General features: G+C 65.1%; 70 protein-coding genes (1 of these 70 cut by a window edge). 17 read left to right on the top strand and 53 right to left on the bottom strand.

Going from position 1 to position 52,981, the window contains the following annotated elements; all coding sequences use genetic code 11:
* The 7 genes from Q368_RS0110905 to Q368_RS0110875 all read left to right on the top strand — a co-directional run.
* Positions 1-1,171, top strand: the 3' portion of a protein-coding gene (locus Q368_RS0110905; protein ID WP_029459105.1) for a [FeFe] hydrogenase, group A. Its footprint begins 95 nt before the window's first position; 1,171 of the gene's 1,266 nt are visible here — the last part of the coding sequence; its start codon lies beyond the left edge, outside the window; the stop codon is at positions 1,169-1,171.
* Between the two features lie 12 nt (positions 1,172-1,183).
* On the top strand, positions 1,184-1,558 hold the full coding sequence (locus Q368_RS0110900) for an iron hydrogenase small subunit (RefSeq protein WP_029459104.1): 375 nt from the start codon (positions 1,184-1,186) through the stop codon (positions 1,556-1,558).
* 482 nt (positions 1,559-2,040) lie between these two features.
* On the top strand, positions 2,041-3,519 hold the full coding sequence (locus Q368_RS0110895; protein ID WP_029459103.1) for an outer membrane homotrimeric porin: 1,479 nt from the start codon (positions 2,041-2,043) through the stop codon (positions 3,517-3,519).
* 182 nt (positions 3,520-3,701) lie between these two features.
* Positions 3,702-5,432, top strand: coding sequence for an ABC transporter ATP-binding protein/permease (locus Q368_RS0110890; protein ID WP_029459102.1), 1,731 nt, complete (start codon positions 3,702-3,704; stop codon positions 5,430-5,432).
* A complete protein-coding gene (locus tag Q368_RS0110885; protein WP_029459101.1) occupies positions 5,429-6,430 on the top strand; it encodes a permease in 1,002 nt (333 codons plus the stop codon). Before Q368_RS0110890 ends, Q368_RS0110885 begins: the two co-directional genes overlap by 4 nt.
* A complete protein-coding gene (locus tag Q368_RS0110880; protein WP_029459100.1) occupies positions 6,427-7,230 on the top strand; it encodes a TIGR03943 family putative permease subunit in 804 nt (267 codons plus the stop codon). Before Q368_RS0110885 ends, Q368_RS0110880 begins: the two co-directional genes overlap by 4 nt.
* 381 nt (positions 7,231-7,611) lie before the next feature.
* A complete protein-coding gene (locus Q368_RS0110875; RefSeq protein ID WP_043785708.1) occupies positions 7,612-8,286 on the top strand; it encodes a class I SAM-dependent methyltransferase in 675 nt (224 codons plus the stop codon).
* Between the two features lie 55 nt (positions 8,287-8,341).
* On the opposite strand, the gene cadR is transcribed toward Q368_RS0110875, so the two are convergent.
* Positions 8,342-8,806, bottom strand: a complete 465-nt coding sequence (gene cadR, locus Q368_RS0110870) for a Cd(II)/Pb(II)-responsive transcriptional regulator (RefSeq protein ID WP_084158742.1) — start codon at positions 8,804-8,806, stop codon at positions 8,342-8,344.
* 85 nt (positions 8,807-8,891) lie between these two features.
* Between cadR and Q368_RS0110865 the strand changes: the two genes are divergently transcribed.
* Together Q368_RS0110865 and Q368_RS0110860 are read left to right on the top strand one after the other, a co-directional pair.
* Complete coding sequence (locus Q368_RS0110865) at positions 8,892-11,150, top strand: heavy metal translocating P-type ATPase (protein WP_029459097.1); 2,259 nt, start codon at positions 8,892-8,894, stop codon at positions 11,148-11,150.
* Between the two features lie 105 nt (positions 11,151-11,255).
* Positions 11,256-12,023 (top strand): hypothetical protein, encoded by a 768-nt coding sequence (locus Q368_RS0110860; RefSeq protein ID WP_029459096.1) that lies wholly within the window; start codon positions 11,256-11,258, stop codon positions 12,021-12,023.
* 78 nt (positions 12,024-12,101) lie between these two features.
* Here Q368_RS0110860 and Q368_RS0110855 read toward each other — a convergent pair whose 3' ends face one another.
* From Q368_RS0110855 to Q368_RS0110820, 8 genes are all read right to left on the bottom strand, one after another.
* Entirely contained in the window at positions 12,102-12,674 is a 573-nt protein-coding gene (locus Q368_RS0110855; protein WP_029459095.1) for a single-stranded DNA-binding protein, read from the bottom strand.
* A gap of 161 nt (positions 12,675-12,835) precedes the next feature.
* On the bottom strand, positions 12,836-13,183 hold the full coding sequence (locus tag Q368_RS0110850) for a hypothetical protein (protein WP_029459094.1): 348 nt from the start codon (positions 13,181-13,183) through the stop codon (positions 12,836-12,838).
* Between the two features lie 2 nt (positions 13,184-13,185).
* Entirely contained in the window at positions 13,186-13,836 is a 651-nt protein-coding gene (locus Q368_RS0110845) for a hypothetical protein (protein ID WP_029459093.1), read from the bottom strand.
* Positions 13,837-14,007: 171 nt separating this feature from the next.
* Positions 14,008-16,254: an acetyl-CoA carboxylase gene (locus Q368_RS0110840; protein ID WP_029459092.1), complete on the bottom strand. Its 2,247-nt coding sequence runs from the start codon at positions 16,252-16,254 to the stop codon at positions 14,008-14,010.
* Between the two features lie 54 nt (positions 16,255-16,308).
* Positions 16,309-17,727, bottom strand: coding sequence for a biotin carboxylase N-terminal domain-containing protein (locus tag Q368_RS0110835; RefSeq protein ID WP_029459091.1), 1,419 nt, complete (start codon positions 17,725-17,727; stop codon positions 16,309-16,311).
* Positions 17,708-18,130 (bottom strand): PilZ domain-containing protein, encoded by a 423-nt coding sequence (locus tag Q368_RS0110830; RefSeq protein ID WP_029459090.1) that lies wholly within the window; start codon positions 18,128-18,130, stop codon positions 17,708-17,710. The genes Q368_RS0110835 and Q368_RS0110830 overlap by 20 nt, the downstream gene beginning before the upstream one ends.
* A gap of 10 nt (positions 18,131-18,140) precedes the next feature.
* Positions 18,141-18,884 (bottom strand): OmpA/MotB family protein, encoded by a 744-nt coding sequence (locus tag Q368_RS0110825; RefSeq protein WP_029459089.1) that lies wholly within the window; start codon positions 18,882-18,884, stop codon positions 18,141-18,143.
* Positions 18,871-19,629, bottom strand: coding sequence for a motility protein A (locus Q368_RS0110820; protein ID WP_029459088.1), 759 nt, complete (start codon positions 19,627-19,629; stop codon positions 18,871-18,873). The genes Q368_RS0110825 and Q368_RS0110820 overlap by 14 nt, the downstream gene beginning before the upstream one ends.
* Before the next feature lie 109 nt (positions 19,630-19,738).
* Between Q368_RS0110820 and Q368_RS0110815 the strand changes: the two genes are divergently transcribed.
* Complete coding sequence (locus tag Q368_RS0110815) at positions 19,739-20,563, top strand: purine-nucleoside phosphorylase (RefSeq protein WP_029459087.1); 825 nt, start codon at positions 19,739-19,741, stop codon at positions 20,561-20,563.
* A gap of 132 nt (positions 20,564-20,695) precedes the next feature.
* Here Q368_RS0110815 and Q368_RS0110810 read toward each other — a convergent pair whose 3' ends face one another.
* From Q368_RS0110810 to Q368_RS25615, 5 genes are all read right to left on the bottom strand, one after another.
* Positions 20,696-21,382, bottom strand: a complete 687-nt coding sequence (locus Q368_RS0110810) for an MgtC/SapB family protein (RefSeq protein ID WP_029459086.1) — start codon at positions 21,380-21,382, stop codon at positions 20,696-20,698.
* A gap of 237 nt (positions 21,383-21,619) precedes the next feature.
* Positions 21,620-22,345 (bottom strand): molybdopterin-dependent oxidoreductase, encoded by a 726-nt coding sequence (locus Q368_RS0110805; RefSeq protein WP_029459085.1) that lies wholly within the window; start codon positions 22,343-22,345, stop codon positions 21,620-21,622.
* Positions 22,346-22,426: 81 nt separating this feature from the next.
* Positions 22,427-22,861 carry a PqqD family protein gene (locus Q368_RS0110800; protein ID WP_245611326.1) on the bottom strand — a complete coding sequence of 145 codons (435 nt, stop codon included), beginning with the start codon at positions 22,859-22,861 and terminating at the stop codon, positions 22,427-22,429.
* Positions 22,848-23,732, bottom strand: a complete 885-nt coding sequence (locus Q368_RS0110795) for a hypothetical protein (RefSeq protein WP_029459083.1) — start codon at positions 23,730-23,732, stop codon at positions 22,848-22,850. The genes Q368_RS0110800 and Q368_RS0110795 overlap by 14 nt, the downstream gene beginning before the upstream one ends.
* A 157-nt stretch (positions 23,733-23,889) precedes the next feature.
* The gene (locus Q368_RS25615; RefSeq protein ID WP_156955686.1) at positions 23,890-24,294 is read right to left on the bottom strand and encodes a hypothetical protein; all 405 of its coding nucleotides are present in this window, start codon (positions 24,292-24,294) and stop codon (positions 23,890-23,892) included.
* Here Q368_RS25615 and Q368_RS0110790 point away from each other — a divergent pair.
* From Q368_RS0110790 to Q368_RS0110770, 5 genes are all read left to right on the top strand, one after another.
* Positions 24,277-25,854 (top strand): ammonium transporter, encoded by a 1,578-nt coding sequence (locus Q368_RS0110790; RefSeq protein ID WP_029459082.1) that lies wholly within the window; start codon positions 24,277-24,279, stop codon positions 25,852-25,854. The genes Q368_RS25615 and Q368_RS0110790 overlap by 18 nt on opposite strands.
* Before the next feature lie 15 nt (positions 25,855-25,869).
* Complete coding sequence (locus Q368_RS0110785; RefSeq protein WP_029459081.1) at positions 25,870-26,208, top strand: P-II family nitrogen regulator; 339 nt, start codon at positions 25,870-25,872, stop codon at positions 26,206-26,208.
* Between the two features lie 157 nt (positions 26,209-26,365).
* Complete coding sequence (locus Q368_RS0110780) at positions 26,366-27,001, top strand: CBS domain-containing protein (protein WP_029459080.1); 636 nt, start codon at positions 26,366-26,368, stop codon at positions 26,999-27,001.
* A complete protein-coding gene (locus Q368_RS0110775; protein ID WP_029459079.1) occupies positions 26,998-27,534 on the top strand; it encodes an HPP family protein in 537 nt (178 codons plus the stop codon). Before Q368_RS0110780 ends, Q368_RS0110775 begins: the two co-directional genes overlap by 4 nt.
* A gap of 176 nt (positions 27,535-27,710) precedes the next feature.
* On the top strand, positions 27,711-27,980 hold the full coding sequence (locus tag Q368_RS0110770) for a hypothetical protein (protein WP_029459078.1): 270 nt from the start codon (positions 27,711-27,713) through the stop codon (positions 27,978-27,980).
* A 77-nt stretch (positions 27,981-28,057) separates the two neighbouring features.
* Here the strand turns inward: Q368_RS0110770 and Q368_RS0110765 are convergent, their stop codons facing one another.
* The 3 genes from Q368_RS0110765 to Q368_RS0110755 form a co-directional block, all read right to left on the bottom strand.
* The gene (locus Q368_RS0110765) at positions 28,058-28,834 is read right to left on the bottom strand and encodes a hypothetical protein (protein WP_029459077.1); all 777 of its coding nucleotides are present in this window, start codon (positions 28,832-28,834) and stop codon (positions 28,058-28,060) included.
* A gap of 141 nt (positions 28,835-28,975) precedes the next feature.
* Positions 28,976-29,503 carry a GNAT family N-acetyltransferase gene (locus tag Q368_RS0110760; RefSeq protein ID WP_052360112.1) on the bottom strand — a complete coding sequence of 176 codons (528 nt, stop codon included), beginning with the start codon at positions 29,501-29,503 and terminating at the stop codon, positions 28,976-28,978.
* A gap of 29 nt (positions 29,504-29,532) precedes the next feature.
* Positions 29,533-30,342 carry a TrmB family transcriptional regulator gene (locus Q368_RS0110755; RefSeq protein ID WP_029459075.1) on the bottom strand — a complete coding sequence of 270 codons (810 nt, stop codon included), beginning with the start codon at positions 30,340-30,342 and terminating at the stop codon, positions 29,533-29,535.
* 286 nt (positions 30,343-30,628) lie between these two features.
* On the opposite strand from Q368_RS0110755, the gene Q368_RS0110750 reads away from it, so the two are divergent.
* On the top strand, positions 30,629-31,129 hold the full coding sequence (locus tag Q368_RS0110750) for a YgjV family protein (RefSeq protein ID WP_029459074.1): 501 nt from the start codon (positions 30,629-30,631) through the stop codon (positions 31,127-31,129).
* A 104-nt stretch (positions 31,130-31,233) separates the two neighbouring features.
* On the opposite strand, the gene Q368_RS0110745 is transcribed toward Q368_RS0110750, so the two are convergent.
* The 5 genes from Q368_RS0110745 to Q368_RS0110725 all read right to left on the bottom strand — a co-directional run bounded on the left by Q368_RS0110745 (position 31,234) and on the right by Q368_RS0110725 (position 35,747).
* Complete coding sequence (locus Q368_RS0110745) at positions 31,234-32,670, bottom strand: sensor histidine kinase (protein ID WP_029459073.1); 1,437 nt, start codon at positions 32,668-32,670, stop codon at positions 31,234-31,236.
* Positions 32,671-32,740: 70 nt separating this feature from the next.
* Positions 32,741-33,445: a molybdopterin-guanine dinucleotide biosynthesis protein MobB gene (locus Q368_RS0110740; protein WP_029459072.1), complete on the bottom strand. Its 705-nt coding sequence runs from the start codon at positions 33,443-33,445 to the stop codon at positions 32,741-32,743.
* Complete coding sequence (locus Q368_RS0110735; protein ID WP_029459071.1) at positions 33,442-34,158, bottom strand: ABC transporter ATP-binding protein; 717 nt, start codon at positions 34,156-34,158, stop codon at positions 33,442-33,444. The genes Q368_RS0110740 and Q368_RS0110735 overlap by 4 nt, the downstream gene beginning before the upstream one ends.
* The gene (locus Q368_RS0110730; RefSeq protein WP_029459070.1) at positions 34,155-34,850 is read right to left on the bottom strand and encodes an ABC transporter permease; all 696 of its coding nucleotides are present in this window, start codon (positions 34,848-34,850) and stop codon (positions 34,155-34,157) included. Before Q368_RS0110730 ends, Q368_RS0110735 begins: the two co-directional genes overlap by 4 nt.
* Positions 34,851-34,913: 63 nt before the next feature.
* Positions 34,914-35,747, bottom strand: coding sequence for an ABC transporter substrate-binding protein (locus Q368_RS0110725; RefSeq protein WP_029459069.1), 834 nt, complete (start codon positions 35,745-35,747; stop codon positions 34,914-34,916).
* Between the two features lie 597 nt (positions 35,748-36,344).
* On the opposite strand from Q368_RS0110725, the gene Q368_RS0110720 reads away from it, so the two are divergent.
* The gene (locus Q368_RS0110720) at positions 36,345-37,238 is read left to right on the top strand and encodes a flagellin N-terminal helical domain-containing protein (protein ID WP_029459068.1); all 894 of its coding nucleotides are present in this window, start codon (positions 36,345-36,347) and stop codon (positions 37,236-37,238) included.
* Between the two features lie 78 nt (positions 37,239-37,316).
* Here Q368_RS0110720 and Q368_RS0110715 read toward each other — a convergent pair whose 3' ends face one another.
* From Q368_RS0110715 to Q368_RS0110570, 31 genes are all read right to left on the bottom strand, one after another.
* Positions 37,317-38,210 (bottom strand): selenium metabolism-associated LysR family transcriptional regulator, encoded by an 894-nt coding sequence (locus tag Q368_RS0110715; protein ID WP_029459067.1) that lies wholly within the window; start codon positions 38,208-38,210, stop codon positions 37,317-37,319.
* An 84-nt stretch (positions 38,211-38,294) separates the two neighbouring features.
* A complete protein-coding gene (gene rplQ / locus Q368_RS0110710) occupies positions 38,295-38,732 on the bottom strand; it encodes a 50S ribosomal protein L17 (protein ID WP_029459066.1) in 438 nt (145 codons plus the stop codon).
* Positions 38,722-39,765, bottom strand: coding sequence for a DNA-directed RNA polymerase subunit alpha (locus Q368_RS0110705; RefSeq protein ID WP_029459065.1), 1,044 nt, complete (start codon positions 39,763-39,765; stop codon positions 38,722-38,724). The genes rplQ and Q368_RS0110705 overlap by 11 nt, the downstream gene beginning before the upstream one ends.
* Positions 39,766-39,797: 32 nt before the next feature.
* Complete coding sequence (rpsD, locus tag Q368_RS0110700) at positions 39,798-40,424, bottom strand: 30S ribosomal protein S4 (protein WP_029459064.1); 627 nt, start codon at positions 40,422-40,424, stop codon at positions 39,798-39,800.
* 197 nt (positions 40,425-40,621) lie between these two features.
* Entirely contained in the window at positions 40,622-41,008 is a 387-nt protein-coding gene (rpsK, locus tag Q368_RS0110695) for a 30S ribosomal protein S11 (RefSeq protein WP_029459063.1), read from the bottom strand.
* Positions 41,009-41,081: 73 nt separating this feature from the next.
* Entirely contained in the window at positions 41,082-41,453 is a 372-nt protein-coding gene (rpsM, locus tag Q368_RS0110690; RefSeq protein WP_029459062.1) for a 30S ribosomal protein S13, read from the bottom strand.
* A 12-nt stretch (positions 41,454-41,465) separates the two neighbouring features.
* Positions 41,466-41,579 (bottom strand): 50S ribosomal protein L36, encoded by a 114-nt coding sequence (gene rpmJ / locus Q368_RS0110685; RefSeq protein ID WP_029459061.1) that lies wholly within the window; start codon positions 41,577-41,579, stop codon positions 41,466-41,468.
* Positions 41,580-41,637: 58 nt separating this feature from the next.
* Positions 41,638-42,405, bottom strand: a complete 768-nt coding sequence (gene map / locus Q368_RS0110680) for a type I methionyl aminopeptidase (RefSeq protein WP_029459060.1) — start codon at positions 42,403-42,405, stop codon at positions 41,638-41,640.
* Positions 42,406-42,408: 3 nt separating this feature from the next.
* Positions 42,409-43,722, bottom strand: coding sequence for a preprotein translocase subunit SecY (gene secY / locus Q368_RS0110675; RefSeq protein WP_029459059.1), 1,314 nt, complete (start codon positions 43,720-43,722; stop codon positions 42,409-42,411).
* A gap of 12 nt (positions 43,723-43,734) precedes the next feature.
* Positions 43,735-44,214: a 50S ribosomal protein L15 gene (gene rplO / locus Q368_RS0110670; protein ID WP_029459058.1), complete on the bottom strand. Its 480-nt coding sequence runs from the start codon at positions 44,212-44,214 to the stop codon at positions 43,735-43,737.
* Positions 44,211-44,390 (bottom strand): 50S ribosomal protein L30, encoded by a 180-nt coding sequence (rpmD, locus tag Q368_RS0110665; protein ID WP_029459057.1) that lies wholly within the window; start codon positions 44,388-44,390, stop codon positions 44,211-44,213. Before rpmD ends, rplO begins: the two co-directional genes overlap by 4 nt.
* A gap of 11 nt (positions 44,391-44,401) precedes the next feature.
* Positions 44,402-44,896 (bottom strand): 30S ribosomal protein S5, encoded by a 495-nt coding sequence (rpsE, locus tag Q368_RS0110660; RefSeq protein ID WP_029459056.1) that lies wholly within the window; start codon positions 44,894-44,896, stop codon positions 44,402-44,404.
* A gap of 22 nt (positions 44,897-44,918) precedes the next feature.
* On the bottom strand, positions 44,919-45,278 hold the full coding sequence (gene rplR, locus Q368_RS0110655) for a 50S ribosomal protein L18 (RefSeq protein WP_043785692.1): 360 nt from the start codon (positions 45,276-45,278) through the stop codon (positions 44,919-44,921).
* Positions 45,279-45,287: 9 nt separating this feature from the next.
* The gene (gene rplF / locus Q368_RS0110650; protein WP_029459054.1) at positions 45,288-45,827 is read right to left on the bottom strand and encodes a 50S ribosomal protein L6; all 540 of its coding nucleotides are present in this window, start codon (positions 45,825-45,827) and stop codon (positions 45,288-45,290) included.
* 25 nt (positions 45,828-45,852) lie between these two features.
* Entirely contained in the window at positions 45,853-46,236 is a 384-nt protein-coding gene (gene rpsH, locus Q368_RS0110645; RefSeq protein WP_029459053.1) for a 30S ribosomal protein S8, read from the bottom strand.
* A gap of 18 nt (positions 46,237-46,254) precedes the next feature.
* The gene (locus tag Q368_RS24510) at positions 46,255-46,440 is read right to left on the bottom strand and encodes a type Z 30S ribosomal protein S14 (protein WP_084158740.1); all 186 of its coding nucleotides are present in this window, start codon (positions 46,438-46,440) and stop codon (positions 46,255-46,257) included.
* Positions 46,441-46,451: 11 nt separating this feature from the next.
* Positions 46,452-46,991 carry a 50S ribosomal protein L5 gene (rplE, locus tag Q368_RS0110640; protein ID WP_029459052.1) on the bottom strand — a complete coding sequence of 180 codons (540 nt, stop codon included), beginning with the start codon at positions 46,989-46,991 and terminating at the stop codon, positions 46,452-46,454.
* Positions 46,992-47,008: 17 nt separating this feature from the next.
* On the bottom strand, positions 47,009-47,332 hold the full coding sequence (gene rplX, locus Q368_RS0110635; protein WP_029459051.1) for a 50S ribosomal protein L24: 324 nt from the start codon (positions 47,330-47,332) through the stop codon (positions 47,009-47,011).
* 28 nt (positions 47,333-47,360) lie between these two features.
* A complete protein-coding gene (gene rplN / locus Q368_RS0110630) occupies positions 47,361-47,729 on the bottom strand; it encodes a 50S ribosomal protein L14 (protein ID WP_029459050.1) in 369 nt (122 codons plus the stop codon).
* Positions 47,730-47,739: 10 nt separating this feature from the next.
* Positions 47,740-48,000 (bottom strand): 30S ribosomal protein S17, encoded by a 261-nt coding sequence (gene rpsQ / locus Q368_RS0110625; RefSeq protein ID WP_029459049.1) that lies wholly within the window; start codon positions 47,998-48,000, stop codon positions 47,740-47,742.
* A 12-nt stretch (positions 48,001-48,012) separates the two neighbouring features.
* Positions 48,013-48,207, bottom strand: coding sequence for a 50S ribosomal protein L29 (gene rpmC / locus Q368_RS0110620; RefSeq protein WP_029459048.1), 195 nt, complete (start codon positions 48,205-48,207; stop codon positions 48,013-48,015).
* A gap of 2 nt (positions 48,208-48,209) precedes the next feature.
* Positions 48,210-48,623: a 50S ribosomal protein L16 gene (gene rplP, locus Q368_RS0110615; protein WP_029459047.1), complete on the bottom strand. Its 414-nt coding sequence runs from the start codon at positions 48,621-48,623 to the stop codon at positions 48,210-48,212.
* Positions 48,623-49,264: a 30S ribosomal protein S3 gene (gene rpsC / locus Q368_RS0110610; protein ID WP_029459046.1), complete on the bottom strand. Its 642-nt coding sequence runs from the start codon at positions 49,262-49,264 to the stop codon at positions 48,623-48,625. Before rpsC ends, rplP begins: the two co-directional genes overlap by 1 nt.
* A gap of 11 nt (positions 49,265-49,275) precedes the next feature.
* Entirely contained in the window at positions 49,276-49,608 is a 333-nt protein-coding gene (gene rplV, locus Q368_RS0110605) for a 50S ribosomal protein L22 (protein ID WP_029459045.1), read from the bottom strand.
* A gap of 30 nt (positions 49,609-49,638) precedes the next feature.
* Positions 49,639-49,920: a 30S ribosomal protein S19 gene (gene rpsS / locus Q368_RS0110600; RefSeq protein ID WP_029459044.1), complete on the bottom strand. Its 282-nt coding sequence runs from the start codon at positions 49,918-49,920 to the stop codon at positions 49,639-49,641.
* 12 nt (positions 49,921-49,932) lie between these two features.
* Positions 49,933-50,763, bottom strand: a complete 831-nt coding sequence (gene rplB, locus Q368_RS0110595) for a 50S ribosomal protein L2 (RefSeq protein WP_029459043.1) — start codon at positions 50,761-50,763, stop codon at positions 49,933-49,935.
* A gap of 2 nt (positions 50,764-50,765) precedes the next feature.
* Positions 50,766-51,056 carry a 50S ribosomal protein L23 gene (rplW, locus tag Q368_RS0110590; RefSeq protein WP_029459042.1) on the bottom strand — a complete coding sequence of 97 codons (291 nt, stop codon included), beginning with the start codon at positions 51,054-51,056 and terminating at the stop codon, positions 50,766-50,768.
* On the bottom strand, positions 51,043-51,675 hold the full coding sequence (gene rplD / locus Q368_RS0110585; protein WP_029459041.1) for a 50S ribosomal protein L4: 633 nt from the start codon (positions 51,673-51,675) through the stop codon (positions 51,043-51,045). Before rplD ends, rplW begins: the two co-directional genes overlap by 14 nt.
* 11 nt (positions 51,676-51,686) lie before the next feature.
* Entirely contained in the window at positions 51,687-52,319 is a 633-nt protein-coding gene (gene rplC / locus Q368_RS0110580; RefSeq protein WP_029459040.1) for a 50S ribosomal protein L3, read from the bottom strand.
* 12 nt (positions 52,320-52,331) lie between these two features.
* Positions 52,332-52,649 carry a 30S ribosomal protein S10 gene (gene rpsJ, locus Q368_RS0110575; protein WP_029459039.1) on the bottom strand — a complete coding sequence of 106 codons (318 nt, stop codon included), beginning with the start codon at positions 52,647-52,649 and terminating at the stop codon, positions 52,332-52,334.
* Between the two features lie 4 nt (positions 52,650-52,653).
* A partial coding sequence (locus tag Q368_RS0110570; RefSeq protein ID WP_029459038.1) for an EF-Tu C-terminal domain-related protein occupies positions 52,654-52,981 on the bottom strand: 328 nt, incomplete at its 5' end.

Below are 52,981 nucleotides of genomic sequence, written 5' to 3'. Positions count from 1 at the left end.
GACCAAGTGCATCGGCTGTGACACCTGCATGGGCTACTGCCCGACCGGGGCCATCACCGGCGAATCCGGCGAGCCGCACAAGGTCGTGGACGCCGCCGCCTGCATCAACTGCGGCCAGTGCCTCACCCACTGCCCGGTTTCCGCCATCTACGAGATCGTGTCCTTCGTCCCGGCCATCGAAGCCAAGCTCAAGGACAAAAACGTCAAGGTCATCGCCATGCCGGCGCCGGCCGTGCGCTACGCCCTGGGCGACCCCTTCGGCCTGCCGCTCGGCGCCGTGACCACGGAGCACATGCTGACGGCCATGCGGCAACTCGGCTTCTCCAACGTCTGGGACAACGAGTTCACGGCGGACGTCACCATCTGGGAAGAGGGCTCCGAGCTGCTCGCCCGCATCACGAAGAAGCTCGACAAGCCCCTGCCCCAGTTCACGTCCTGCTGTCCCGGCTGGCAGAAGTACGCCGAAACCTTCTACCCCGAACTGCTGCCCCACTTCTCCTCGTGCAAGTCGCCCATCGGCATGATGGGCCCCCTGGCCAAGACCTACGGCGCCAAGGAGGCGGGCTACGACCCGAAAACCGTCTACACGGTCTCCATCATGCCCTGCACGGCCAAGAAATTCGAAGGCATGCGCCCGGAATACGATGTCAGCGGCTTCCGCGACATCGACGCCACGATCAACACCCGTGAGCTGGCCTACATGCTCAAGAAAGCGAACATCGACCTGCCCAAGATCGTCGACGGCAAGCGCGACGCGGTCATGGGCGAATCCACGGGCGGCGCGACCATCTTCGGCGTCTCGGGCGGCGTTATGGAGGCGGCGCTGCGTTTCGCCTACCAGGCGCTCACGAAAAAACCGCCCCAGAGCTGGGATTTCAAGGCCGTGCGCGGCCTCGACGGCATCAAGGAAGCCACGGTGGATATCGCCGGCACGCCGGTCAAAGTGGCCGTGGTCAACGGCGGCAAGAACTTCGCCAAGGTTTGCGACGCGGTCAAAGCCGGCAAGTCGCCCTACCACTTCATCGAGTTCATGGCCTGCCCGGGCGGCTGCGTCATGGGCGGCGGCCAGCCGATCATGCCGACCGTGTTGCAGTCCATGAACAACGCCACGACCAAGTTCTACGCGTCCATGAAAAAGCGCCTGGCGCTCTACGACGCGCAAAAAGCCTAAAGGAGGGCGTCCATGCACATCGCTCGCTTCACCCGTCGCGGGTTTATCAAGACCGCCTGCGTCCTGTCCGGCGGCGCGCTCATCGGGCTGCGCCTGACCGGCCGCGCCGTGGCCGCGGCCAAACAACTCAAGGAATACATGATGGACCGCATCGACGGCGTCTACGGCGCGGACGCCAACTTCAAGGTCCGCGCCTCCCAGGACAACCAGCAGGTCATCACCCTGTACAAGAAGTTCCTCAAGGAACCCCTGTCCCACGAGTCCGAACACCTGCTGCACACCACCTGGACGGACCGCTCCAAGGATCTGGCGGCGCTCAAGTCCAAGGGACTCTACCCCACGCCCCGGGCCAAGGAATTCGAAAGCCAGCCCTACCCGTACATCTAGCCGTCTAACGACCGCCGCACCGGAGGCGAGGGCCCACCTGACCCCAAGGTGCGACGTATGCCTGCACGCTTCACGACAGCTTCGTGACCACTGCCACAGCCGCGACGGCGGTGCGCCGTTTGCTGCGTTCCGTTTTCCTCCGACTCTTTACTTGCAGCGATTAATTCCGTAGTTACGGGCGTTCACAATTTTGCGCCCGAAAGTTGTTGTCATGGGAACGGGATACGGTCACACAAGGGCCGCATCAGTGCCGCGTTTTGCCGTTCCCCGCCGCTTGCCGCTGTCGGGCCGCACCGCGACGATGCGGCGCATGGTCTTGAAGGCATCCTTCCTGGTCAGGCGTTTGCTGCAACGCGCAACCCCGGGTCCGTCCGACGCCCTCGCCCCGCGCCGGCCGGCCCAAGGCACACGGCGGCGGCTTCCGGAAGCCGCCCCGAGAAGGACCCGCGTCCGCCAACCCGCAACACGAGGAAGGAGAGGAGATGAAACGTTTCACCGTGCCGGCCCTTGTCGCCATGCTCCTGCTGGCCGCCGTCGGCAGCGCCATGGCCGAGACCCAGGTGCGCATCACCGGCGACTCCCGCGTCTACGGCGTCTTTTTCAGCGGCCACAACTTCACCGGCTGGAACAACGCCAACTGGACGTCCAACACCCCCACCTGGACTTCGGCCGGCACCAAGACCGAGGACACCTTCGAGGTCTGGGAGCGCATCCGGGTCCGCACGGATTTCATCGCCAACGAGAACCTGCGTTTCCGCCTGGCCACCAAGGTGGACAACACCTGGGGCAACGGCACCTACACCGCCGCCAACCCCGATGTGGCCATCCAGGTCTACCAGGCCTTCCTGGAATTCAAGTATCCGGACACGAACATCCAGGTGACCGCCGGCCTCCAGCCCACGGCCCTGCCGCAGAGCGCGCTTTTCAACGACAGCATCGTGTTCACCGATTGGGCCGCCGCCCTGCTCGTGAAAGCGCCGCTGATCGCGGACACCCTGGAGCTCAACGCCGGGTTCGCGCGCCTGATCGACAGCAACCGCACCTTCGATCCCTCGACCACCCAGGTCGGCGACGAGCTGGACCTCTACATCCTGACCCTGCCCATCACGGTGCCGGGGCTCAAGGCCACGCCCTGGGGCGTCTTCTCCATGGCCGGGTCCAAGGCCAACTACTACACCACCTGGGCTTCGTCCTTCGGCCATGCGTCCGACGCCGAGGACCTGCTCTCCGCCGGCACCCTCATCGGCGCGCCGGGCTGGAAGAACAACCAGAATCCCTACTACTGGGTGGGCGGCGCGTTCGAAGTGTCCGTACTCGACCCGGTCAAGTTCTACGCCGACGTGATCAACGGCGGCGGAGCGCTGAACGATCGCACCAAGAGCCGCCGCCAGGGCTGGTTCCTGGATTTCGGCGCGGAATACACCGGCTGGGACCTGCTCATCCCGCAGGTCTACGCCTGGTGGTCCACCGGCGAGGACAGCTCCAACCGCAACGGCTCCGAGCGCATGCCCCACACCCGTCCCAACTGGGGCCCGGGCGGCTCGTTCCTGTTCGACGACAGCCAGGTGTTCGCCCGCAACGGCAACATGGGCATGGACCCCGTCGGCGCCATGGGCCTCGGCGTCGCGCTCAAGGACATCAGCCTGTTGCCGAAGCTCTCCCAGCGCGTGTCCTTCACCTACCTCAAGGGCAACAACTCGCCCCGGGCCATCCGCGACCTCAACGCGAGCATCGGCTCCAACCCCTACTTCGCCATGGGCCGCGACCTGACCTGGAACGAACACGCCATGGGCGTCAACTTCGACAGCCAGTACATGCTCTACGAAAACCTCGCCGCCCGCGTCGAAACGGGCTGGGCCCACGGCGAATTCCAGCAGAGCGTCTGGGGCCACCGCCTGGCCAGCCGCGCCAACGCCAACGACACCTGGAAAGTGGCTTTCGGCTTTACCTACAAGTACTAGCCACAGCCCAACCCGACCCGAATCAAGGCGGCCGCTTCCTCGCGAAACGGCCGCCTTTGCTTTTCCTTAACGATATTTCATGCACTTACGCCCCGCAACCCGGTTGCATCCGCAAGGCCAAGCGACTAGAGGGGGACGGTCCGCCCCCGCGCGCGGACGCCAACCGCAAAAGGAGTATCCCCATGCCCGGGTCGAAGCGGCGCTTCCTGTCCGATCTCTGGACCTTGACCAAGCCCTACTGGAAAAGCGAGGAGCGGTTCAAGTCCGGCCTGCTCCTGGCCGTCATCGTCGGCATGAGTCTCGGCATCGTCTACCTGAACGTCCTTTTCAACGAATGGAACAACCTCTTCTACAACTCGCTCCAGAACAAGGATGTGGACGCCTTTTTCCGGCTCCTCGGCCGGTTTTCCATCCTGGCCGCCCTGTTCATCATCGTCGCCGTCTACCAGATCTACCTGCGCCAGATGCTCCAGATCCGCTGGCGGCGCTGGCTGACCGAACGCTACGTCGCGCACTGGCTCGACGCCCACAACTACTACCGCCTGCGCTTTGAAAACGGCGTCACCGACAACCCCGACCAGCGCATCAGCGAAGACATCAACGGCTTCATCGAGCAGACCCTCTCCCTCACCCTGGGCTTTCTCGAAGCCGTGGTCTCCCTGGCCTCCTTTTCCGTCATCCTCTGGAGCCTTTCGGGCGACATCCACATCCTGAACCTGCCCATCCCGGGTTCCATGCTCTGGGCCGCCCTGCTCTACGCCGGCATCGGCACGCTGCTCACCCATTTGATCGGCCGCCCGCTCATCCGGCTCAACTTCTTCCAGCAGCGCTACGAGGCCGACTTCCGCTACAACCTCGTGCGCGTGCGCGAAAACGCCGAGCCCATCGCCCTCTACGGCGGCGAGGCCCAGGAGGCTCGCGGTCTGGCCGGGCGCTTCACAAACGTCGTCTCCAACTGGTGGAGCATCATGATCCGCCAGAAGCGCCTGACCTGGTTTTCCGCCGGCTATTCCCAGGCCGCGGTCATCTTCCCCTTCATCGTCGCCGCGCCGCGCTATTTCTCCGGGGCCATCCAGCTCGGCGGCCTCATGCAGACCGCCTCGGCCTTCGGCCACGTCCAGTCCGCCCTGTCCTGGTTCATCGACGCGTACACGCGCCTGGCCGCCTGGAAAGCCACGGTGGACCGTCTGACGGGCTTCGCCGCCGCCCTGGAAGGCCTGGAGGCGCGCCGCGGCGAAGGCCTGGAGCGCGCCACGGCCCCATCCGGCGAGGGCCTGGTTCTCAGCGACCTCACGCTGCGCCTGCCGGACGGCGACGCGCTCCTTGCCGGCGCGTCCCTGGCGCTGGCCCCGGGCGAGCGCCTCATGGTGGCCGGGCCTTCGGGCTGCGGCAAATCCACGCTCTTCCGGGCGCTCGGCGGGCTCTGGCCCTTCGCCACGGGCAGGCTCGCGATGCCCGCCGGCGAACGCGCCCTGTTCCTGCCGCAGCGGCCCTACCTGCCCATCGCCACCCTGGCCGCGGCCGTGGCCTACCCCGACGCGCCCGAGACCTACGGCAACGCACGCATCGCGGCCGTGCTCGCCGACTGCGGCCTCCCGCACCTGACCGACCAGCTCGACACGGAGCGGCACTGGTCCCAGGAACTGTCCGTGGGCGAGCAGCAGCGTCTGGGGTTCGCCCAGGCGATCCTGCTTGCGCCGCATTGGCTTTTCTGCGACGAGGCCACCTCGGCCCTGGACGAGGCCGCCGAACAGGCGCTCTACGCCCTGCTCGTCGCGCGCCTGCCGCACACGGCCATCGTGAGCATCGCCCACCGCCCGGCCCTGGCCGCCTTCCACCAGCGCATCGCCCGTTTCGAACCCGTCTCCGGCGGCGCGGCCCCGTTTGCGCTCAGGGAAGCGCTGCCGGCATGAACGCCCTGGACAACCTGGGGCTTTTCGCCCAGGCCACGCTCTCCATCGTCATCGAGGCGTTGCCCTTCCTGTTGCTCGGGTCCCTGGCCTCGGGGCTGGTGGAGGCCTACGTACCGCGCGAGCGCATGGAGCGGCTTTTGCCCAAAGGCAGGCTCGCCGCGACGCTTTTCGGCCTCGCCCTCGGCGCGGCCACACCCTGCTGCGAATGCGGCGTGGTCTACCTGGCCCGCCGGCTCATGGGCAAGGGCGTGCCGCCCGGCGCGGCCGTGGCCTTCATGCTCGCCGCGCCCGTGGTCAATCCCGTGTCCATCCTCTCCACCGTGGTCGCCTTTCGCGGCGACCTGTCCATGGCCGTGTGGCGCTGCGTGATCGTCGGACTCGCCGCCACGGTCGTGGGCTATTTCGCCGGCGGACAGAAAGCCGAAGCGCTCCTGCGACCCCTGGCCGGTCGCGAACCCGCCTGCGGCTGCGGCCACGACCATGCTGCTCCGGGCCACGCCCACGGCCCGGCGACCGTCCCGGGCACCCCCTTCGGCTCCCTGGCCGACGCGGTTCCCCTGGCTGTCCTGCGGCGCTACGCCCGGCGCGAAAAGGCCGCCTCCGCCCTGCGCCACGCCATGGCCGATTTCCTGGACATGGCCAAGGTGCTCGTCTTCGGCTCCATGGTCGCGGCGGCGTTCAAGGCCTACGTGCCCGCGCCGGTGGTCATGGCCATGGAAAACGACATGGCCCTGGCCATCCCCGGCATGATGGCCCTGGCCGTCGGCCTGTCGCTGTGCTCCCAGGCCGACGCCTTCGTCGCCGCCTCGTTCGCCACCTTTCCCCTGGCCTCGCGCCTGGCGTTTCTCTGCCTCGGCCCCATGCTCGACCTCAAGCTCCTGCTCATGTGGCGGCAGGTCTTTACGCCAAGGCTCGTGCGCGTGCTCGCCGTCGTGCCGGCGGCCATCGTGTTTATCGCCTGCGTCGTGTTCGGCATCGCCACGGGAGGCGCGTCATGAAATTCCCCCTCGCCCGCGCCCTGGCCGCGCGCATCGACGGCGTCGCCTGGCTCGGCATGGCCGGTTTCATGGCCTGGCTGCCCCTGGCCGGCGACTACTGGATGTATTTGAATCCCAAATTCAAGCCCGTGACCCTCGGCGCGGCGCTCGTCCTGGCCGTGCTCGCCGCCTACGCCCTGCTACGGCCCGTGTCGCGGCCGAGCCTTGGCCGCGGCGTCGCCTACGCCCTGCTCGCCGCCTGCGTCGCACTCTCCCAGGGCGGCGCGCAGGCGCTCTCCGGAGCGGGCGACGGCGACGCCTTCGCCGTGGCCCCGAGCCTGCCCGCGCCGCCGCCCCCCGCGCCCACGCCCGCGCGCATGGCCGCGCAAGGCAAGGAATACATCCCCATCAACGCCGGCGAACTCTTCGACATCGCCGCCAAAGGCCCTTCCCCGGCCTGGGACAAACCCTACGTCATGCGCGGCTTCGCCCGGCGCGACCCGGCCCTCGACGCTTCCGGCGAATTCGTCATCTTCCGCCTGGCCATCTGGTGCTGCTTCGCTGACAGCACGGCCATCGGCTTCAAGGTCAAGGTCCCGCCCGGCACGGCGCTCCCGGCCGACAAGAGCTGGCTCGTGGCCTACGGCCGCCTGACCGGCATGCCGCAGGACCAGCGCGGCGAATACGTCCTGCCCGGCATGACCTTCTCCTCCGTCGCCCCGGGCGCGCTCTTCGCGGCCGAGCACATCGAGACCGCGCCCGTGCCGCCCGAACAGGTCTACATGTACCAGTGGCGCAGCGAGGAGCCGTATGCGTACTAGCGCGGCGCGGCCCGGGACGCCCGGGAAGCATGACGCCCCCGCTTCCCTTTGCCGGGACAGACACGGCGCTTGCGGTTTCGGGCAAGCATGAGGGGGATGACTTCGCAGCGGATTTGGTGCAGGAAGGCACGTCGCAGCGAAGGCGTTCCCCATCCGCCGTCCGGGAGGACGACACGGGGGCTTCTTGTCACGCAACTGCGACGACACGTGTGCAAGGATGCATTTCGAGGTTCGCAGGACGTTGCGCGCCGATCAAACACCCCCGGGTGCTTTTTTCCCAGGCTGTCCTGTGCGGAAAACCCTCCAGCGGAGCGTGTCGGACAGTCGATGCGACCGCGACGGACTCCGGGCGCGCGCCACAACACGAAGATACGGAAAGCGATGACGACTTCTTCCTCCTCCACGGCGTTTGCCGACGCCCGCGACGATAAAATCCAGGAATTCTGGCAGGCCACGGCCGAGGACTACGACGCCTGGATCGCCAGCGACTTCGAGGACCAGTACGCGGTCAACTGGGAAATTCTGTCTCGATATGTCCACCCCGCGCACCGGGTCCTGGACGTCGGCTGCGGCCCGGGCAGCCTGAGCATCCGCCTTGCCCGGCAGTGCCGCGAGGTCTGCGGCGTGGACGTGACGCCCGAAATGATCCGCGTGGCGCAGGAGAAGCTGACGGACGCGGCGGAAAACGTCTCTTTCCACGAAGGGGACGCCTGCGCGCTGCCGTTTGAAAGCCACAGCTTCGACACCGTCATGAGCGTCAACGCCCTGCAGACTATGGACCAGCCGGATGCGGCCGTCGCGGAGATGCGCCGCGTGCTGCGGCCCGGCGGCGAACTGCTGCTGATCGCCTATTGCTACGGCGATTCGAGTCTCTTCGAGAACACCGCCCTCATGCAATGGGCCGCCAAGTACGGCGGTAACGTGCAGTGGCACAGCTTCACGTTCGAGCAGCTTGCCGCCCTGCTCCCGGCCAAGGGGTTCGAGGTCGTCGAAGCGCAAAAGATATGGGAAGGCCCGGTCGTCGCCTTCCTTCGCGGGAGAGCGACCGCATCCTGACACCACGCCACGGCGATCCCGTCCCGTCATCCCCCTGAAGCGCGGCCGGAGCGGCTCAGCCCTTTCCGGCCGCCGCAGGCGTCTTGCCGTCTCTCGCCTCCGCCCGCTCGTAGCGTGCACACCCCGTACACCGTCCCTCCAGCTCCCGCATGATGCCGCACTGTTCCACGGGCGTCACGCCGGTGCAGCATTGCCGCAGCGCGGCGAGCTGGTCGGACAAGGCCCGCAGCCGTGCGATGCGCTCGGCGATCCGGTCGATATGGGCGTCGAGCAGGACGTTGACCTCGCCGCAGTCGCCGGCCGCGCCGTCCTTGAGGGCAAGAAGCGCTCGGATCTCGTCCAGGTTCATTTCGAGCGCCCGGCAATTGCGGATAAACGTCAGGCGCGCGAGGTGGGAGGCGTCGTAGAGTCGGTAGTTGCCGTCCGTGCGGGCCGGCTCGGCGAGCAGGCCTTCCTTTTCGTAGTAGCGGACCGTGTCCGGTTTGCAGCCCGTGCGGCGGGCCAGTTCGCCGATGCGCATGGGGGACCTCCTTGCTAAAAAAACGCTTGACCCTGGAGTAGCTCCAAGGTGTCTCATGAGGGCGTCGGATGCAAGGAGGTTTTGCATGTCCACGCACGATCACGGCCACAGCCATGGCCATCCCCATACGCAGGAAGGGCCGCAGCCGTTTGCCGGCGGAGCCCCGTGCCATTGCGGCGGCGCATGCCAGGCCGCGCCGCGCCCGAAAAAGGAGGACGGCCCGCCGCCGGCGTCCGCCAGAAGCGACGTGTTTCGCATTGAGGCCATGGACTGCCCCACCGAGGAGGCGATGCTCCGCAAGGCGCTCGGCGGCATGCCGGGCGTGGCCGGGTTGCGCTTCAACCTGCTGTCCCGGGAGCTGACGGTGCACCACGACCTGCCGGACACGCTCGGCATCGTGGCGGCCATCGCGGCCCTCGGCATGGAGGCCGTGCCCGTGACGGCCGGGGGCGCGCCGCGCCCGGTTTCTGGTCCGGCCGGGCCGTGGGTGACCCCGGTCCAGGCCCTGGGGCTCGGCCTGTCCGTCGTGTCCGAGGCGGCTGACTGGCTGGACATCGCCGCGCCCTGGCTGCCGGTCGCCTGCGCCCTGGCGGCCATCGCGCTGTGCGCGCTGCCCATCTACCGCAAGGGTTTGATCGCCCTGTCCAGGCGTGAGCTCAACATCAATGCGCTCATGAGCATCGCGGCCACAGGCGCGCTCATCCTCGGCCAGTTTCCCGAAGCGGCCATGGTCATGGTGCTTTTCGCCATCGCCGAGCAACTCGAATCCGTGTCCTTGGCCAAGGCCAACGGCGCGGTGGCGGCGCTTTTATCCCTGGCCCCGGAAGTGGCGACCCTGCGCCGGGAAGACGGGACGTTCGCCACGGTCGCCGCGGGGAGCGTGCCAGTCGGCGCGACCATCCGCATTCGGCCCGGAGAGCGCGTGCCCCTCGACGCCGTGGTTGCCGCCGGGCATTCGTCCGTGGACCAGTCGCCGGTCACGGGCGAAAGCCTGCCCGTGGAAAAAGGGCCGGGAGAAGCGCTTTTCGCGGGCAGCGTCAACCAGGAAGGCGAACTGACGGCCACGACCACGGCCCTGGCCGACGATTCGACGCTTGCGCGCATCACGCGCGCGGTGCTGGCCTCGCCGGGGAAGGAAGCGGACATGAAGCGCTTCGTGGACCGCTTCGCGGCGGTCTACACGCCGGCGGTCTTCGCCGTGGCCGTGGCCGTGGCGCTCGCGCCGCCCCTGTTTCTTGGCGGGGGCTTTGCGGAATGGATCTACAAGGGGCTCGTGATCCTGGTCATCGCCTGCCCGTGCGCGCTCGTCATCTCCACGCCCGTTTCGGTGGTCAGCGGTCTGGCCGCGGCGGCGCGGCGCGGTATCCTGGTCAAGGGCGGGCTCTTCCTGGAGCGCGGCCACGCCCTCCGGACCATGGCCCTGGACAAGACCGGCACCGTGACCACGGGCCGGCCGGTGCAGACGGATTTCGAGACCCTGGCCGGCGACGCGGCCGCAAATCGTGTCATCGCGGCGAGCCTGGCCGCGCGCTCGGACCATCCCGTGTCCCGGGCCGTGGCGCAGCAGGCCGCAGCGGACGGCATCGTGCCGGGACACGTGTCGGCGTTTTCCGCCCTGCCCGGCCTTGGCGTGCGCGGCGAGGTGGAAGGCCAAGCGTACCATCTGGGCAACCACCGGCTGATCGAACGGCTGGGGGTGTGCTCGCCCGCCGTGGAAGCGCGCCTGGCCGCCCTGGAGGGTGCGGGCAAAACCGCCGTGCTTTTGGCCGACACGTCCGGGGTGCGCGCGATTTTCGCCGCCGCCGACGTCATCCGGCCGCACAGCCGCGAGGCGGTTGAGGCCCTGGCGCGGCTTGGCGTCGCGACCGTCATGCTTTCCGGCGACAACGCGCGCACGGCCGAGGCCGTCGCCCGGGAGGCGGGCATCGCCGAGGCGCACGGCGACCAGATGCCCGAGGACAAGGCCGCGGCCGTGAGCGCGCTGCGCAAGGCTCTCGGTGGCAAGGGGCTCGTGGGCATGGTCGGCGACGGCATCAACGACGCCCCGGCGCTGGCGCGGGCGGACATCGGCTTCGCCATGGGCGCGGCGGGCACGGACGCGGCCATCGAGACGGCGGACGTGGCCATCATGGACGACGACCCGCGCAAGCTCGCGGCGTTCATTGGCCTGTCCAAGGCCACCGTTTCGGTGCTGCGGCAAAACATCGCCCTGGCGCTCGGGCTCAAGGGGCTCGTGCTGGCGCTCACCGTCGCGGGCTACGGCTCCATGCTGCTCGCGGTTTTCGCGGACATGGGCACGAGCCTGCTCGTGATCGGCAACGGGCTGCGGCTGCTGCGCCGCTAGCGCATGGCGGCCGGTGCCGTTGCGGCGTGTCCGATCCGGGACAGGCCTATAGTTTCCCGCGCACGTTGCCGATAGGGAATACGATAACAATGCGGGAGGCGCAGGATGGATATCGGGAGCGTGACCGGCGCGTTCACGGCGCATGCGACGCTGGCGCTGGCATCGGCCACGACCGCACCGTCGCAGGCCGATACGTCCGACGGCCACACGTACCAGCGGGCCATGGGCACGTCGGCTTCGGCCGCGTCCAATATGCTGTCCACGAACTTCGCCACAACGGACGCGACAAGTTCGAAGTACATCAAGGCGACGCTCTCGAGCCTCCAGACGCAAAACAGCTTCGGCGACAGGATGGGTACCCTGCTCGACGGACTGAGCGCGCAATACTCCCTGCTGGCCTCCTCGATGCAGGTCTCCAGCGGAAATGGGACATACGTCGCCGCGACCCTCATGCAGCACCGTGTGGAAGAAGGCGTACAGCGCACGACGGAGAACGAAGTCGCGGACCAGTCGTCCAAAAACCTGGACGACATCAAGGAAGACATCGAACAGCGGGCGCAAGACGCGACCCAGCCGCAAGACGCCGCCTCCCAGACAGGGCAGGACGCCACGACCGACGGGGCTGCGGCCACGGCGACGGCGGCAGCCGCAGCAAGCGTCTCGCCGGCCGAATCGGACGGCGCCGCCGAAACCACCTCCCCGACGACAGGGGAAAGTGCCGCTCCCCTCGCGCCCTCGTCGCCCGGCATGTCCGAGGACGCCGCCGCTCCGGCAACGCCGACAAGCGCGACCGAGTTCCCACTTTCGGCCTATGCCGCGCAGCAGGCCACCCAGGCGCCGACCACGACAACAACTGTGGACATGCAGGTCTGAAACCGGCCGCCAACCGACAAAAACAAAACGGGCCGCGGGGAATTCCTGCGGCCCGTCGTCATTTCGGAAAAGAAAAGCCTAGAACGGCACGTCGTCCATGCCCGAGGCTTCGGAGGGGAAGGCCGGACCCGGCTCTTCGTCGGGATAGGGCTGGTTGCCGCGCGGGGGGGTCTGCTGGCCGCCGCGCGGGCCGCCCTGGCCGCCACGCGGACCGCCTTGGCCGCCACCGCCCTGCCCGCCGCCCTGGTAGGAGCGCCGGCCCTGGAAGCCCTCGTCGCCCATCGGGGCCTCGGCCGCCATGCCGCCGCGCGAATCGAGCCCCTGGATGGTGTGGCCGGGACCGGTCACCACCACCTCGGTCATGTAGCGCTTCTGGCCCTGCTGGTCTTCCCAGCTGCGGGTGCGCAGCGTCCCCTCGACGTAGACGAGCCGGCCCTTGGCCAGGTAGTTGCCGCAAAATTCCGCGGACTTGCCGAAGACCTTGACCCGGTGCCATTCCACCCGGTCCACCTTGTTGCCCTCGCGGTCCTTGTAGGACTCGTCCGTGGCCACGCTCATCTCGGCCACGGGGCTGCCCGAGGGCATGTAGGTCAGCTTGGGGTCCTGGCCGAGCCTGCCGACCAGAATGACTTTGTTGATGCTGCCGGCCATCTGCCGCCTCCTTCATCACGCGCCGTGGCGCGGCAAAATGTCAGGGGGGATGCCTCCGGCGGCCAAAGGGCGAAGCCCTTTGGAATCCCTTGCGGGGTTCCGATCCGTCGGCCTCCGGTTTCAAGTCCGCTTCGGGCGATCCGGACCCTTGTCAAAATCCTCTAGTCCCTGGGCGCGAGCTTTTCGAGCTCGCCCAGGGCGTCTTCCAGATCATAGGAAAGCTTGTCCGCCGTGTGCGCGTCGCGCTCGCCAAGGGCCGCCTCCAGGGCGGTCTTGAGCGCCATGGCCCGCTCGACGCCAGGCAGCAGCGCCTTGCGGTCGGCCCCGGGCAGATCGCCCAGGCGCACGGCGTCGTCGAGGGACTGCACGAGTTCCAGCAGGCCCAGCGGGCCGGCCGGGGGCGTGGCCGCGGCCGGATAGGCCAGGGCGTAGAGCCGCTCGTAGCGCCGCGCGGCAGCGGTCGTGTCGAAGGTCTGGGCGATGACGCGGATCTGCAGGTACTTTCCCATGACTACTCCCGCTCCTCCCAGTCCGTGCGCACCCGGTTGACCACGTCCTGGATGAGGCTGGTCTGGGACGCCGGGCACACGCCGACAAGGGGCGCGCCCTGGTCCACGTTCTGGTCGTGCTGGAAATAGACCGCGTAGATGATGCCTTCCGGGCCTTCGTAGACCAGCGGCTTTTCCCGCTTCATGCGCGAGACGATGAAAAGCTCCATGCCGGACTGGACCTTGACCGCGTGCGGCCCCGAGGCCTTGACCTTCTTGTCCACGCTCGGGATGAAATAGTACTTGGCCCGTTCCGGTGCGGTGAAAAGGTAGAGCACCTGGCGCAGGATGGCGGCGATGACCTCGTCCTTGGACAGGAAGTGGCGGATGACGGCCAGCTTCGTGCCCGCCTCGACGAATTTCCCTTCCAGGTCGCTGCTGACCTCGCCGACCACACCCTTGGCCCCGGCGAAAAGCGGTTTGTCGTTGTGTTCGCGGGTGAGCTTGGCGAGCAGCGTGCCGGGCTTTTCGCCGTAGGTTCCCGAAGTCGCCGTCACGTGCGTGCCCGGCTCGATGCCGGCGAAACGCACCACGCCCGTATGGGGCGCTTCCACCACGATTTCCTCGTAGGGCGAGGCTTTGATCTGTTCCAGCAAGGCTTTGACGTCTATCACAAGCGTTCCCCGCCGCCGGCCGTGCCGCCGGCACTGGAGTTTCCGTATTCGTTACAACGCGGCGCGCCCCGAAGCAATCGCGTCGCGCTCCCTGTCCCCCCGTCGGGGAGGTCCAGGAAGGGATCATCCCCTCCTGGCCGCCGGAGGCATCTTCCTCTTCTCCCCTCAGCCCTACCGGTAATACAAATTCCGGCCGCCGATGGTCAGCAGAACCTGCTTCAGGTTCTTGCGGATCTCGCGGCGGTCCCAGATGCCCTGGATATGGCCCCGGGCCAGGGCGTTGTGGGCCCGGTGGTAGTCGGGCGGGATGTCGATGCCGGTGGTTTCCTTGATGACGCCGGGTCCGGCGAAGCCGATGTTGGCCGAGCGCACGGAGAACTGGTAGGGCGAGCAGCCGAGGAAGCTCGCCACCGGGCCGGCGTAGGAATTGGTGTCGTAGAGGACCACGTAGAGGCCGCCCGTTTCGATGTAGCGCCGCACGGCCAGGGTGACGCGGGGCATCTGGATGAGGCCGTTGAGGCTCTCCTGGATGCGGATGCCGGCCGTACCGTGGACGTAGGCCAGGAACGGGAAGTGGCGGCGGCGCGCCCGGGCCAGGGCGCGGATGAACTTCTCGCCCTCGGCCGCGCCGACCGAGCCGCCTCGAAAGGCGGAATAGAGTACGGCGGACGTGACCTTGATGCCCTCGATTTTCGCGTCCAGGGAGACGCAGGCGGACTTGCGCCCGGTCTTTTCCTTGGCCGCGGCGAGCTTGGCGTCGAAGCCGGGATAGTCCAGCGGATTTCCTGCCTCGATGTCGGCGTCGTATTCCACCACCGAATCCGGGTCGAAGACGTTGCCGAGCACCCATTGGTATTCCATGGGGAAGTGATGGCCGCAGTGGACGCACACGCCGGCGAAGTCGCCGTAGAGGTCCGGGGCCCAGAGGTCGGGGCAGCCGTAGGTCGTGGACTCGGGGCAGCTGACGGCCTTGTCCTCGGCCGCCTTGGGGCTCACGTAGCGCCAGCCGAACTCCTCGAGACAGGCTCCCTGCTCGGGCTGGGAGAGCTCGACGAGCATGCGACTTTTTTCCGGGTCGCAGGCGACGGGGGCGTTCTTGTCGCGGCTTTTGCGCAGGGGCGCGGCGAGGCGGTTGGCCACGAGCCGGGCCTCGGCCTCCAGATCGCCCACTGTCTTAGCCAGCTTTTTGACGTTTTTGCCGAGGAAGTCGTAGCGCAGGAAGGAATAACCCGACCAGAGCATGCTCTGCGCCCGGGAGGCGATGCGCGCGCCGGAGGGGCGGCTGTCGCGGAAGGCCGTCTCGGCCATGCGGCGGTACTTGCAGTAGCGCTTCCAGACGAGCCGGTCGGCCGCGGCTTCGTCCAAGGTCCAGCGCACGAACATGCCTTCGGCGTCGTTGGCCTTGCGCCGGGAGGCGACCAGGGCGCGAAAAAGCTTGAACCCGGCCACGCCGAGGAAGACCTGGTCCGTGGCGCGCACGACTTCCTGGCGCAGGTCCTTGAAGAAGTCGTAATGGTGGGGCCGCGCGCCGAGGTCGGGTTCGTCCACGACCTTGTCGATGTAGCCCATGCGCAGGTTGTCGGCGGCGGTGATGTTGAGCCGCTTGGCGCAGGCCTCGATGAGGTCCGGGGAAACGCGCTGTCCCTGGCGGATGCCGGCCTCGATGGCCGCCGCGCCCTCGGGGGAGATGACGGAATAGTAGCCGTGGGAGAGCATGAGGCGCACGTCGGAAAGGCCGATGGCCTCGGCCCCGCCCGAGCCGCCCTCGGAAATCACCGACACCACGGGCACGCGCAGCCCGCCCATCTCGTAGAGGTTGCGCGCGATCTGCTGGGCCGCGCCCGGGAAGTCCTCCACGGGGTAGGCCCCGGGCGTGAACACGTAGGAGTGGATGGGGATGCGCTCGGTCTCGGCGACCTTCATGTACTGCAAGGCTTTGGCGTTGCCCCAGGGCTTGACCGAGCCGCCGTTGCGGAATTCCTGGCCGTGGCCCTTTTCCTGGCCGATGACCATGACGGGCTGGTTGATGACCTTGTCGCCCTTTCTGCGCGTGATGTAGGCGCGGGCGATGAGCATGCTCGGGTCGATGGAGTATTCGTCCTGGCCGCCGATCTCGGTGTAGTTGTCGTAGACGTTTTCCAGGATGTCCTTGAGGCTCACCCGGGCGGGATGGCGCACGATGCGCACGCGGTCCATGGGGGTGAGTTCGTCGTCGAGCTTTTTTTCCAGGAAGGCGAACAGGTCCTCGAGCTGGCGCAGCATCTGCGCCTTCTCGCCGGGAGGGGCGTCGGCGCGGGCGGCGAATTCGCCCAGGCGCGAGCGCATGAGCGCGATGTTCGCGTTCTCCCGGCCGCCGAAGATGTCCTGGATGTATTGCAAGCGATCGCTCAATTCGACGACGCGCTTTTCGATTTCCATAAGCGTATTCCCGAAACGCCGTCCCGGCCGCGCGCGGCGCGCGGGACGGGCCGCTTAGAATTGCAGGATGGTGGCGGTCTTGTCCCGCAGGAAGCGGACGTTGGACTTGAGTTCCTGTCCCGCGCCGTCGGCCCCGGACAGGGTCAGTTCGTCCAGATAGCCCACCCCGCGCTTTTTGGCCTCGGCCAGATCCTTGCCCCAGATGATGGCCAGGGCCAGGTTGGGGTCGTATTCCGTGGGGATCTCGTAGGGCGCGTCCATGGGGATGTGGGTATGGAGCTTTGCCCAGGGCAGGGTCGGCGCCAGGAACTGGTCGATGCGCCCGACCCAGGGGGTGAAGCGGTTGGCCGGGTCCTCGGCGATGATGCGGTATTCGACGCCCACGCCCTCGAAGGCGATGTCGGACTGGTCGTAGCCCATGGGGTCGCCGAGACCCATGCGGATCTGCTCGGCGATGAGGTTGACGCCGCCTTGGCCCTTGATGCGGGAAATGGCGGCGGACACGCCGTTTTCCACCTGGATGCGGGTGTTGACCTCCATGAGGAAAGGCTGTCCCGTGGGCGAGACGATCCATTCCCAGGTGCCGACGTTGTCGTAGGCCACCTCCCTGGCCATGGCCAGGGAGTAGCCGACGATGTCGTCGAGGACCTTGCCGGCGTCGAAGGCGTATGCGACTTCCTGGGGCCTAAACCCCGGGGCCACCTCCACGCGCTTTTGCCGGCCCGTGGACTGGATGGTGCAGTTGCGGGTGCCGAAGTGGACAATGCTCTTGCCCGAACGGTCGGCCACGATCTGCACTTCGAGGTGGTTGAAGTCGAAGATGCGCTGCTCGATCAGCACGCCCTCGTCGTGGAACTGGCGCTTGGCGTAGTTGCGGATGCGCCGGTAGACGGTCTTGAACTGGTCGATGTCGTAGATTTCCTCGATACCCATGCCGCCGCCGCCGGCCGAGGCCTTGACCAGGACCACGGAGTTGCTGATGCCCTGCTCGGCCTGGAAGGCGAACAGGGTCTCGGCGATCTCCTCGGCCTCCATCTCGTCGTAGACGGGGCGGTCGGAGCCGGGGACGGTGGGAATGGAGAGGCTGCGCGCCAGGCGCTTGGTGTTGATCTTGTCGCCGAGCGACCGGATGATGCGCCAGGAGGGGCCGATGAAAACGAGGCCCCGGGTGCGTTCGGCCACGCGGCGGGCGAAACGGAAATCCTCGGCGAAAAAGCCGTAGCCGGGATGGATGGCCGTGGCGCCGCTGTGGTCGGCCACGGCCAGGATCTCGTTGGCGTCGTGGTAGGAGCTGATGCGGTAGGCGCAGTCCGGCCCGCCGAGTTCCCGGGCCAGGGCCAGATGGCCCGAAGCCGCGTCGGCCTTGGTATGGACGCAAACAAAATCCAGGCCGAGCGAAACGCAAGCCTGGATGATGCGCATGGCGATCTCGCCCCGGTTGGCCACCAGGACCTTATGTTTGTTCGTCGGCACGATCCGTCTTCTTATCCTCAAGGTTTCCGGCCATCTCCCGCGCCTTGCGCAGGTCGATACGCCGTTTCTGTATTTCCAGCACCAGTTTGTCGAGCCAGGCTTCCTGGCGCAGGGTGAGTTCCCCGAAGGCCAGGCCGGCCAGGCCCGTTCCCGTCACGCGCACCACGGTGACGGGCAAGGCCGCGATCAGGGTGCGCGGCCCGATGGCCAGCGTCACCCGCCCGGTCCGGCCCGCGGCGAGCACGCCGTCGGGATCGACCAGGGACAGGCCCGCAGCGCTGACGTCGTGAACCACGTAGGCACGGTCCGCGCCGTCGTCCCACAAGGCGACAAGGCCGCGCACGCGCTCGCGATGCGCGGCGCGCCGGCCCTGTTCCCCTTCCAGCGTGAACGAAAAGTCCATGCCGGGCTCCCTATTCGCCACCGATGAAGCGTTCCAACACAAACTCCACGCGTTGGTTCCGCGCCCGGTGCTCCGGGGTATTGTTGGGGTAGAGGGGTTCTAAATCAGCTAATCCCGTGGCTGTCAATCGGTTGGGGGGCATCCCCAAGGACACCATGTAGCGCAGCACGGCCACCGCCCGCAAGGAGGAAACCTCCCAGTTGTCGCGAAAACGGCTGCCCGCGGCCGGGGGCTGGTCGTCGGTGAAGCCCCGGATGTTGATGCGCTCGCCGGCGGTCCTTATGAGAAAATCGTACAGGGTGCGCAGCCGCGCCTTGCCCTCCTCGGTCAGGTCCACGCCATCCTTGGGGAAAAGCACGCCCGAGGGAAAGGCGATGGTGATCTTGCCCGATTCCAGGGTCGCGGCCACCACGCCCTCCAGGCCCTTGGTGGACACGTAGGAGCGGAACTGGTCGTAGACCCGGCGCTGCTCGCCGATGATGCGCTGCTTGAGGCGCGCCTGCTCGACCAGGGTGGACAGTTCCGGCGTGGAAATCGGCGACGAGGTGGCGGACTTGGCCTGGTTGCCCAGGGCGTTTCGCACCGAGGTGAAGGAATCCGTGAATTTCTTGACGTCCAGGCTCGACATGGAAAAGAGCATGATGAAAAAGCTCATCAGGAGCATGGACATGTCGGCCAGCGTGGTCAGCCATTCGCTGGGGGCCTCGGCCTCCTCCATGTCGTCGTCAAGGCCGGCTTCGTCATCGGCGCTCATAACGGCGCTCCTTGGGGGCAATGAACGAGGACAGCTTCTCGTAGACCAGCCGCGGGTTGTTGTTTTCGAGGATGCACTTGGCCCCTTCGAAGATGATCTCCAGCTGGAGCGTCTCGTTTAGGGTGCGCGAGCGCAGTTTTCCGGCCACGGGCAGGAAAAACAGCGTGGACAGCATGGAGCCGTAGAAGGTGGTGATGATGGCGACGGCCATGGCCGGGCCCAGGGTCTTGGGGTCCTCCAGGCGCGTGAGCATCTGCACGAGGCCGATGAGTGTCCCGATCATGCCGAAGGACGGCGCGTAGCCGGCCAGGGACTTGAATACGGCCTCGCCCACGGCATGGCGGCGTTTCATGGAGCCGATCTCGATGCGCACGGTCTCGCGGATGAGCGCGGGATCGGCGTTGTCCGCGATGAGCTGGCAGGCCTTCTTGAGGATGGCGTTGTCGGTGTGGATGTTTTCCAGGGCGATCAGGCCTTCGCGGCGGCTGATCTCGGCGATGCGCACCATCATGTTGACGACTTCGGCGTCGCGGACCTTGCGCGAGGAAAAAATCTGCATCATGGCGGAAAAGGCCTGGAAGACCTCCGCAAGAGGATAGGCGACGCACGTAGAGGCCAGCGTCCCTCCCATCACGATCATGATGCTCGGCACATTGACGAACTCCATGAGCGTGCCGCCCATGAAAATGGCGCCCAGCACCAGGGCGATGCCCGAGGCCAGGCCGAGAAACGTTCCCAGATCCATGCGAGCGTCCGTTGCGTGCGAGAGTTGCGACGCATGCGGTCAGGAAGGGCCTCCCCCTTCCCTGCCGCCATGCGCCGTGCTATGACGGCGAGAGACGGGAGGAATCTACATGCACTACGGCGAGGATGTAAAGCAGGCCGTGGCGGCCGCGCAGCAGGCGCTCGGCCCCCTGGACGCCGGCGCGGTGGGGCTGGTCGCGGGCACGGGCCTTGGCGGCGTGGCCGCGCTCATGGAAGGGACGCGCGAACTCGCCACGGCGCAGTTGCCCGGCTTTCCCCGGTCCACGGCCCCGAGCCACGCCGGACGCCTGGTCTGCGGCACGGTGGGGGGGAGGCCGGTGGCCTTCCTGGCCGGACGCCAGCACCTCTACGAGGGCTACAGTCCGCGCGAGGTCGCTTTCGGCGTGCGCTTCCTGGCCGGGCTCGGCGTGCGCACGCTCGTCCTCACCAACGCGGCCGGGGCGCTCGACCCGCATTTCGCCGGGGGCGGGCTCATGCGCATCACGGACCACATCAATTTGACGGGCCGCAACCCGCTGGTCGGGGCCAACGACGACGCGCTCGGGCCGCGCTTTCCGGACATGAGCCGGGCCTATTGCCCGCGCCTGGGGGCGATCGCCGACGCGGCGGCCCTGGCCTGCGGGCTGCGCCTGGAGCGCGGGGTCTACGCCGGGGTGCTCGGGCCGAGCCTGGAAACGCCGGCCGAAACGCGCATGCTGCGCCTGCTCGGGGCCGACGCCGTGGGCATGTCCACGGTGACGGAGGTCATCGCGGCGCGCCACCTGGGGATGAGCGTACTCGCCGTCTCGTGCCTGACCAACGTCAACCTGCCGGACTGCATGGCCGAGACCACCATCGAGGCCGTGCTCGAAACCGCCCGCCGCGCCGAAGCCGACCTCGCGCGCCTGCTCGCGGCGGTCATCCCGGCCTGCTGACGCCGCCCACCGCAAAAACCTGCGCCGCCCCCCCTTTTCGGGAGGTCCAGGAGGGGCCGCCGCCCCTCCTGGCCGCCGGAGGCGTTCCCCCTCCTCCTCACTCCTACTTCCTGCTCCCTGCTCCCTGCCGTCCTACCCCATCTTGACCTTCTGCACGCAGTGGATGGCGGCCAGGTCGCGGATGCAGGACACGGCCTCCAGGCAGGACCAGTCGCAGCGCAGGGTGAAACGGTAGGTGGAAAGCCCTTCCTTGACCTTGCTCAGGCTCAGGTTTTCCACGCCGAGGTCCCGGGAGCGGAAAAAGGCGAGCAGGTTGTCGAGGGTTTCGCGCGACTCCTGGCAGGTGACGCTGATCACGCGGTAGGCCTCGCGCCGGATGCGGCGCTGGAAATGCTTGAGGATGGTCAGGGAGACCACGCCAAGCAGCGTGCAGGAAACCGGGATGAGCAGCATGCCCGCCCCGAGCGCCATGCCGACCCCGGCATTGAACCACAGTGTCGCGGCCGTGGTCAGGCCCCGGATGGCCCCCCGATCCTTGATGATCACGCCCGCGCCGAGAAACCCGACGCCGGTAACGATCTGCGCGCCGATGCGCGAGGGGTCGAGCCCGAGCGGAATCGCCCCCGAGTCCTCGCCGGCGAGATAGTAGAAGTATTTGGAGATGACCATCATGAGGGCGGAACCGAGGCACACCAGCAGATTGGTGCGCAGCCCGGCGCTGATGCCGTGCCGTTCCCGCTCGTAGCCCAGAACCGCGCCGCAACAGACCGCAAGGACCAGACGCAGCAGCAATTGCGCTTCATACGGATACGCGTTCATGGACGTTCTCCCGCGCTTTTCGTGCGCCCCGCACGTTTTTCACGCCGACGCCGCTCCCTCCTCCTCGCAGCGACCGCAACCGCCGGGAAACCGCGCGGTCGCGAAACGCCTGGAAAACGCTTCCGCCACGGCCGGTTGCAGCAACCGGCCGTGGCGACCCACTTTGTTACGGCCTCGCCCATCCCGGCCGATCCGTCAAGGGGCGCGGCGCGGACGCGGACGCAACAGGGCGAAAAATCAGGAAGGCGAGGCCGTGGCGCGGGGACTCGGCCGGCGCAGGCGGCCGGGTTCCACCGGAGCGAATGTTGCGTAGATGGCGTTGGCGCGGGTCCACCAGCCTTCCACGGGCGCGGCGGCGAATTCCAGGCGGGTGACGCATTTCGCGCCCTTGTAGGCCAGATCGTAGGGACAGACCAGCCGCAGGGGCGCGCCATGGGCCAGGGGCAGCGGCGCGCCGGCGAGAGTCAGGGCGAGGAGATAGTCCAGGCGCGGGTCGCGCAGGTCAGCCAGGGGCAGGCATTCGACATAATGGTCGAGCCCGCCCGGACGCGAGCGCGTGCGGCCGAGGCTGTGGAAAATCACGTAGCGGGCCTCGGGTTTCGGCCCGGCCTTGTCGGCCAGGGTCGCCAGGCGCAGCCCGCCCCAGGCCAGATCGCCCACGGACCATCCTTCCACGCAGTGGAAATCCGAGACCTGATTTTCCTGGGGCAGAGCAAGCAGGTCGGCGTAGGACAGGCGCAGGGGTTGCCCGACCAGCCCGTCCACGACCAGGACGTAGGGCTCGGCCGGCCCGCGTTCGTGCGTCACCATGCCCGTGGCCGCGTCGAAGCCGAAATCCTCGATCTCCACGGTGCGCACCGGGAACTGCCGCACGAAATAGGCCCACGCCGTATCGGCCATGCGCCCGAACACCGCCGCCCCCGCCAGAATCTGCAAGAGAAGCCTTCTCGTGATGCCGCCCATGGGAACCTCCATCGTCCCCCCATATACGACATCACGACTCCCCGGCAATGCCTTCCTCGTCGGGGTGGGGCCGGGAGGGACTCAGTCCCTCCCGGCCGCCGGAGGCATTCTTTCCCCCTCCCTCCGCTCCGCCACGGCCACCGCGCCGCGGCGGCCGAGCAGGCGCAGGAATTCCGCCACGGCCAGTTCGGCCTCGCGGAGGTCCAGGGAATATTGCGTGGCCAGGGCGGCGGCGATCTCCCCTGCCGTGCGCCGGCCGTCGATCAAGCGCCATACCGCCGAGCCCATGGCGTCGAGCTCCACGGTCTTGCGCAGGGGCTTGCCGTCCCAGACGCCGAACCGTTTGGCCAGGCCGGCCAGGGCCGGGCGCACGGCCACGGGCAGCGACAGGCGCACGAACCCGGCCGGCGTCTCGTCCGCGTCCACGTCGCGGCTGACGACCGGCGCAAAGGCCAGGGCCTCGCGGCGGCTGAGTACCGGCTCGGGCGGGGTGTTTTTTTTCCTAAAGGGAAACACAACGCGCCGCCGTTTGCGCAAGCCACTGCCTGTCCACGGGGGAGGCCGCGACAAGCGCCGCGCCGTAGAGCTTGTTGGCGGCCGCGTCGTGGCGCAGGACCGCAAGAGTGCCCTGGCGGCCGCAGCGCCGGGCGACCACGTCGACAAAACCCGTGCCCTGGCGGCGGGCGAGCCAGACCGCCGGGCAGCCGGCCATGGCACCCTCCTCGCGCACCGTGGCGTCGGTCAGGCCGAAGGTCCGGGCGGCCGTGTCCCCCAGGCTCGATTGGGCGAGGATCACGTCGGCCGGGGCCAGGCGCACCACGTCCAGACGCCGGCCCCGGGCGGCGAAGGTGAGGGAGAACCGCCCCGGCACGAAGGAAAAGGCGGCCAGGGCGAAGCCTTCTGGCGCGACGAAGGACAGGCCGTACACCCGGTAGGCCGGCGGCCCCGGTTCATGATGCTTGAGCCCCGCAAGGGCGGCGGCCACATCCGCCACCCGCGCCGCTTCCGGGCCGTGTGCGCCGCCGTAGGCCTGAAACACGGCGGCCATGCCGCAGTGCGGGCAAAAGAGCGCCGCGCCAAGGCCCGCGCGGCCGTCCCTGCGCCAGGAAAGGGGCATGAGTTCGAAATCGGCCAGGGCGTTGGTCCAGGCCTGCGGCAGTTCGCCCCCGGCCCGGGCGCGGCCCTTGGGGGTGAGCGCCTTGAGCGCCGCCTCCATGCCGTCGCGCCCGGCGCGGGCGCGCCATTTGAACTCGAAGGCCGGGCCATCGTCGTCCTCGAAATAGAGATAGCCGAGCCCCAGCCGGGCCGGCCGCCAGTCGGCCGGGACCGGCAGGCTCACGCCGTTCCAGGCCAGGGACACGGCCTTATCGCCGTCGGTTGCGCGCATGCGGGGGAATGTAGGCCAGCGGCGCGTCCCGGACAAGGGGCCGGAGCGGGAGGGGTCGAGCGGACTTGCACCAGGGACATGCATTACTAAACAGAAATATTATTTCATGACTGTAATATGCAAGGATATGCCCGGATACTGACAATTACGTCAATCTTTACAAACCTGAAATGTTACAAACCAGCTTCTTTAGGCTATGCCGACGCTGGAAAACAACAGAAACATGGGTGTTTCTCTTTTTGACGGTACAAAGTTGCACGATTGTACCGACACATTCAACACTCTTGTCCGCCACCAGCGTGGCCACGCAGCCGTTTCGCGGCATCGCCCTTTGAATCCCAAGTGATTTCAACGGGAAAACGCAACGGTCCGGGCCTTGCAGCAATCCCGTCGTCACGGCGAAACGACACAACAAGCGGAGGGGAACCATGATCACGGCAATCGACTCATCCTGATGCAACCACTTCCATCGGCTTTCGCGGGAAACGCTCACCCAAAGGCCCGGCGCAACCGCTTCGGGACAACCATGGACGTGGAGAACACCATGAAAAAAGGCATACACTTTCTGCTCCTGGCCCTACTAACCCTCACGCTGGCCCTGCCGCTTACGGCGCTGGCCGATGACGCTCCGGTTCCCGATCCTTCCGGCGCTTCCATCGGCACCGCGGCCGACGTCGTCGGCGCGACAGCCGGCGCGCCCACCAAGGAAGACATGGCGACCCTGGCCGAAAAGGAACCCCTGGCCGCCAAGCTGGCCGACGTGGTCGGCCACAACCGCATCTCCATCAACATGGTCTGGACGCTGATCTGCGGCTTCCTGGTCATGTTCATGCAGGCCGGCTTCGCCCTGGCCGAGACCGGATTCACCCGCGCCAAAAACGCAGGCCACACCATGGCCATGAACTTCATGGTCTACGGCATCGGCATGCTCGGCTACTGGATCTGCGGCTTCGCCCTCCAGATGGGCGGCGTCGGCGGCGTGGCCAGCCTCGGCGGGGCGCAGGTGCTCGCCAACGAGGTGTCCATCAACATCGGCGGCAACGAGTTCGGGATTTTCGGCGCGACGGGCTTCTTCCTGTCCGGCGTGTCCTACGACGCGGTGGTCTTTTCGCTGTTCCTGTTCCAGATGGTCTTCATGGACACCACCGCCACCATCCCCACCGGCACCATGGCCGAGCGCTGGACCTTCAAGTCCTTCGTCCCCTACGCCTTCTTCATCTCCATGTTCGTCTACCCGCTCTACGCCAACTGGGTCTGGGGCGGCGGCTGGCTGTCCACCCTCGGCAAGTACTTCGCCCTGGGCCATGGCACGGTGGACTTCGCCGGCTCCTCGGTGGTGCATATGACCGGCGGCGTGGCCGCCCTGGTCGGTGGCATGATCCTCGGGCCGCGCCTGGGCAAGTACCGTGAGGACGGCACGCCCAACGCCCTGCCCGGCCACCACATCCCCATGGCCGTGACCGGCTGCTTCATCCTGGCCTTTGGCTGGTTCGGCTTCAACGCGGGCTCTTCGCTGGCCGGCACGGACCTGCGTATCGGCGTCGTCGCCACCAACACCATGCTCGCCTCGGCCGCCGGAGCCATGAGCTCCATGCTTTACATGTGGATCCGCTTCGGCAAACCCGACATCTCCATGATCGCCAACGGCTTCCTGGCCGGACTTGTGGCCATTACCGCGCCCTGCGCCTTCGTCAATTCCGTCTCGGCCGTGATCATCGGCGCCATTGCCGGCGTGTTGCTGTGCCTGAGCGTCTTCTTCGTCGAAGGCACGCTCAAGATCGACGACCCGGTCGGCGCGATCTCGGTCCACGGCGTCAACGGCGCGTTCGGCCTGCTGTCGGTGGGCCTTTTCGCCGACGGCACCTACGGCGACGCGCTCAACGGCGTGGACGGCACGGTCAAGGGCCTTTTCTACGGCGACGGCGGCCAGCTCGTGGCCCAGCTGATCGGTATCTGTACCAATTTTGTCTTTGTCTTCCTGGTGATGTATGTCTTCTTCAAGGTCCTCAACGTGATCGTGCCGCTGCGCGTGAAGCCGGAACACGAGCTCGAGGGCCTGGACCAGTACGAGGTGGCCGTGACCGCCTATCCGGAATTCGTCCTGCAGAAAACCCACAGGTAAGACGCGGAGATCGCCATGAAGAAAATCGAAGCCATCATCAAGCCGTTCAAGCTCGACGAGGTCAAGGACGCCCTGGACAAGCTCGGCATCCACGGCCTGACCGTGACCGAAGTGCGCGGCTACGGCCGCCAGAAGGGCCATGTGGAAGCCTACCGCGGCGTGGAATACCAGGTGCAGTTCAACGCCAAGGTCAAGCTCGAGGTGGTCGTGTCCGACGACATGGCGCAAAAGGCCGTGACCGCCATCCGCGAGACGGCCAACACCGGCAACATCGGCGACGGCAAGATCTTCATCTACGACCTGGCCGACGTGGTGCGCATCCGCACCGGCGAAACCGGCGAGCAGGCGATCTAGCGCCAGCCTTCCGTTTTTGACGGAAACGTACAAGAGGCGGGAATCCGGGCGACCGGGTTCCCGTCTCGGCGTTTTCGGCCGGCGCGGGCGCGCCTTGACTTAAGTCATGCCCCTGCCGGCCGGCCCGGGGCAGGTTCGGGGCCAGGAGGAAACGCCCATGCTCCCTGCCCCGCACGCATCCGATCTGCCGCCCCTTGCGGACATGACCGCCGACGACGTCGTCGCGGCCATGCGCGAGGCCGGCGGCTACCTGGACATCGCCCCGGCCGACGCTTTGAACCTCTACCGCCTGGCCTACGCCCACGTCGCCGCACGCCTTTCCCGCGACGTGCCCGTGACGCAACTCATGACCCGGAACGTGGCCACGGCCTCGCCCGGGGATACGGTGCTCGAGGCCGCGCGGCGCATGGCCGCGGCCGGCGTGTCCGGCCTGCCCGTGCTCGCTGCGGACGGCAGCGTGGCCGGCGTGGTTTCGATCCGCGACCTGCTGCGCCACGCGGGGCTTGCCGCAAACGCCGGCCCGGCCGCCCTGCTCGCCCTGCTGCTCGACCCGGCCACCTGCGCCCTGGCGACGCTTTCGCCGCGCGCGGGGGAAGCCACGGTCGCTGCGGTCATGACGCGCCCGGCCGTGTGTGTCGCGCCCGAAACCGGCCGTCTGGAAGCGGCCCGGATCATGGCCGCGCAAGGCATCAACCGCCTGCCCGTGGTCGCGGCGGGCCGGCTTTGCGGCATCGTCAGCCGCGGCGACGTGGCGCGCTCCTGCCGCGACATTCCCGGAGGGTGCGGCCTGTGAGCTATTTCGCCAAAATGCGCGGCGGCGCGGCGCATCCGCCCCGCGTCGGGCTGCGCGAAATCTTCTGGTCCTTCGTCGGGGCCATGGCCGGCATCGGCCTCGTGGCCTGGCTGCACGAGGACGTGGTCGGCCCGGCCGGGCTCACCATGCTCATCGGCTCGTTCGGGGCCTCGGCGGTGCTGCTCTACGGCGCGCCCAAAAGCCCCCTCGCCCAGCCGCGCAACCTCCTCGGCGGCCATTTCCTGTCAGCCCTTTGCGGCGTGGCCGTGCGCCTGTGTCTGCCCGGGCCGCACTGGCTCGTCTGCGCCCTGGCCGTGGCCGGGGCCATCGCGCTCATGCACGCAACCGGCACCCTGCACCCGCCTGGCGGGGCCACGGCGCTGATCGCGGTCACGGGCGGGGCCAAGCTCTACGCCCTGGGCTTTCTCTACGCCGTGGTTCCGGCCCTTTCCGGCGCGCTGGTCATGCTCGGCGTGGCCCTGGCCGTCAACAACCTCGCCCCGGGCCGGCGCTATCCCGAGTACTGGTTCTAGGCAGCACCCGTGTCGGAAATAAAGCAATCATGGCAAGAAGGAAACATTACCACACCGTCATGCGAAGCAGGACGCTTTGCCTTGCATTCTCCATCCCTTTCTCTATCTCTTCATACGAGGAGTCCCGAAAGGCGACAGGCAGCGGAATACCTGCGACTACAGCCCATGGAGTTCGTATGAAGCGTTTTTCTCTTCTTTCGGCCGTTTTCGTCTTTTCCTGCATGCTGTCCGGACTGGCCATGGCCGGGGCCGACGATGCGAAATGGGTCGCCCAGTGCATAAACGACAACAAGGACGCCAAGGTATCCATTGAAGTCATCACAAAATATTGCACCTGCATGAACAACAAGATGGACGAAAACGAAACCAAGTCCATCACGCAATGGGAAAAAACGCATCCGAACGAGATGGCCGCCTGCGACAAGGAATCCGGCTGGGACAAGTAGCCGCGTATGCAAACGGCCGGGGGACGCTTGTCCCCCGGCCGTTTCGGCGGCGGCTGCGCAATGCACGCCCGGAAATGTCAGACGAAAAGATCGATGGACGGCGTTTGCGGCGATTGTGCAAGTGCATCATCCGCCGCGTCTTGCGACGTGGGAACGGCCGGGGCCGCGCCTTGGGGAACCGCAGCGTCCCCGACGGCTGCTGCGGACGCCTGCGCCGGGACGGCCTCTTCTGCGGAAGCCGGCGTCGCGGCGGCATCGCCGTTGGCAGCCTGGGGCACGGTGCTATCACCTCCGGCAGCCGAAGACGCGGCGTCTCCCTGCCCGGCGTCGCCGCCCTGGGAAGCCGCTTGCCCGGCGTCCCCGTCCGGGGAAGCCGTCTGGCCGGATTCGCCTTGGGCGGTTTGGCCCTGCGCCTCCTCGGCTTTCCGGTCGATGTCCTCCCGCACATCCTGAAGATTTTGCGCATTGGATTCCGTGGAATCCTTGAGCGCTTTTGCCTGCGCCATCTTGTCGTCGCCGTACCAGAACGCCGCATCCGTCACGGATTCTGGCAGGATGCTCGCGAGAACGTTCAGCATGCTGCTGGCGTCCATCTGCCTGTCGATGGCATGCGCATTTTTCGTCGCGGCAAGATACTGCGATTCGTTCTTCCCCGTATGCACGAAATTGCCGGACAGAACATTCGAAGCAGTGCTCTTGTTGGAGGCGAGCAAGGTGTTTGAAAGGCCATCAGTCGATGATTGCGTAGAATTTCCTGTGGTTGCTGCCACCGTCTGCGTGCCGTCCTGCTGCACCGGACGAAAGAGATTCAACCCATTACCGCCACCTGCCGGAAAGGTCGTCGCATCCACCATGTCGTGTCCCCTTGTTCCTGCATCCTCTCGCCTTTGGTGTATATCGGTTATTAGGATAATAAGTTTAGGCCTCGCATATTGTCTTCCGGCTTCTTTGCCCGAAAAGACACGACGCCCTTTGCGGCCTACGCAAAGCCGTTATCAAAATGCGTGGTTCCCGGAGCCTGCGGCGGCAATATCGAGCACCATCTTGAGGTTGTCGCGCAGCACCGTGTAGCGGGCGTCCGGCTCCCGGACAACAATCCTGAATCCCGCCTTTTCGTAGAGCCGGCGCGAGGCGGGAAGTCCGTCCACGGTCCAGAGAAACACCCGGGGGAAGCGCTGTTCCCGGCACCAGTCCAGGGCGCGGGCGAGCAGCGCCTTGCCCACGCCCCTGCCGTGCCAGTCGGGATCGACGATGAAAAAGCGCAGTTGCGCGCCGTCCGGGTCGGTGGTGCGTCCAAGGACCGCCACGGAGCCCACGAGCCGCTCCCCGGCGTACGCCCCGAGCATAAGGTCGCACGCCGGGTCGTAGCCTTCGATGAACGCGCACATGTCGCGCGTGGCCAGGATCTCGAAAGGCGCGCCCGCGCCCCAGGCCTTGGCGTAGTACCGGCCGTGCAGCTCGCCCACGCGACCGACGATGCCCGGCTCGTACCCGGGCCGCAGGGCCACCCCCTGCACGACCATGTTCCCCTGACACTGTCGTGTTGCGCCGTTCATCGGCACGCCTCCGCAAAGGGCTCGCCGCCCTGCCACAGGTGTTCGAAGGCCAGGCCCAGCATGGACGCCAACCCCTTGTTGTGAATGACCACGGCCGTGAAACGCGGCGGTCCGCCCGCCGGATCCTGCATGGACACGAGCACGCTCTCGTCGTCGAAAATCTGCATCTTGAGCGGCAGGTGCGCCACGGTGCGCACGGCAAGCCCCAGCGGGCACAGCTCGGCCACGAAGGCGGCGAGCGAGGCATCGGCCAGCACCGGCCCGTCGCAAAGCGCCCGGTAGCGCAGCCTCCGCCCGAGGGGCACGCGCATGAAGGCGCGGTTTTGCTCGAGCGACAGGATCATCGGGTTGGCGATGGCCGAATCCACGCTGCGCTTCGCCGCGGCGGCCAGGGCCAGGGCACGGTGGGCGATGCGCGTCGGACCGGAGAGCACTTCCACGGACGCCAGCGGATCGGTCTCGCCGCGACCCGCGGCAAAGACCGGCCCCAGCAGCGCTGCCAGCCGGCGCGCCAGGGCGATGCCGGCCTCGCCTTCCCGCGCCAGGGCGGCCTCGCGCTCCCGGGCGAGCAGCTCGAGCGCCGTGGCGGGATCGGCGGCGCGAAATGTCCTGGTCTCGTCCTCCCGGGCCAAGCACAACCCCTTGGCCGCAAGGCTCGCCAGCACATCGTAGACGCGCTGGCGCGGGATGCCGGCCCGGACCGCAACGGCCGCCGGGGCCAGTTCGGGGCGTTCAAGCAGGCTCACGTAGGCCGCGGCCTCGTAGCGCGTGAGCCCGAGGGCGACCAGTTCCTGGGGATCGGGCATCTGTCACCACCTCCTAGTGGTGGCAGAACTAGCACCACTATCAAGTGGTGTCAACAGCCCGTCCGCCGGGAAAAGGCTTGCCATGCCGCCGCGCGGACACTATGTCCGGCGAGGCGCGAAGCCGCCGGACGACCGTCCCGCACATGCGGCCCTCCCTCCTTCGCCTCGTCTCGCGTCCTCGAAAAACAAGCATTTTCCCGAGGACAACATATTTGAGGAATTGTTTTTCCCATAAAAATACTGACGTATTTTTATGGCCCTTTCACGCGACAACAGACGGATTCGTATGGATTTCACTTCTCCGGCACAGCTTCTCGGCTACCTCGCCTTCGTCCTCGGCATCACGGCCTTTGCCCAGCGCATCGACTGGCGGCTCAAGTTTCTCGTCGCCAGCGAATGCGTGGTCTACACGGCCCACTTCTTCCTGCTCGGCAACAACGCGGCGGCGGTCAGCGCCGCGCTTTCGGCCCTGCGCACGTTTGCCTCGCTCAAAACCCGGTCGCCGTGGGTGGCGGGGTTTTTCCTGGCGCTCAACCTGGTGCTCGGCGTGGCCGTGGCCACGGGCTGGACGGCGGTGTTCCCCATCGCGGCCGGGATCTCCGGCACGGTGGGCGTCTTTTTCCTGCGCGGCATCGGCATGCGGCTGCTGCTTTTCTGCGCGACGCTGTGCTGGCTGACCAACAACGTGTTGTCGGGCTCCATCGGCGGCACGCTGCTCGAGTCGTGCATCGCCGTGGTCAACGGCACGACCATGTGGCGGCTGTGGCGGGCGGGAAGGACGCGCTGAGGCAGGCGCTTCATGGAGCCCGGCGCCATGCGCCGGACAGGAAACGCCGCTTAAAATGGGAACGGGGCCGGTTTGCGAAGGCGCCCGGGGGGACCGAAGAGCGCCTAGAGCACCGGGTCCATGGGCAGGATGAAAAAGAAGTTGTTGCCGAGGCTCGTGGCTTCGTAGCCTTCCACGCCGCCGTGCAGGCGCACGACCTCGCGGATGAAGTACAGGCCGTGGCCGGTGCCGTACTCGCCCGAGGCGTTTTCCCCGCGCACCCCCTCCTCGAACAGGTGCGCGGCGGTTTCCGGCGGAATGGGCGGCCCGGACGTGAACACGTTGAGCTTGATGCCGTCGCGGCCCGGGCCGAAGAAGTTCTCCTTGCGCTCCCAGCCGAAGGAAATGAAACGCCGCTTGCGCCCGGCAGTGTCCGTCACCTCCCGCGTGTACTTGACCGCGTTGGAAAAGAGGTTGGCGTAGACTTGGCTCACGAGCCCGATGTCCACCACCACCTCGATTTCCTGATCCGGCACGCCGCCAAGGGAAGTGTCGATCTCGATGCCGCGTTCCTCGAACCGGGGCCGGTAGCGCTCCAGCTGCAGGTCGATGACCTGCTTCTTGAAGTTGCAGGCGCGCTTTTCGAGCACGTACCGCCCCTCCTCGAAGTGGGAACGGCGCAGCAGCGTCTCCAGAAACAGGCTCGTCTGCTCGTAGTGCGTGAGAATCTGGCGGTACTGGTCCATGAGGCCCTCATGGATGTAGCCGAGGTCGCGCAGGAGCTTGTCCTTTTCCGGCGGCAGGGGCTGGTTCGCCCCCGCCTCGTTCTCGAAGGTCTGCTTGAGCTTCCACTCGAAGAACTTGAGCAGGTCGATCTTGGAACGCAGCCGCTTGTAATAGAGCTTGAAATAGATGTTGGGCACGATGACGTTGTGCCCGATGTCCTTGACCAGACTGCGGATGAACTGGAGATGTTCCTTGTTCTTGTTGGCCAGGATGCGGTTGTGCAGCTGGTAGCCGAAACGGTTGGCGTAGCGCTCGAAAAAGAGCCGTTCGTGCTCCGAGAGTTTTTCCGCGGGATAGATCTCCAGCATGCCGAACACGTCTTCCTTGGGCGTGAACGGCAACTGCGAAATCAGCTCGTGGTTGCCCTTGATGGGGATGAGGAACCGGCCCTCGCGCTCCACGGCCTTTTGCGGAAAAGGCAGGTCGGCCAACTCCCCGGCGTCGGCCTCCAGGCACTGGTAGGCGCAGCGCCGGATACTGCCGCTCTTGTTGTCCAGGACATAGAGCGTGCAGTCGATGTCGAAGAACATCTTGGGAATCAGCAGGCAGACCGCGTAGAGATGCTCCAGGGTGGGGAACTCCTGGGCCAGGTCGAAAAAGATGTTGAGCGAGATGCTTTGCAGGGCGGTAAAGTTGTAGGCCTCGTAGTCGTCCATTTTCTGATGGACGCGCCGGGCCACCGCCTCCAGTACCTGGCGGTCGAGCACGGACGGATCGTCCGAGGCGCCAAGGCGCAATGCCGTAAGCTGCTCGGCGACGTCCCTGGCGCTTGCCATGCGAAGCCTCCCGGATGCGGTTTCCGCATCTTCCATACCCGCGATAGACGGGGAAGACAATACGCCGTGCTCAGTCGATGCGGATTTCGATGGGCCCCGGGGAGAAGCCCTTGAGTTCGCGCAGCATGCCGCGAATGCCCGAGGCCAGGATGCGCTCGACAAAGGGATTGACCGTCAGCGGCCGCCCGCCCACGGTGACGGCAAGGGCGGTCTGCGTCGTGGCGCAGTCCCCGGGCGTGGCGCGGCCGGCCAGGATGTCGGCGGCGAGCCCGGCGCAGCCGTCGCGGCCGCAGGCCCCGCAGTCCAGGCCCGGCAAGGCGAAGCCCCGCTCGAGCACGGCCTCGGCCACGGCCTCCACGCTGTCGAAATGAGGCAGGCCGGAAACGCGCACCGGACCGTAGACGCCAAGGACAAGCCCGGGTTCCGAGAGCTTTTCCGCCTCATCGGCGTCGCGCAGCACGAGCACCCTGGGGGCAATCGCATGTTCGCGCCCGCCCTCCATGACCAGCACCTCGCCGTCGAGCATGGCGACCATGTCCGAGAGCTTGCGCGGATCGTTCCAGAACAGCGCGCTCTCCGTGGCGGCGATGGCCCCCACCGTGCGGCAATGGGGCAGGAAGCGGTCCGTGTCCGTGTCTTCCTTGTCCAGGCCCGGGTTGTGGGTGCACTTGAGCGCGCACGGCGCGATGCCGCGCCCGGCGAAATGGGCGAGCAGCGCCTCGCACAGCGTGGTCTTGCCGGATTTCTTGAAGCCGAGGACCTGCACGCCTTTCATGGCGTCCTCCCTTGATCGTTCGTAGCGGAAACAAACGCCAGGCGTTCGTGCCCTTCGCCCGCGACAGGCGCGGCGAGGCGGCCTTCGCGCAGCCACAGAATGTCGTCGCTGATGGCGCGCAGCCACTGCTGGTCATGGCCGCTGATCACAAGCGACGTGCCCTGCTCCTCCCGCGCGGCGAGCACCGCCTTGCGCACGAGTTCCGCGCTCTCGCGGTCGAGGTTGGCCGTGGGCTCGTCGAGGAGCAGCACCCTGGGGCGCAACGCCAGCCGCGCGGCCAGCGCCACCCGCTTGACCTCGCCCCCGGAAAGCTGCCGCCAGGAGCGCGAAGCGAACCGCGCCGGATCGAGCCCGACCTGCGCCAGGGCCGCGTCCACGCGCTCCCGGATGTCCGGCGCGCGCCGCACGGCCAGGCCGTAGCCCACGTTGGCCCGCACCGAGCGCTTGAGGAGATACGGCTCCTGGGGAAAATACGTGACCTCGCCGCGCAGCTCCCATTCCCGGCCGAGCGTCGGCTGCCCCAGGTACAGGAGCTCGCCCGCGGCCGGGGCTTCGAGAAAGGCGAGCAGGCGCAGCAGCGTGCTCTTGCCCCCGCCGTTGGGCCCGGCCAGGCCGAGAATCGCCCCGGCGGGAAGCACCAGATGGTCGATATGCAGGACTTCGCGGCCGGCGTAGCGCTGGACCACGCCGGAAAGTTCGTACAGGGCGCTCACGCGGCGGACCTGCCACGACAGGCGGCGGCGGCGAGGTTGACGATGAAGGCGATGACCATGAGCACGATGCCGAGCGCGATGCCCGTGGCGAATTCGCCCTTGCCGGTTTCCAGGGCGATGGCCGTGGTGATGGTGCGCGTGTCCCACTTGACGTTTCCGCCGAGCATCATGGAAATGCCGATCTCGGAGACGATGCGGCCGAAGGCGGCGGTCGTCGCGAGCAGCATGCCGAAACGGGCCTCGGAGACCGTGGCCCAGAAGACGTGACGGGGTTTCGCGCCAAGGGTCAGAAGCGTGGGGCGAAGCCTGGGGTCGAGGTTTTCCACGGCCTGGGCCGTGAGCGCAATAACGATGGGCAGCCCCAGGATGGTAAGGCCCACGGCCATGCCCGGCACGGTGAAAAGAAGCCCCCACTCCCCGAGGGGACCACGCCTGGAAATGAAGGCGTAGACCACGAGTCCGATGACCACCGTGGGGAAGGAGAGAAAAGTTTCGACGACGAGGCGCGCCGCCCGCTTGCCGGGAAACGAGCAGTAGCCGAGCAGGAACCCGGCCGGAGCGCCAAGCAGGAGTGTGGCGGCCATGGCCTCGAAAGTGACAACGAGGGTCGTCCAAACAGCGGAAAACGTTTCAGGGTCGCCATCAAGGAGCAGGATCAGGGCCTGACGCAGGCCGTCGAGGATGTAGTTCATGGCGTTCCTGTCCGCCCCGGCCGACGCGCGCGCGTCCTGCGCCGGCCGGGGGCCAAGCGACGATTACTGCTTGGCGGCGTTGGGAGTGAAGAGCTTCTTGCCCTTGAGGGCGAAGTCCCCCACGACCTTCTGGCCCTTGGCCGAAGCCAGCCATTTGCGGAACGTCTCGGCGGCTTCGAACTTCACGTTCTTGCACTTCTCGGGATTAATGGAAATCACGCTGTACTGATTGAGCAGCGGCTTGTCACCTTCGACCAGGATCACCAGGGCGGGCTTGCCCTTGGCCTGATCGTCATACGCGATATAGGTGCCGCGGTCGACCAGCGTGTAGGCGCCGCGCTCGCCGGCCATGGACAGCGTCGCCATCATGCCCTGCCCGGCCGAAGCGTACCAGGACTCCTTGTCCGGCACCGGCATGTTCGCGACCTTCCACAGGGACTGTTCCTTCTTGTGGGTGCCGGAATCGTCACCCCGGCTGACGAAGGGAGCCTTGGCCGCGGCGATGGCGGCCAGAGCCTCGTCGGCCTTCTTGCCTTTGACCTTGGCCGGGTCGGCTGCCGGACCCACGAGGACGAAGTCGTTGTACATGACCTCGGTGCGGTTCACGCCGCTGCCCTCTTCCACGAACTTCTTCTCCGCGGCCGGCGCATGCACGAGCAGCACGTCCACGTCGCAGTTTTTGCCGTGCTCCAGGGCCTTGCCGGTGCCCACGGCCACCCATTTGAGCTCGATGCCCGTATCCTTCTTGAAGGCCTCGGCGAGCACGGGGAGCAAGCCGGTATCGTCGGTGCTGGTGGTGGTGGCCATCATGAGGGTGACGGGTTCCTTTTTGGCGAAAGCCGGGGCCGCGCAGACAAACGCCAGCACGAGCCCGAGGGCGGTGATACGACGGATCATGGTTTCCTCCTCTGTTTAGTTTGGCTTAACATAACGATTACCATGGCATATTTTATATTTCCTCACAAGGCGCGACGCTCCCCTGATTTCTTGGAGTAAAAATCTTACCTCCGCTGGCCGCCTTGCCGCACGACGGCGCTGCTCCGTTCCCTATCGGAAAAAAAAATACCGCAAACCATCTAAAGGAATTTTCAAGGCGGACGATAACGCTAGCGATAAGGCTGTTGTCTTACTTCCCTCTACAATTCCGCAGCAAGAGTCACGAGACACTCCAAAATCCTTGGTATTATTTTAGTCAATCGCAAAATGCAGGCACGTCGTTGTCTACATTTTGCTTTGCATTGTCATTTTGTCAAAAAAAAATCCTGTTTTTTTCCCTAAAGGGATTTTCAGGAGGTCCGATAAAGCGTGCAAGCAGTCGCCACAAGGAGGCTGCGCACAGGAATGAGGCACCGGAGTATTGCAACAATGTCACTGCCAAGGAGCAAGCCAGCGCATCGCGCAAGCAGCACCAACGACTTACCCCATGCCGCCGGCGAGCTCCTCGCCTTCATGGGCAACTAGCTGGATGCACAAACTTTTCAAGGAGGAAAAGCCATGTCGCTCGTTATCAACCACAACATGATGGCCATGAACGCTTCTAGGAACCTGTCCAATTCCTACAGCGCCCTTGCCACCTCGACCAAGCGTTTGTCTTCGGGTCTGCGCATCAATACCGCCGCCGACGACGCCGCCGGCTTGGCGATTCGCGAACTCATGCGCTCCGACATCTCGGCCATCAACCAGGGCGTGCGCAACGCCAACGACGCCATCTCCATGATCCAGACGGCGGACGGCGCGCTCCAGGTCGTGGACGAAAAGCTCATCCGCATGAAGGAACTGGCCGAACAGGCCGCCACCGGCACCTACACCTCGGACCAGCGCCTCATCATCGATTCGGAATACCAGGCCATGGCCTCGGAAATCACCCGAATCGCCAACGCCACGGATTTCAACGGCATCTACCTGCTCAACGGCAACCTGTCCGGCGCGACCCACAACGGTTCCGGCATCAATGCCACCGGCAAGCTCAAGGTGCATTTCGGTTCCGGCAACGCCAGCGCGGAAGACTACTACTACGTGCAGATCGGCACCTCCACGGCTTCGGCCCTGGGCGTGGGCATCGGCGCGGCTTCCACGTCGAAGGGCCGCAGCATCTCCACGCAGCAGCAGGCCCAGGAAGCCCTGGACGCCATCAAGACGGCCATCGTGTCCAAGGACAAGATCCGCGCTAACCTGGGCGCCCTGCAGAACCGCCTGGAGAACACCATCTCCAACCTGCAGATCCAGGCCGAAAACCTCCAGGCCGCGGAATCGCAGATCTCGGACGTGGACGTGGCCACGGAAATGACCCAGTTCGTGCGGGAACAGATCCTCACCCAGTCTGCGGTGGCCATGCTCTCCCAGGCCAACTCCCTGCCGAAGATGGCCATGCAGCTCATCGGCGGTTAATAAGCGAACGCAGCCCACAAGCAAAGGGCCGCCCGGGAATCCGGGCGGCCCTTTTTCATGCAGGGGATCGCAGCAGCATCAAAGCCCGTTGCCGCAGGCGCGCAGGAACAGGCGCTGGGCCGGGAACATGTAGCGCCGGCCATGCTGGATCACAAAAAAATCACGCCGCATGGCGAGTCCCTCGGACGGCAGGAGGGCGATGCCGCCGCGCTCCAGGTAGTTGGCCGCGGCCATGCGCGAGATGGCGGCCACGCCGAGGCCGGCCTCCACGCATTCGAGAATGGCCACGGACGAATGCACTTGCAGCACGACGCGCAGTTCGTGCATATCTATGCCAGCCTGGGTCAGGGCCTGTTCAAGGGCCAGCTGCGTGCCAGATCCCGGTTCGCGCATGACCCAGGGAACGCCGAGGAGCCTGGCTTTGAGGTCCCCTGTTTTTGCACGGGCCACTGCCAAGGCTGCGGGCGCGATGAGCACCAACTCGTCCTGGAGAATGGGTTTGGAGACGAGTTCGGCCTGGGACGCGGGCGCGCCGACAATGCCCACGTGAGCGGTCCCTGCCGCGACCATGGCAATGATCTCGGAGGTGTCACCGCCGCGCACTTCGATGCGCACTTCGGGATAGTTGCCGAGAAAACGGGCGATGAGCCTGGGAATGATGTACTGCGCGGGGATGGTGCTGCCGCCGATGATCAGTTCGCCGGCCACCCTTTTGGACAGGGCCAGAATATCCGCCCTGGCGTGGTCGAGTTGGCTGAAAATGGCGCTACAGTAGCGGTAAAGGACGTTGCCGGCCTGGGTCGGCAGGATGGTGCGTCCCAGACGGTCGAAAAGCTGGGTGTCGAGTTCCTCTTCCAGGGCCATGACATGGGCGCTGATGGTCGGCTGGGACAGCAGCATCTCTTCACCAGCCTTGGAAAAGCTGCGCAGGTCGTAGACCTTGGCAAAGGCCTGAAGCCGCCTAATATCCATAGCAAAAATCTACTCCATAGACAAAACCTATACAACAGAACAAAAAAAGAGCGGAACCCGAAGGTTCCGCTCTGAATAAACAAACTATTCCTGCGGCGCTTCGGGCGTCGCCGGGGTTTCGGCCGGAGCAGAGGCTGCGGCCTCCTTGGGTGCTTCTTCCCCGGCCTGCCTGGTCAGCTCGATGACCGCCATGGCAGCGCAGTCACCGGCGCGGGGCAGGCCCATCTTGACGACCCGGGTGTAGCCGCCGGGTTGGCCCTTGAAGCGGGGGGCGATCTCATCGAACAGGCGCGCCACCAGCTGATGGTTCTCGAGGACCTTGTAGACCAAGCGACGGGCATGGACGCTGTCGGTCTGAGCCAGGGTCACGAGGTGCTCGACGACGCCGCGCAGCTCTTTGGCCTTGTGTTCGGTGGTGCGGATGCGCTCGTGGATGAAAAGCGAGCGCGCCATATTGCGCAGCATCGCCTTCCGATGGGAGGCGTTTCTGCCAAACTTGCGTCCGGATTTCTTATGTCTCATCGGCCTGCTTCCTCTTCAGCCATTCCTGGTATTTTTGTTCGAAGTTCTCGATGCGCATGCCGAACTCGAGGCCCATATCCTCCAACACCCGGCGGATCTCCTCGAGGGATTTCTTGCCGAAGTTTTTGGTCTTGAGCATCTCGTTTTCGGTTTTCTGCATCAGTTCGCCAACGGTCTGGATATTGGCGGACTTGAGGCAGTTGGTGGCGCGCACGGAGAGTTCAAGCTCGTCGATGCTCTTGAAAAGGCTCGGATTGAGCTCGATATCGTCACGGCGGCGCGCCTTGTCGGCCTCGGATTCCTTCTCATCGAAATTGATGAAGACCGTCAGTTGGTCCTTGAGGATCTTGGCGCTATAGGAGATGGCGTCCTCGGGGCTCAAGGAACCGTCGGTGGCGACTTCGAGGACGAGCTTGTCGTAGTTGGTCATCTGGCCGACGCGGGCCTGTTCGATGGCGTAGGCCACTTTCTTGACCGGCGAGAAACTGGAATCCAGGAGGATCAACCCGATTTCGGCGTCCAGGCCCTCGTGCATGTCGGCGGTGACGTAGCCCTTGCCCATGCGGACCTCGAGCTCCATGCGCAGTTCCCTGTCGTCGGACAGGGTGGCGATCAGGACATCATCGCTTAAGACGGTGACGTTCTGGTTGCCCTGGATGGCGCCGGCAAACACCTCGCCCTTCTGGTTGGCCACAAGAGTGAGGCGTTGCGGGTCCTCGGTGGTCATGGCGAAGCGGACCTGCTTGAGGTTGAGGATGATTTCGGTCACATCCTCGATGACCCCCGGAATGGTCGAGAACTCGTGCTGCACGCCCTCGATGCGGGCGGCGACGATGGCCGCGCCCTGCAGGGAGGACAGCAGGGTCCGGCGCAAAGCGTTGCCGAGCGTCGTGCCGAATCCGCGCTCCAGGGGCTCGCACACGAACCGGCCGACGGTATCGGTCGAGACGGCGTCGCGTTCGAGCTTTTCCGGCTTGACCAGTTCGGTCCAGTTGCGGGAGTTGATGAGCCTTTGGCCGTTGCGAATCAACATGGCGTCCCCTTATGCAAAGCGTACTTTGCCGATTACTTGGAGTAGAGCTCGACGATGAGCTGCTCGTTGATCGGGAACTGCACGTCCTCGCGGGTAGGCAGGGCGTTGACCTTGCCCTTGAGCTTTTCGCCGTCGACCTCGAGCCAGGCGGGGCAGCCGCGCCGCGCGATGACCTGTTGGGCTTCGAGGATGATGGGGGACTGGCGGTTGCGCTCACGAACTTCGATGACATCCCCGACCTTGACCTGCATGGAGGGGATGGTCACGCGGTGGCCGTTAAGGGTGAAGATGCCGTGCCGCACGAGCTGGCGAGCCTGGTTGCGCGAATTGGCGAACCCGAGGCGGTAGATGACGTTGTCCATGCGGCGTTCGAGAAAGGAGAGCAGGTTTTCACCGGTGACGCCGGTCTTCATGTCGGCGCGATGGAAGTAGGCGCGGAACTGCCCTTCCAGGATGCCGTACATGCGGCGGGTCTTCTGTTTTTCACGCAGCTGGATGGCGTAATCGCTCATCTTTTTGCGGATGCGGCCGTGCTGGCCGGGAGCGTAGGGACGGCGTTCGTAGGCGCATTTGTCCGTGTAGCAACGGTCGCCCTTCAAAAACAGCTTGGCCCCTTCCCGGCGGCAAATCCGGCATTTCGCTTCTGTGTAACGTGCCAAGGTCGTTCCTCCTGAGTGCCGCGGGCCGTGGGCGTTTTGCGCCAGCGCAACGCGTCCCGCATGGTGTCCGTTTCGTCCTGTCGGGCGATGCGCGCCCCCGCGGCGAACCGAAAGTCAATCCAGGCCCGACGGCGGGCCTGGAACAGTGTATACCAAGGGCCGGCGGCAGGCGCCGCCGGCGAAAAACTCCCGCCCGATCAGACGCGGCGCCGTTTCGGAGGACGGCAGCCGTTGTGGGGGATGGGGGTGATGTCACGGATGAAGCTGACCTTGAACCCCGCGTTGTGGATGGCGCGCATGGCGGCCTCGCGACCGGAGCCGGGGCCCTTGACCAGGATGCCGACAGTGCGCATGCCGTTTTCCTGGGCCTTGCGGGCGGCGTTCTCCGCCGCGACCTGGGCGGCGAAGGGGGTGGACTTGCGAGAGCCCTTGAAACCCGCGCCGCCGGAGGTGGCCCAGCTGACCACATTGCCCTTCTGGTCCGTGAAGGTCACGATGGTATTGTTAAACGAGGCCTGGATATGGGCCACGCCTACGGGAATGTTCTTGCGTTCTTTCTTGCCGGTGCGGCGCGGTTTCGCCATCACGTGTCTCCACAAAGCCCTTTCGGGTCGATTTACCGTTTGGTGCCGGTTGCCTGTCGCAAAAAAACAGACGTTATTTCTTCTTCTTGGCCATCACACCACGGCGCGGGCCCTTGCGGGTACGCGAATTGGTGTGGGTGCGCTGGCCGCGACAGGGCAGCCCCCGGCGGTGGCGCAGGCCGCGATAGCAGCCGATGTCCATGAGGCGCTTGATATTGGCGGTCACATCACGCCGCAAATCGCCTTCGACCTTGTGATTGGCCTCGATTTCCTTGCGGATGGTGTTGGTTTCTTCGGGGGTGAGGGTGTCGGAATTCTTCGTCCAGTCCACACCCGTCGCCTCGAGAATGTGAAGCGCCGTCGTCCGACCGATACCGAAAATATAGGTCAGGGCGATATCCATCCGTTTGTTTTTGGGCAGGTCGACTCCCGCGATTCTGGCCACGACGTTCCTCCGTTATCCCTGGCGTTGCTTGTGCCGGGGGTTCTCGCAGATCACCCGCACGATGCCGTGGCGACGGATGATTTTGCACTTGGGACAAAGTTTTTTCACAGAAGGTTTCACTTTCATGACGCTCTCCGTCTCCTGGCGACGAAAACAACCGATGCCGCGTGCGGTATCGGTCGCATCAATCGGGCAGGCTTAAAATCCGAGGACCGTTTTTGGTCACAGCCACCGTATGCTCGAAATGGGCGGACAGGCTGCGGTCCTTGGTCACGGCGGTCCAGTTGTCCGAAAGGACTTCGACATCGGGTCCGCCGGCCGTCACCATGGGTTCGATGGCCAACACCATTCCGGGCTGAAGCGGGACGCGCGGCGCTCCCTTTGGCTCGAAATTCGGGATTTCGGGCTTTTCATGGAGCTTTCGCCCGATGCCGTGACCAACAAACCGTCTTACAACACTTAGCCCCTGGCCTTCAACATATTTTTGCACGGCTCGCGAAATGTCATAGAGGTCGTTGCCGGAAACCGCCTGTTCGATTCCTGTAGCCAGGGATTCCCGTGTGACCTCGAGCAGTTTCGCCGTTTCCGCCGCCACTGGCCCCACCGGGACCGTAGTCGCGGAATCGCCGTAGAAGCCGTCGTAGACCACGCCGAAGTCGAAACTCACGATGTCGCCCTCGACCAGTACGCGGTCCGAGGGAAAGCCGTGCACCACTTCCTCGTTGACCGAGCAGCACAGCGCATACGGAAACCCGTACATGCCCAGAAACGCCGGCTTCACCTTGAAATCGTCGCAGCGTTTGCGCGAGATTTCCTCAAAGAGCATGGTCTTGACGCCAGGCTTCACCGCCTCGCGCAGATCGTTCAGGATGACGGCCACGATGCGGCATGCCTTGCGCATGGCCGCGATTTCAAGGTCGTTTTTGAGGAAGATTCCCCTGACCTTTTTCAATTTCTACTGCCTGCCCTTGAGTCTCCCCTTCTGCATGAGACCTTCATACTGGCGGGAGATAAGATACGACTCAATTTGCGACATAAAGTCCATGGCCACGCCGACCACGATCAGAAGCGAGGTGCCACCGAAATAAAAGGGCACGTTGAACTGTTGGATCATGACCATGGGCAGGACACAGACGACCGAGATATACATGGAACCCCAGAGTGTGATGCGGGCCAGAACCTTGTCGATGTACTCCTTGGTTTTGGCGCCGGGGCGGATGCCGGGGATGAAGCCGCCCTGCTTGCGGATGTTCTCCGCAATATCGGCCGGATCGAAGATGATGGCCGTATAGAAATAACAGAAGAATACGATCAGCGTCACGAAGATCACGTTGTAAGTGACCGTCTGCGGGCTGAAAAACGCCGCGATCTGTTTGAGCAGGGGCACGCTCGAAAATTCGCCGAGCGTGGCCGGGAACAACAGGATCGAGGAGGCAAAGATCGGTGGAATGACGCCAGCCGTGTTCACGCGCAGCGGCAGGTGCGTGGTCTGGCCGCCGTACATCTTCCGCCCCACCATGCGCTTGGCGTACTGGATAGGGATGCGTCGTTGCCCGCGCTCCATGAAGACGATGGCCGCAAGCACCGCGACCATGAGCGCCACGATGAGGACCAGGACGAACAGCGAAAGCTCGCCCGCCTTGAGCAGGTCCAGGGTGGACAGCACCGCGCGAGGCAGCCCGGCCACGATGCCGGCGTAGATGATCATGGAGATACCGTTGCCGATGCCCTTTTCCGTCATCTGTTCGCCGAGCCACATCAAAAAGACGGTGCCCGCGGTCAGAGTCAAGATCGTCATCAGCCTGAAACTCCAACCGGCGGCGAGCACTACGGGAGCGCCCGTAGGGCTGGCCATGCTCTCCAGGCCCACGGCGATGCCGAAACCCTGGATGATGGTGATGAGCACCGTGCCGTAACGGGTGTATTGCGTTATCTTCTTGCGCCCGGCCGCTCCGTCCTCCTTCTGCATCTTGGCCAGCTCCGGGCTGACCACGGTCAGCAGCTGGATGATGATGGAGGCGGAAATGTAAGGCATGATCCCCAGGGCGAAGATGGAAAGGTTGCGCAGCCCTCCGCCGGAAAACATGTCGAACAGACCGAACAGCGTATTTTTGGCGCTTTCAAAGAAATCCGCCAAGGCGGCCGAATCCACGCCGGGCACGGGAACGTGCACACCGATGCGGTAGACGGCCACCAAAACGAAGGTCCAAAGGAGCTTCTTCTTGAGCTCCGGCAGACGGGCCAGATTCTCGACTCCGGTAAGGGCCACGGCAACTTCCGTTTATTCGGTAGGAGTTTCGGCGTCAGCGGCCTCGACCCCGAGGGTCACGGCCTTGCCACCGGCAGCAGTGATCTTTTCCGCGGCCTTGGCGCTGAAGCGGTGTGCTTCGACGGTGACGGCGGCGGAAATCTCACCCTGGCTCAGAATCTTCACCAGCGCCCCGGTCTGGGCCAGGCCGCGGGCATAGATGTCTTCCAGGCTAATGGCGTCCTTGCCCTCGAACGCGGCCAGCAGCCGGTCGAGGTTCAGGGGCTGGTAGACCACCTTGAACTTGTAGTTCTTGAATCCGCGTTTGGGCAAGCGGCGGGCCAGAGGCATCTGGCCGCCCTCGAACCAGGGGCGCTCGGACACGCCCGCACGGGCGTTCTGGCCCTTGTTGCCCTTGCCGGCGGTGCAGCCCTGACCGGTGGCGCGACCGCGGCCGATGCGCTTGCGGTTCTGGCGCTCTTCGGGGAAGGGATAGAGCTCGTGCAGCTTCATGACTCGGTCACCTCAACCAGGTGCTTGACCTTCGCGATCATGCCGACAACGGAGTCGGTCTTTTCGAGGGTACGCGCCTGACGGATTTTCTTGAGTCCCAGAGCGGCCAGGGTGGCGCGCTGCTTGGGCGTGTTGCCGAAACGGCTTTTGGCCAGGGTCACGGTAATGGTTGCCATGGCTGTATTCCTTATTTGCGCGGGGTGGCCAGGGCCTTGCCGCGCATGGCACCGACGGTGTCGGCGTGGCGCAGCGACGCCAGGCCTTCCATGGTGGCGCGCAGGACGTTGTGCGGATTGTTGGTGCCGATGGCCTTGGTCAGGATATCATGGACGCCGCAGGCCTCCATGATCGCGCGCACCGGGCCGCCGGCGATGATGCCGGTCCCCTTGGAAGCGGGCTTGAGCATGACGCGGCCGGCGCCGAAGTGACCAAGGACTTCGTAAGGCAGGGTGCCGTCGAGCAGGGGAATGCTGATCATCCCCTTGCGCGCCTGCTCCGTGGCCTTGCGAATGGCCTCGGGAACCTCGTTGGCCTTGCCCAGGCCGTAGCCCACAGAACCCTTGCCGTCTCCGACGACGACCAGGGCGCTGAAGCTGAACCGACGGCCGCCCTTGACGACTTTGGCCACGCGGTTGAGGTACACGATCTTTTCGATCTGACCGAGGTCGGTCTGCTGGTCCATGCCGTCTTCCTTGCCGCGCTTATTAGAATTTGAGGCCGCCATCCCGCGCTCCGTCGGCCAGGGCTTTGATCCGGCCGTGATAGATGTAGCCGTTACGGTCGAAAACAACGGCTTCGATATTGCGTTCCAGGGCCTTTTGGGCCAAGTCCTTGCCCACCTTCTCGGCGGCTTCCTTGTCGGCCTTCATGGCCTCGCCGCCCTTGCCCAGGGTCAGGCTGGACGACGACACCAGGGTCTGGCCGGTGAGGTCGTCGATGACCTGGGCGTAGATGTGCCGGTTGGACCGGAACACGACCAGCCGGGGACGCTCGGCGGTGCCGGCCAGCTTCTTGCGGATGCGGACTTTCCGGCGCGCGCGCGCCAGGGTCTTGGTCATCTTCATGGTGCGGTCCTATTTCTTGCCGCCGGACTTACCGGCCTTGCGACGAATGGTTTCGTTTTCGTACTTGATGCCCTTGCCCTTGAAGGGCTCGGGCGGACGCACGCGGCGGATGCGGGCGGCGGTTTCGCCGAGCAGCACCTTGTCGATGCCCGCGAGCGTCAGTTTGTTGCCTTCGACCTTGGCCTCGATGCCGGTCGGCAGCTTGAAGTCCACCGGGTGCGAGTAGCCGACAGCCAGGGTCACGGTATCCGCGGAAGCGGACACCTTATAGCCGACGCCGATGACTTCAAGGGTCTTGCTGAAGCCCTTGCTCACGCCCTCGACCAAGTTGGCCAGGAGGGTGCGGCGCAGGCCGTGTTGGGCCCGGGCCATGCGCGTGTCGTCCACGCGGGTCACAGCGACCTTGCCGTCCTCGATCGCATAGGCGACCTTGGGATGTGTGGGGGTGGACAGCTGGCCCTTGGGACCCTTGACCGTCACCGCCTCGGGAGCCACCTCGACGGACACGCCGGAGGGAAGCTCGATTTCGCGTTTGCCTATCCTGGACATGACATCTTCTCCGCGACGTGTCGTCTTACCAGATTTCGCACAGGAGCTCGCCGCCAACGCCGAGTTCCCGGGCCTTGCCGCCTTCGAGGATGCCCCGAGAGGTGGACAGGATGCTGATGCCCAGGCCGTTTTGGACCTTGGGAATCCCACCCGCCCCGACGTACACGCGCCGGCCGGGCTTGCTCACCCGCTTCAGTCCAGCAATGAGCGGCTTGCCGCCGTTATACTTGAGGTTGATGGACAGGGAGGCTTCGGCCACGGAAAAGTCGGCGATATAGCCTTCTTCCTTCAAAATGGCGGCGATGGAAGCCTTCAGTTTCGAGGTCGGGACAATCAGATCCGCGTGCAGGGCCCGGTGGGCGTTGCGAATGCGGGTCAGCATATCGGAAATGGGGTCGGTTACCGACATGGGTACCTTCTCCTTCGGCTACCAGCTCGACTTGCGCACGCCGGGCATTTCACCGGTCAGCGACATGTTACGGAAGCAAATACGGCACACGCCGAATTTGCGCAAAAACGCCCTGGGACGACCGCAGATAGGACAGCGGTTATAGGCTCTGGTGGAAAACTTCGGCTTGCGGCTGGCTTTCACCATCAACGATTTGCGGGCCACGACCGTTCTCCTTACTTTTTAAACGGCATGCCGAGAAGGTCGAGAAACATCTTTCCCTCCTTGTCGGCGCATGCCGTGGTGACGATGGTGACGTTCATGCCCTTGACGTGTTCGACGCGATCCACGTTTATTTCCGGGAAGATCGTATGCTCCCGGACGCCGAGGGTGAAATTGCCGCGGCCGTCGAACCCGCGATCAGGCACGCCGCGAAAATCGCGAACCCGAGGGAGGGCGAAATTAATCAGTTTGTCGAGGAAGTCCCACATCCGATCCCGGCGCAGCGTGACACGGCAACCCACCGGCATGCCTTCCCGGAGCTTGAACGCTGCAATGGACTTGCGGGCGCGTGTCACCACGGCCTTCTGTCCGGAGATGGCGGTCAGCTCGACTACGGCTTCCTCGATGAGCTTGTTATTGTTGCTCGCTTCGCCCAAGCCCATGTTGAGCGAAATGAAGGAAAGCCGCGGGATTTGCATGCTGGAGGTGTACCCGAACGCCTTCTTCAGTTCCGGGGCTACCTTCTCGGCATAAATTTTTTCCAGGCGGGTCATACCGTTTCCTTTTCTCCTCACGCGATTTCGTGGTTGCACTTCTTGCAGAAGCGCACCTTCTTGCCGTCGACGGTTTCCTTGTAGCCGATCTTGGTCGGCTTGGCGCAGGCGTCGCACAGTAGCGAGACGTTGGAGATGTCCAACGGCGCTTCCTTCTCGACGATGCCCCCGGGAACCTTGGCGTAGGGATTGGCCTTGGTGTGGCGCTTGACCATGTTCACCTTTTCCACCAGCACGGCGTTCTTCTTGGGCAGGATCTTGAGCACCTTGCCCACCTTGCCCTTGTCCTTGCCAGCGGTGACCATCACCTTGTCGTTCTTGCGGATGCGATACGTTTTCATGGGTTCCTCGATGTCGCTGCCGTGCGTCCTACAGGACCTCGGGGGCCAGGGACACGATCTTCATGAAGTTTTTCTGACGCAGCTCACGGGCCACGGGGCCGAAGATGCGGGTGCCCACGGGTTCGAGCTGCGCGGAAAGCAGCACGGCCGAATTGGAGTCGAACTTGATGTAGGACCCGTCAGGCCGTCCCACTTCCTTTTTCGTACGCACGACGACGGCCTTCATCACCGCGCCCTTCTTCACCTTGGAATTGGGCAGGGCGTCCTTGACGGACACGACGATGATGTCGCCGACCGAAGCGTAGCGGCGACGGGAACCGCCGAGCACCTTGATGCAGCTGACTTTCTTCGCGCCGGAATTGTCCGCCACGTCGAGCTGGGTTTCAACCTGGATCATGACGACGCTCCTAGACCGCTTTTTCCATGATTTTCACGAGGGCCCAGCGCTTGCGGGCGGACAGCGGACGGTGCTCGATGATGCTCACCGTATCGCCAATCCCGCAGTCGTTGTTCGGATCGTGAGCCATGAACTTTTTGCGGCGACGAATGTACTTCTTGTACAGCGGGTGCTGGACCAGTGTCTCGACCATGACCACGATGGTCTTGTCGGCCTTGTCGGACACCACCACGCCGGTCAACTGCCGGCGATTGCTCTTATGTTCTTCCATGGCGAACCCCGATTAGGCTTGGCGCTTCTTTTCATTTTGCACCGTCAGGATGCGCGCGATGTTCTTGCGGACCTCGCGCAGACGGTGGGTTTTTTCCAGCTGCGCCGTGGCGTGCTGGAAACGCAGCTTGAAGAGTTCCTCACGGGACTCGCCAAGCTTCTTGGCCAGGCCCTCGGCATCGAGATCGCGCAGTTCGGCGTTCTTCATGACTAGATGCCCTCCTTGGCCACGATCTTGGTCTTGATGGGCAGCTTATGCATGGCGCGGGTCAGCGCTTCCTTGGCCGTCTCCATATCGACGCCCTTGATCTCGTACAGCACGCGGCCAGGCTTGACGGCGGCAAACCAGCCGACGGGCGCGCCCTTGCCTTTGCCTTGACGGACTTCGGCGGGCTTTTCCGTCTTGACGCGGTCCGGGAAGATGCGAATCCAGACTTTGCCGCCGCGTTTGATGTGACGCATAATGGCGACACGGGCGGCCTCGATCTGCTGGCTGGACAGCTTGCCATGCTCCATGGCCTTGATGCCCACTTCACCGAAATCGATGGAGGCACCCCTGGTGGCCGGGCCGCGCAAGCGACCCTTCTGCATCTTGCGGAACTTGGTTTTCTTGGGAGCCAACATTACGCTTCCACCTCATGATCCAGAATCTCGCCTTTGAAAATCCAGACCTTCACGCCGATGACCCCGTAAGTGGTCTTGGCAATGGCGTAGCCGTAATCGATGTCGGCACGCAGGGTCTGCAGCGGCACGCGGCCGTCGCGGTACCATTCGGAGCGGGCGATTTCCGCCCCGGCCAAGCGGCCGGCGCAGGAGACCTTGATGCCCTCGGCCCCGAACTTGCGGGACAGGCCGACCGTACGCTTCATGGCCCGGCGGAAGGCCACGCGGCGCTCCAACTGCAGGGCGATGTTCTCGGCCACCAGCTGGGAATCGATCTCGGGACGCCGAATCTCGTTGACCTCGACCGTGAATTCGCGGCCGAAGCGCTGTTTGAGATCGCCGCGCACCTTTTCGATCTCCGTGCCCTTGCGACCGATGACGATGCCCGGCCGGGCGGTGTGGATGATCAGGCGGATCTTGCCGCCGGCGCGTTCGATCTCGATTTTGGAAATCCCGGCGTGGTACAGGCTCTTCTTGACGAACTTGCGAATCTTGTTGTCCTCGAAAACAAACGCGGGATAATCCTTTTTGGAAAACCAGCGGGACAGCCAATTCTTGTTGTACCCGAGCCGGAACCCGTAGGGATGTACTTTCTGGCCCATTTGTGTCGCTCCTAGTTCTCGGCCACTACCACGGTGATATGGCTCGTGCGCTTGATAATCCTGAAAGCACGGCCCATGGAGCGCGTCATGATGCGCTTCCAGGTCGGCCCAGGATTGACGATCACCTGCTTGACCGTGAGGTTGTCGATGTCCACGCCCGAAATCTGCTCCGCATTGGCCACGGCAGAGTGCAGTACCTTCCCGATGAGCTTGGCGGATTTTTTCGGCGTGAACTTCAGTATGTTCATGGCCTCCTCAACAGGGCGGCCAAGGATGTTGGCAGCGACGAGGCGGGCCTTTTGCGGCGACACGCGGATGAATTTGGCTCTGGCTTTGGCTTCCATGGCTTTATCCCGACCGGGAACAATCCCCGGCTACTTTTTCACTTTGCTTTTCTTGTCCGCGGCATGGCCGTGGAAGGTCCGCGTGGGCGCGAACTCGCCAAGCTTGTGGCCGACCATGTTTTCGGAAACGAACACCGGAATGAACTTCTTGCCGTTGTGCACGGCGAAGGTGAGTCCCACCATTTCGGGCAGGATCATGGACCGACGCGACCACGTCTTGATGACCCGGCGGTCCTTGTTCTCCACGGCGTAGGCGATCTTCTTCTCCAGGTGACCGTCGACAAACGGGCCTTTTTTCAGCGAACGAGGCATAAGCGTTTCCCCTTACTTTTGTCCGCGCCGTTTGACGATGAGCTTGGACGAGGGCTTTTTCTTGTTGCGGGTCTTGTAGCCCTTGGTCGGCTTGCCCCACGGGGTGACCGGATGGCGGCCGCCGGAGCTCTTGCCCTCGCCACCGCCCAGCGGATGGTCGACGGGGTTCATGGCCACGCCGCGCACCTTGGGGCGGTTACCGAGCCAGCGGTTGCGGCCGGCTTTGCCGATGGAGATGTTCTCGTGCATCACGTTGCCGACCTGGCCGATCGTAGCCAGGCAGCTGGCCAGGATGTTGCGCACTTCACCCGAGGGCAGGCGCAGCAGGGCGTACTTGCCTTCCTTGGCCACGAGCTGGGCGTAGGTGCCGGCGGCGCGGCAAATCTGACCGCCCTTGCCCGGGTTGAGCTCGATGTTGTGCAACAGCGTGCCCACCGGGATCTTTTTCAGCGCCAGGGCGTTGCCGGGCTTGATGTCTGCGGCGTCGCCAGAGGTGACCGTATCGCCGACGGAAATGCCAACCGGCGCCAGAATGTAACGTTTCTCACCATCGGCGTAATGCAAAAGCGCAATACGGGCGCTACGGTTGGGGTCATACTCCACGGAGAAGACCTTGGCCGGGACGTCGAACTTGTCGCGCTTGAAGTCGATGATGCGATACAGGCGCTTGTTGCCGCCGCCCCGCCGCCGCGAGGTGATCCGGCCGTAGCAGTTGCGGCCGGAGGCGCGGGGAAGACCCTCAACGAGGGACTTCTCGGGCTCGGTCCGGGTGATCTCCTCGAAGGTGGAGACCGTCTGGAACCGGCGGCCGGCCGACGTGGGCTTGAGCTTGCGGATGGACATGACTAAACCCCTTCGAAGAACTCTATTTTATCACCCTGAGCCAGGGTCACGTAGGCTTTCTTGTAGCCCGGGATGCGCCCGGTCACCCGGCCCATGCGCGAACGGGCGAGGGGACGGCGACGCACGACGCGCACGCCGGCGACCTTTACCGAAAAAGCCTTTTCCACAGCCTTGGCGATCTCGATCTTGTTCGCCTCGGGGTGGACGAAAAAAACCACCTGATTGGCGGCGTCCTTCAGCATGGTGGCCTTTTCGGAAACCAGGGGCCGCAGCAGTATGTTAGCGTACTCCATGACCGAGCCTCTCCTGGACCTTAAGCGCCGCGTCCTTGACCATGACCAAATGGTCGTGGCGCAGGACGTCATACACGTTGAGCATGTCTTCCCGGACCACTTTGATTCCGGGAATGTTCCTGGCGGAAAGCTCGAGATTGTTATCCGAAGCGGACAGAACAATCAAGGCTTTTTTCAGTCCGAAATCAGAAGTCACCTTGACCATGTGCTTGGTCTTGACTTCCGGCACGGACAGGGTGTCCACGAGGACCAGCGAGGCGTCCCCGAGCTTGGCCGAGAGGGCCATGCGCAGGGCCAGCTGGCGCACCTTGCGATTAACCTTGAAGGAATAGTCGCGGGGCTGCGGCCCGTGCACGATGGCGCCGCCACGCCAGATGGGCGAACGGTTGGAGCCGGCGCGGGCGCGGCCCGTGCCTTTCTGGCGCCACGGCTTCTTGCCGCCGCCGCTGACATAGGCCCGGGTCTTGACGCTGTGCGTGCCGGCGCGCTTGGCGGCGAGCTGGGCCCGCACCACCAGGTGCAGCAGTTCGGGCTGGACCTCGACTTCAAAGACCTCGGGCGCCAGATCGACGGAGCCGATCTCCTGGCGGGCCTGGTCATAGAGTTTTACGTTTGCCATAGGTATACCCGTTACCCCTGCTTGCGCACCATGACCACGCAGTTGCGCGGTCCGGGCACCTGACCCTTGACCAGGATCAGGTTCTGTTCCGGGCGGACGTCGACGACTTCGATGCCCATGACGGTCACGGTGCGCGCGCCCATATGGCCGGCCATCCGTTTGCCCTTCATGACCTTGCCCGGTTCGGTGTTGTTACCGATGGAACCGCCTGAGCGGTGGGCTTTTTCCGTACCGTGGGTCTTTTTAAGGCCCGAGAAGTTCCAGCGCTTCATGACGCCGGCGAAGCCCTTGCCTATGGAGGTACCAGTGACCTTGACAGTCTCGCCCGGGGCGAAGATGTCCACAGTCACGTCCATGCCCTGTTCGAAGGCAGACGGTCCGTCCAGACGGATTTCGCGCAGCACCCGGAAGTAGCCGCGGGCGGCCTTGTCCAGGTGGCCCTTGGCGGGCTTGTTGACCTTGCGCTCAGGGATCGTGTCGAACCCGAGCTGCATGGCGTTGTACCCGTCCTTCTCCATGGTCTTGACCTGGGTGACGGGACAGGGGCCGGCCTCGATAACCGTGACCGGGATGATCGATCCGTCGTCGCCGAAAATCCGGGTCATGCCCAGTTTCCGGCCAAGAATTCCAAGCGTGGCAGCCATGCCGACCTTCCCTTAGAGCTTGATTTCCACGTCGACGCCGGCGGGCAGGCTCAGCTTGCCGAGCGCGTCCACCGTCTGCTGCGTGGGCTCCATAATGTCCAGAAGCCGTTTGTGAACCCGCATCTCGAACTGTTCGCGGGACTTCTTGTCCACGTGAACGGAGCGGTTGACCGTAACCTTGTGGATGTCCGTGGGCAGCGGGATGGGCCCGGCCACGCCCGCGCCGGTGTTGCGCGCGGTGTCCACGATTTCGCCTACGGCCTTGTCCAGGATGCGGTAGTCGTAAGCCTTGAGTTTGATACGAATGCGATCGTTTTGCATGGAAACCATGATATTACTCCACGATTTCCGACACGACGCCGGCGCCGACGGTGCGGCCGCCTTCGCGGATGGCGAAGCGCAGGCCCTTTTCCATGGCGATGGGGGCGATCAGTTCCACGTTGAAGGTGGCATTGTCGCCGGGCATGACCATCTCGACGCCCTCGTTCAGGGTGACGACGCCCGTGATGTCGGTCGTGCGGAAGTAGAATTGGGGACGGTAGCCCGTGAAGAACGGCGTGTGACGGCCGCCCTCTTCCTTGTTCAGGACGTACACTTCGGCCTTGAACTTGCGGTGCGGCGTGATGGAACCCGGCTTGGCCAGAACCTGGCCGCGTTCGACC

The sequence above is a fragment of the Solidesulfovibrio alcoholivorans DSM 5433 genome (genome assembly GCF_000702665.1).
Lineage (GTDB): Bacteria > Desulfobacterota > Desulfovibrionia > Desulfovibrionales > Desulfovibrionaceae > Solidesulfovibrio > Solidesulfovibrio alcoholivorans.
This window is presented reverse-complemented; position numbering and strand designations above follow the sequence as displayed.

Coding starts and splice junctions, on each gene's coding strand:
- Q368_RS0110900 (WP_029459104.1), top strand. CDS start 1,184: ATGCACATCGCTCGCTTCACCCGTCGCGGGTTTATCAAGACCGCCTGC.
- Q368_RS0110895 (WP_029459103.1), top strand. CDS start 2,041: ATGAAACGTTTCACCGTGCCGGCCCTTGTCGCCATGCTCCTGCTGGCC.
- Q368_RS0110890 (WP_029459102.1), top strand. CDS start 3,702: ATGCCCGGGTCGAAGCGGCGCTTCCTGTCCGATCTCTGGACCTTGACC.
- Q368_RS0110885 (WP_029459101.1), top strand. CDS start 5,429: ATGAACGCCCTGGACAACCTGGGGCTTTTCGCCCAGGCCACGCTCTCC.
- Q368_RS0110880 (WP_029459100.1), top strand. CDS start 6,427: ATGAAATTCCCCCTCGCCCGCGCCCTGGCCGCGCGCATCGACGGCGTC.
- Q368_RS0110875 (WP_043785708.1), top strand. CDS start 7,612: ATGACGACTTCTTCCTCCTCCACGGCGTTTGCCGACGCCCGCGACGAT.
- cadR (WP_084158742.1), bottom strand. CDS start 8,806: ATGCGCATCGGCGAACTGGCCCGCCGCACGGGCTGCAAACCGGACACG.
- Q368_RS0110865 (WP_029459097.1), top strand. CDS start 8,892: ATGTCCACGCACGATCACGGCCACAGCCATGGCCATCCCCATACGCAG.
- Q368_RS0110860 (WP_029459096.1), top strand. CDS start 11,256: ATGGATATCGGGAGCGTGACCGGCGCGTTCACGGCGCATGCGACGCTG.
- Q368_RS0110855 (WP_029459095.1), bottom strand. CDS start 12,674: ATGGCCGGCAGCATCAACAAAGTCATTCTGGTCGGCAGGCTCGGCCAG.
- Q368_RS0110850 (WP_029459094.1), bottom strand. CDS start 13,183: ATGGGAAAGTACCTGCAGATCCGCGTCATCGCCCAGACCTTCGACACG.
- Q368_RS0110840 (WP_029459092.1), bottom strand. CDS start 16,254: ATGGAAATCGAAAAGCGCGTCGTCGAATTGAGCGATCGCTTGCAATAC.
- Q368_RS0110830 (WP_029459090.1), bottom strand. CDS start 18,130: ATGGACTTTTCGTTCACGCTGGAAGGGGAACAGGGCCGGCGCGCCGCG.
- Q368_RS0110825 (WP_029459089.1), bottom strand. CDS start 18,884: ATGAGCGCCGATGACGAAGCCGGCCTTGACGACGACATGGAGGAGGCC.
- Q368_RS0110820 (WP_029459088.1), bottom strand. CDS start 19,629: ATGGATCTGGGAACGTTTCTCGGCCTGGCCTCGGGCATCGCCCTGGTG.
- Q368_RS0110815 (WP_029459087.1), top strand. CDS start 19,739: ATGCACTACGGCGAGGATGTAAAGCAGGCCGTGGCGGCCGCGCAGCAG.
- Q368_RS0110810 (WP_029459086.1), bottom strand. CDS start 21,382: ATGAACGCGTATCCGTATGAAGCGCAATTGCTGCTGCGTCTGGTCCTT.
- Q368_RS0110805 (WP_029459085.1), bottom strand. CDS start 22,345: ATGGGCGGCATCACGAGAAGGCTTCTCTTGCAGATTCTGGCGGGGGCG.
- Q368_RS0110795 (WP_029459083.1), bottom strand. CDS start 23,732: ATGCGCGCAACCGACGGCGATAAGGCCGTGTCCCTGGCCTGGAACGGC.
- Q368_RS0110790 (WP_029459082.1), top strand. CDS start 24,277: ATGAAAAAAGGCATACACTTTCTGCTCCTGGCCCTACTAACCCTCACG.
- Q368_RS0110785 (WP_029459081.1), top strand. CDS start 25,870: ATGAAGAAAATCGAAGCCATCATCAAGCCGTTCAAGCTCGACGAGGTC.
- Q368_RS0110780 (WP_029459080.1), top strand. CDS start 26,366: ATGCTCCCTGCCCCGCACGCATCCGATCTGCCGCCCCTTGCGGACATG.
- Q368_RS0110770 (WP_029459078.1), top strand. CDS start 27,711: ATGAAGCGTTTTTCTCTTCTTTCGGCCGTTTTCGTCTTTTCCTGCATG.
- Q368_RS0110765 (WP_029459077.1), bottom strand. CDS start 28,834: ATGGTGGATGCGACGACCTTTCCGGCAGGTGGCGGTAATGGGTTGAAT.
- Q368_RS0110760 (WP_052360112.1), bottom strand. CDS start 29,503: ATGGTCGTGCAGGGGGTGGCCCTGCGGCCCGGGTACGAGCCGGGCATC.
- Q368_RS0110755 (WP_029459075.1), bottom strand. CDS start 30,342: ATGCCCGATCCCCAGGAACTGGTCGCCCTCGGGCTCACGCGCTACGAG.
- Q368_RS0110750 (WP_029459074.1), top strand. CDS start 30,629: ATGGATTTCACTTCTCCGGCACAGCTTCTCGGCTACCTCGCCTTCGTC.
- Q368_RS0110745 (WP_029459073.1), bottom strand. CDS start 32,670: ATGGCAAGCGCCAGGGACGTCGCCGAGCAGCTTACGGCATTGCGCCTT.
- Q368_RS0110740 (WP_029459072.1), bottom strand. CDS start 33,445: ATGAAAGGCGTGCAGGTCCTCGGCTTCAAGAAATCCGGCAAGACCACG.
- Q368_RS0110730 (WP_029459070.1), bottom strand. CDS start 34,850: ATGAACTACATCCTCGACGGCCTGCGTCAGGCCCTGATCCTGCTCCTT.
- Q368_RS0110725 (WP_029459069.1), bottom strand. CDS start 35,747: ATGATCCGTCGTATCACCGCCCTCGGGCTCGTGCTGGCGTTTGTCTGC.
- Q368_RS0110720 (WP_029459068.1), top strand. CDS start 36,345: ATGTCGCTCGTTATCAACCACAACATGATGGCCATGAACGCTTCTAGG.
- Q368_RS0110715 (WP_029459067.1), bottom strand. CDS start 38,210: ATGGATATTAGGCGGCTTCAGGCCTTTGCCAAGGTCTACGACCTGCGC.
- rplQ (WP_029459066.1), bottom strand. CDS start 38,732: ATGAGACATAAGAAATCCGGACGCAAGTTTGGCAGAAACGCCTCCCAT.
- Q368_RS0110705 (WP_029459065.1), bottom strand. CDS start 39,765: ATGTTGATTCGCAACGGCCAAAGGCTCATCAACTCCCGCAACTGGACC.
- rpsK (WP_029459063.1), bottom strand. CDS start 41,008: ATGGCGAAACCGCGCCGCACCGGCAAGAAAGAACGCAAGAACATTCCC.
- rpmJ (WP_029459061.1), bottom strand. CDS start 41,579: ATGAAAGTGAAACCTTCTGTGAAAAAACTTTGTCCCAAGTGCAAAATC.
- rplO (WP_029459058.1), bottom strand. CDS start 44,214: ATGAAGCTGCACGAGCTCTATCCCTTCCCCGAAGAGCGCCAGAACCGC.
- rpmD (WP_029459057.1), bottom strand. CDS start 44,390: ATGGCAACCATTACCGTGACCCTGGCCAAAAGCCGTTTCGGCAACACG.
- rpsE (WP_029459056.1), bottom strand. CDS start 44,896: ATGGACCAGCAGACCGACCTCGGTCAGATCGAAAAGATCGTGTACCTC.
- rplR (WP_043785692.1), bottom strand. CDS start 45,278: ATGAAGATGACCAAGACCCTGGCGCGCGCGCGCCGGAAAGTCCGCATC.
- rplF (WP_029459054.1), bottom strand. CDS start 45,827: ATGTCCAGGATAGGCAAACGCGAAATCGAGCTTCCCTCCGGCGTGTCC.
- rpsH (WP_029459053.1), bottom strand. CDS start 46,236: ATGTCGGTAACCGACCCCATTTCCGATATGCTGACCCGCATTCGCAAC.
- rplE (WP_029459052.1), bottom strand. CDS start 46,991: ATGACCCGCCTGGAAAAAATTTATGCCGAGAAGGTAGCCCCGGAACTG.
- rplX (WP_029459051.1), bottom strand. CDS start 47,332: ATGAAAACGTATCGCATCCGCAAGAACGACAAGGTGATGGTCACCGCT.
- rplN (WP_029459050.1), bottom strand. CDS start 47,729: ATGATCCAGGTTGAAACCCAGCTCGACGTGGCGGACAATTCCGGCGCG.
- rpsQ (WP_029459049.1), bottom strand. CDS start 48,000: ATGGAAGAACATAAGAGCAATCGCCGGCAGTTGACCGGCGTGGTGGTG.
- rpmC (WP_029459048.1), bottom strand. CDS start 48,207: ATGAAGAACGCCGAACTGCGCGATCTCGATGCCGAGGGCCTGGCCAAG.
- rplP (WP_029459047.1), bottom strand. CDS start 48,623: ATGTTGGCTCCCAAGAAAACCAAGTTCCGCAAGATGCAGAAGGGTCGC.
- rpsC (WP_029459046.1), bottom strand. CDS start 49,264: ATGGGCCAGAAAGTACATCCCTACGGGTTCCGGCTCGGGTACAACAAG.
- rplV (WP_029459045.1), bottom strand. CDS start 49,608: ATGGAAGCCAAAGCCAGAGCCAAATTCATCCGCGTGTCGCCGCAAAAG.
- rpsS (WP_029459044.1), bottom strand. CDS start 49,920: ATGCCTCGTTCGCTGAAAAAAGGCCCGTTTGTCGACGGTCACCTGGAG.
- rplB (WP_029459043.1), bottom strand. CDS start 50,763: ATGTCCATCCGCAAGCTCAAGCCCACGTCGGCCGGCCGCCGGTTCCAG.
- rplW (WP_029459042.1), bottom strand. CDS start 51,056: ATGGAGTACGCTAACATACTGCTGCGGCCCCTGGTTTCCGAAAAGGCC.
- rplD (WP_029459041.1), bottom strand. CDS start 51,675: ATGGCAAACGTAAAACTCTATGACCAGGCCCGCCAGGAGATCGGCTCC.
- rplC (WP_029459040.1), bottom strand. CDS start 52,319: ATGGCTGCCACGCTTGGAATTCTTGGCCGGAAACTGGGCATGACCCGG.
- rpsJ (WP_029459039.1), bottom strand. CDS start 52,649: ATGGTTTCCATGCAAAACGATCGCATTCGTATCAAACTCAAGGCTTAC.